The 57671-nt window shown below is 35.5% G+C and carries 55 protein-coding genes and 1 tRNA gene (2 of these 56 running past the window's edge); 26 read left to right on the top strand and 30 right to left on the bottom strand.

Annotated features, from left to right (window positions below):
* From DU508_RS05025 to DU508_RS04995, 6 genes are all read right to left on the bottom strand, one after another.
* Positions 1-172, bottom strand: the 5' portion of a protein-coding gene (locus DU508_RS05025) for a hypothetical protein (RefSeq protein ID WP_233509395.1). 140 nt of this gene lie to the left of the window's left edge; 172 of the gene's 312 nt are visible here — the first part of the coding sequence; its start codon is at positions 170-172; its stop codon lies off the left edge, out of view.
* Positions 173-192: 20 nt separating this feature from the next.
* The gene (locus DU508_RS05020; RefSeq protein WP_115401707.1) at positions 193-3006 is read right to left on the bottom strand and encodes an MSEP-CTERM sorting domain-containing protein; all 2814 of its coding nucleotides are present in this window, start codon (positions 3004-3006) and stop codon (positions 193-195) included.
* Positions 2990-3520, bottom strand: a complete 531-nt coding sequence (gene xrtK, locus DU508_RS05015) for an exosortase K (RefSeq protein ID WP_115401706.1) — start codon at positions 3518-3520, stop codon at positions 2990-2992. Before xrtK ends, DU508_RS05020 begins: the two co-directional genes overlap by 17 nt.
* Before the next feature lie 3 nt (positions 3521-3523).
* Complete coding sequence (locus tag DU508_RS05010) at positions 3524-5098, bottom strand: DUF4153 domain-containing protein (protein WP_115401705.1); 1575 nt, start codon at positions 5096-5098, stop codon at positions 3524-3526.
* Between the two features lie 364 nt (positions 5099-5462).
* Positions 5463-5759, bottom strand: coding sequence for a winged helix-turn-helix domain-containing protein (locus DU508_RS05000; protein ID WP_115401703.1), 297 nt, complete (start codon positions 5757-5759; stop codon positions 5463-5465).
* A 1-nt stretch (position 5760) separates the two neighbouring features.
* Positions 5761-6396, bottom strand: a complete 636-nt coding sequence (locus DU508_RS04995) for a hypothetical protein (RefSeq protein ID WP_115401702.1) — start codon at positions 6394-6396, stop codon at positions 5761-5763.
* Positions 6397-6659: 263 nt separating this feature from the next.
* Here DU508_RS04995 and DU508_RS04990 point away from each other — a divergent pair, with 263 nt between their 5' ends.
* The 7 genes from DU508_RS04990 (at position 6660) to DU508_RS04960 (ending at position 13325) form a co-directional block, all read left to right on the top strand.
* Positions 6660-7310: an ABC transporter ATP-binding protein gene (locus tag DU508_RS04990; protein WP_115401701.1), complete on the top strand. Its 651-nt coding sequence runs from the start codon at positions 6660-6662 to the stop codon at positions 7308-7310.
* A gap of 108 nt (positions 7311-7418) precedes the next feature.
* The gene (locus DU508_RS04985) at positions 7419-7898 is read left to right on the top strand and encodes an ATP-grasp domain-containing protein (protein ID WP_115401700.1); all 480 of its coding nucleotides are present in this window, start codon (positions 7419-7421) and stop codon (positions 7896-7898) included.
* 2 nt (positions 7899-7900) lie between these two features.
* Positions 7901-8509, top strand: coding sequence for an HAD hydrolase-like protein (locus DU508_RS04980; RefSeq protein WP_115401699.1), 609 nt, complete (start codon positions 7901-7903; stop codon positions 8507-8509).
* Between the two features lie 2 nt (positions 8510-8511).
* Positions 8512-10023 (top strand): S41 family peptidase, encoded by a 1512-nt coding sequence (locus tag DU508_RS04975; protein WP_115401698.1) that lies wholly within the window; start codon positions 8512-8514, stop codon positions 10021-10023.
* Between the two features lie 139 nt (positions 10024-10162).
* Entirely contained in the window at positions 10163-10429 is a 267-nt protein-coding gene (locus DU508_RS04970; RefSeq protein WP_115401697.1) for a hypothetical protein, read from the top strand.
* Between the two features lie 57 nt (positions 10430-10486).
* Entirely contained in the window at positions 10487-11581 is a 1095-nt protein-coding gene (dprA, locus tag DU508_RS04965) for a DNA-processing protein DprA (protein WP_115401696.1), read from the top strand.
* A gap of 382 nt (positions 11582-11963) precedes the next feature.
* Entirely contained in the window at positions 11964-13325 is a 1362-nt protein-coding gene (locus DU508_RS04960) for a pyridoxal-phosphate dependent enzyme (RefSeq protein WP_115401695.1), read from the top strand.
* A 182-nt stretch (positions 13326-13507) separates the two neighbouring features.
* Here DU508_RS04960 and murA read toward each other — a convergent pair whose 3' ends face one another.
* From murA to DU508_RS04920, 7 genes are all read right to left on the bottom strand, one after another.
* Positions 13508-14833 carry a UDP-N-acetylglucosamine 1-carboxyvinyltransferase gene (gene murA, locus DU508_RS04955; RefSeq protein WP_115401828.1) on the bottom strand — a complete coding sequence of 442 codons (1326 nt, stop codon included), beginning with the start codon at positions 14831-14833 and terminating at the stop codon, positions 13508-13510.
* 96 nt (positions 14834-14929) lie between these two features.
* Positions 14930-15607 carry a DUF4290 domain-containing protein gene (locus DU508_RS04950; protein WP_115401694.1) on the bottom strand — a complete coding sequence of 226 codons (678 nt, stop codon included), beginning with the start codon at positions 15605-15607 and terminating at the stop codon, positions 14930-14932.
* A gap of 426 nt (positions 15608-16033) precedes the next feature.
* Entirely contained in the window at positions 16034-16264 is a 231-nt protein-coding gene (locus DU508_RS04940) for a hypothetical protein (protein WP_115401692.1), read from the bottom strand.
* An 83-nt stretch (positions 16265-16347) separates the two neighbouring features.
* Positions 16348-16845, bottom strand: coding sequence for a SixA phosphatase family protein (locus tag DU508_RS04935; RefSeq protein ID WP_115401691.1), 498 nt, complete (start codon positions 16843-16845; stop codon positions 16348-16350).
* Positions 16838-17869, bottom strand: coding sequence for a glycosyltransferase family 9 protein (locus DU508_RS04930; protein ID WP_115401690.1), 1032 nt, complete (start codon positions 17867-17869; stop codon positions 16838-16840). The genes DU508_RS04935 and DU508_RS04930 overlap by 8 nt, the downstream gene beginning before the upstream one ends.
* A gap of 35 nt (positions 17870-17904) precedes the next feature.
* Positions 17905-18507 (bottom strand): DUF4254 domain-containing protein, encoded by a 603-nt coding sequence (locus DU508_RS04925; RefSeq protein ID WP_115401689.1) that lies wholly within the window; start codon positions 18505-18507, stop codon positions 17905-17907.
* A gap of 853 nt (positions 18508-19360) precedes the next feature.
* Positions 19361-21037: a helix-hairpin-helix domain-containing protein gene (locus DU508_RS04920; protein ID WP_115401688.1), complete on the bottom strand. Its 1677-nt coding sequence runs from the start codon at positions 21035-21037 to the stop codon at positions 19361-19363.
* A 224-nt stretch (positions 21038-21261) separates the two neighbouring features.
* Here DU508_RS04920 and DU508_RS04915 point away from each other — a divergent pair, with 224 nt between their 5' ends.
* Positions 21262-21888: a hypothetical protein gene (locus DU508_RS04915; RefSeq protein ID WP_115401687.1), complete on the top strand. Its 627-nt coding sequence runs from the start codon at positions 21262-21264 to the stop codon at positions 21886-21888.
* Between the two features lie 97 nt (positions 21889-21985).
* Here DU508_RS04915 and sppA read toward each other — a convergent pair whose 3' ends face one another.
* Positions 21986-23752: a signal peptide peptidase SppA gene (sppA, locus tag DU508_RS04910; protein ID WP_115401686.1), complete on the bottom strand. Its 1767-nt coding sequence runs from the start codon at positions 23750-23752 to the stop codon at positions 21986-21988.
* 52 nt (positions 23753-23804) lie between these two features.
* Between sppA and folK the strand changes: the two genes are divergently transcribed.
* Positions 23805-24299 (top strand): 2-amino-4-hydroxy-6-hydroxymethyldihydropteridine diphosphokinase, encoded by a 495-nt coding sequence (gene folK / locus DU508_RS04905; RefSeq protein ID WP_233509394.1) that lies wholly within the window; start codon positions 23805-23807, stop codon positions 24297-24299.
* Between the two features lie 17 nt (positions 24300-24316).
* Positions 24317-24691 (top strand): Hpt domain-containing protein, encoded by a 375-nt coding sequence (locus DU508_RS04900; RefSeq protein ID WP_115401684.1) that lies wholly within the window; start codon positions 24317-24319, stop codon positions 24689-24691.
* Between the two features lie 145 nt (positions 24692-24836).
* Here the strand turns inward: DU508_RS04900 and pssA are convergent, their stop codons facing one another.
* Both pssA and rho read right to left on the bottom strand, forming a co-directional pair.
* A complete protein-coding gene (pssA, locus tag DU508_RS04895) occupies positions 24837-25538 on the bottom strand; it encodes a CDP-diacylglycerol--serine O-phosphatidyltransferase (protein WP_115401683.1) in 702 nt (233 codons plus the stop codon).
* Positions 25539-25657: 119 nt separating this feature from the next.
* The gene (rho, locus tag DU508_RS04890) at positions 25658-27358 is read right to left on the bottom strand and encodes a transcription termination factor Rho (RefSeq protein ID WP_115401682.1); all 1701 of its coding nucleotides are present in this window, start codon (positions 27356-27358) and stop codon (positions 25658-25660) included.
* A 417-nt stretch (positions 27359-27775) separates the two neighbouring features.
* Between rho and pyrF the strand changes: the two genes are divergently transcribed.
* The 4 genes from pyrF to DU508_RS04870 all read left to right on the top strand — a co-directional run bounded on the left by pyrF (position 27776) and on the right by DU508_RS04870 (position 30791).
* Complete coding sequence (gene pyrF / locus DU508_RS04885) at positions 27776-28606, top strand: orotidine-5'-phosphate decarboxylase (RefSeq protein WP_115401681.1); 831 nt, start codon at positions 27776-27778, stop codon at positions 28604-28606.
* 261 nt (positions 28607-28867) lie between these two features.
* Positions 28868-30151 (top strand): DUF2851 family protein, encoded by a 1284-nt coding sequence (locus DU508_RS04880; RefSeq protein WP_115401680.1) that lies wholly within the window; start codon positions 28868-28870, stop codon positions 30149-30151.
* Positions 30152-30217: 66 nt separating this feature from the next.
* Positions 30218-30433 carry a hypothetical protein gene (locus tag DU508_RS04875; protein ID WP_115401679.1) on the top strand — a complete coding sequence of 72 codons (216 nt, stop codon included), beginning with the start codon at positions 30218-30220 and terminating at the stop codon, positions 30431-30433.
* A gap of 139 nt (positions 30434-30572) precedes the next feature.
* Positions 30573-30791: a PspC domain-containing protein gene (locus tag DU508_RS04870; RefSeq protein WP_029277136.1), complete on the top strand. Its 219-nt coding sequence runs from the start codon at positions 30573-30575 to the stop codon at positions 30789-30791.
* A gap of 67 nt (positions 30792-30858) precedes the next feature.
* On the opposite strand, the gene DU508_RS04865 is transcribed toward DU508_RS04870, so the two are convergent.
* Positions 30859-31515 (bottom strand): ankyrin repeat domain-containing protein, encoded by a 657-nt coding sequence (locus DU508_RS04865; RefSeq protein WP_115401678.1) that lies wholly within the window; start codon positions 31513-31515, stop codon positions 30859-30861.
* A gap of 461 nt (positions 31516-31976) precedes the next feature.
* Between DU508_RS04865 and DU508_RS04860 the strand changes: the two genes are divergently transcribed.
* From DU508_RS04860 to DU508_RS04840, 4 genes are all read left to right on the top strand, one after another.
* Positions 31977-34571: an FtsK/SpoIIIE family DNA translocase gene (locus DU508_RS04860; protein WP_115401677.1), complete on the top strand. Its 2595-nt coding sequence runs from the start codon at positions 31977-31979 to the stop codon at positions 34569-34571.
* 65 nt (positions 34572-34636) lie between these two features.
* Positions 34637-35287, top strand: a complete 651-nt coding sequence (locus tag DU508_RS04855) for a LolA family protein (protein ID WP_115401827.1) — start codon at positions 34637-34639, stop codon at positions 35285-35287.
* 588 nt (positions 35288-35875) lie between these two features.
* Complete coding sequence (locus tag DU508_RS04845) at positions 35876-36772, top strand: oxidoreductase (protein ID WP_115401675.1); 897 nt, start codon at positions 35876-35878, stop codon at positions 36770-36772.
* 152 nt (positions 36773-36924) lie between these two features.
* Entirely contained in the window at positions 36925-37737 is an 813-nt protein-coding gene (locus tag DU508_RS04840) for an AraC family transcriptional regulator (RefSeq protein ID WP_115401674.1), read from the top strand.
* Between the two features lie 37 nt (positions 37738-37774).
* Here DU508_RS04840 and DU508_RS04835 read toward each other — a convergent pair whose 3' ends face one another.
* A complete protein-coding gene (locus DU508_RS04835) occupies positions 37775-38452 on the bottom strand; it encodes a LytR/AlgR family response regulator transcription factor (protein ID WP_199562642.1) in 678 nt (225 codons plus the stop codon).
* On the bottom strand, positions 38449-39504 hold the full coding sequence (locus DU508_RS04830; protein WP_115401673.1) for a sensor histidine kinase: 1056 nt from the start codon (positions 39502-39504) through the stop codon (positions 38449-38451). The genes DU508_RS04835 and DU508_RS04830 overlap by 4 nt, the downstream gene beginning before the upstream one ends.
* 183 nt (positions 39505-39687) lie before the next feature.
* Here DU508_RS04830 and DU508_RS04825 point away from each other — a divergent pair, with 183 nt between their 5' ends.
* From DU508_RS04825 to DU508_RS04810, 4 genes are all read left to right on the top strand, one after another.
* Positions 39688-40869, top strand: coding sequence for a TlpA family protein disulfide reductase (locus DU508_RS04825; protein WP_115401672.1), 1182 nt, complete (start codon positions 39688-39690; stop codon positions 40867-40869).
* 127 nt (positions 40870-40996) lie between these two features.
* Positions 40997-41269: a hypothetical protein gene (locus DU508_RS04820; protein ID WP_115401671.1), complete on the top strand. Its 273-nt coding sequence runs from the start codon at positions 40997-40999 to the stop codon at positions 41267-41269.
* A 49-nt stretch (positions 41270-41318) separates the two neighbouring features.
* Positions 41319-42083, top strand: a complete 765-nt coding sequence (locus DU508_RS04815) for an MBL fold metallo-hydrolase (protein WP_115401670.1) — start codon at positions 41319-41321, stop codon at positions 42081-42083.
* A 45-nt stretch (positions 42084-42128) separates the two neighbouring features.
* Positions 42129-42212, top strand: a tRNA-Leu gene (locus DU508_RS04810).
* Between the two features lie 387 nt (positions 42213-42599).
* Here the strand turns inward: DU508_RS04810 and DU508_RS04805 are convergent.
* The 4 genes from DU508_RS04805 to DU508_RS04790 form a co-directional block, all read right to left on the bottom strand.
* Positions 42600-43757, bottom strand: a complete 1158-nt coding sequence (locus DU508_RS04805) for an FAD-dependent oxidoreductase (protein WP_115401669.1) — start codon at positions 43755-43757, stop codon at positions 42600-42602.
* Between the two features lie 21 nt (positions 43758-43778).
* Positions 43779-44537 (bottom strand): helix-turn-helix domain-containing protein, encoded by a 759-nt coding sequence (locus tag DU508_RS04800; protein ID WP_115401668.1) that lies wholly within the window; start codon positions 44535-44537, stop codon positions 43779-43781.
* A 112-nt stretch (positions 44538-44649) separates the two neighbouring features.
* Positions 44650-45129, bottom strand: a complete 480-nt coding sequence (locus DU508_RS04795) for a VOC family protein (RefSeq protein ID WP_199562641.1) — start codon at positions 45127-45129, stop codon at positions 44650-44652.
* Between the two features lie 323 nt (positions 45130-45452).
* Positions 45453-46424 carry an aldo/keto reductase gene (locus tag DU508_RS04790; protein ID WP_115401667.1) on the bottom strand — a complete coding sequence of 324 codons (972 nt, stop codon included), beginning with the start codon at positions 46422-46424 and terminating at the stop codon, positions 45453-45455.
* A 300-nt stretch (positions 46425-46724) separates the two neighbouring features.
* Between DU508_RS04790 and DU508_RS04785 the strand changes: the two genes are divergently transcribed.
* Positions 46725-47048: a DUF493 family protein gene (locus tag DU508_RS04785; RefSeq protein ID WP_115401666.1), complete on the top strand. Its 324-nt coding sequence runs from the start codon at positions 46725-46727 to the stop codon at positions 47046-47048.
* Between the two features lie 621 nt (positions 47049-47669).
* On the opposite strand, the gene DU508_RS04780 is transcribed toward DU508_RS04785, so the two are convergent.
* From DU508_RS04780 to DU508_RS04770, 3 genes are read right to left on the bottom strand one after another with little or no spacing between them, the layout of a single operon-like run.
* On the bottom strand, positions 47670-49178 hold the full coding sequence (locus DU508_RS04780; RefSeq protein ID WP_115401665.1) for a PH domain-containing protein: 1509 nt from the start codon (positions 49176-49178) through the stop codon (positions 47670-47672).
* Positions 49178-49723 (bottom strand): PH domain-containing protein, encoded by a 546-nt coding sequence (locus DU508_RS04775; RefSeq protein ID WP_115401664.1) that lies wholly within the window; start codon positions 49721-49723, stop codon positions 49178-49180. The genes DU508_RS04780 and DU508_RS04775 overlap by 1 nt, the downstream gene beginning before the upstream one ends.
* 58 nt (positions 49724-49781) lie before the next feature.
* Positions 49782-50756, bottom strand: coding sequence for an SGNH/GDSL hydrolase family protein (locus tag DU508_RS04770; protein WP_115401663.1), 975 nt, complete (start codon positions 50754-50756; stop codon positions 49782-49784).
* 268 nt (positions 50757-51024) lie between these two features.
* Between DU508_RS04770 and DU508_RS04765 the strand changes: the two genes are divergently transcribed.
* Together DU508_RS04765 and DU508_RS04760 are read left to right on the top strand one after the other, a co-directional pair.
* A complete protein-coding gene (locus DU508_RS04765; protein WP_115401662.1) occupies positions 51025-52395 on the top strand; it encodes a dipeptidase in 1371 nt (456 codons plus the stop codon).
* A 232-nt stretch (positions 52396-52627) separates the two neighbouring features.
* Entirely contained in the window at positions 52628-53608 is a 981-nt protein-coding gene (locus tag DU508_RS04760; RefSeq protein WP_115401661.1) for a glycoside hydrolase family 43 protein, read from the top strand.
* A 17-nt stretch (positions 53609-53625) separates the two neighbouring features.
* Here DU508_RS04760 and DU508_RS04755 read toward each other — a convergent pair whose 3' ends face one another.
* The 4 genes from DU508_RS04755 to DU508_RS23775 all read right to left on the bottom strand — a co-directional run bounded on the left by DU508_RS04755 (position 53626) and on the right by DU508_RS23775 (position 57010).
* Complete coding sequence (locus DU508_RS04755; protein WP_115401660.1) at positions 53626-54873, bottom strand: MFS transporter; 1248 nt, start codon at positions 54871-54873, stop codon at positions 53626-53628.
* Between the two features lie 450 nt (positions 54874-55323).
* The gene (locus tag DU508_RS04750; protein WP_115401659.1) at positions 55324-56010 is read right to left on the bottom strand and encodes a hypothetical protein; all 687 of its coding nucleotides are present in this window, start codon (positions 56008-56010) and stop codon (positions 55324-55326) included.
* Between the two features lie 98 nt (positions 56011-56108).
* Positions 56109-56750 carry a YceI family protein gene (locus DU508_RS04745; protein WP_115401658.1) on the bottom strand — a complete coding sequence of 214 codons (642 nt, stop codon included), beginning with the start codon at positions 56748-56750 and terminating at the stop codon, positions 56109-56111.
* Between the two features lie 62 nt (positions 56751-56812).
* Positions 56813-57010 (bottom strand): hypothetical protein, encoded by a 198-nt coding sequence (locus DU508_RS23775; protein WP_158542125.1) that lies wholly within the window; start codon positions 57008-57010, stop codon positions 56813-56815.
* A 198-nt stretch (positions 57011-57208) separates the two neighbouring features.
* Here DU508_RS23775 and DU508_RS04735 point away from each other — a divergent pair, with 198 nt between their 5' ends.
* Positions 57209-57671 carry the 5' portion of a winged helix-turn-helix domain-containing protein gene (locus DU508_RS04735; protein ID WP_115401657.1) on the top strand. The gene runs 428 nt beyond the window's last position, so 463 of the gene's 891 nt are visible here — the first part of the coding sequence; its start codon is at positions 57209-57211; the stop codon falls past the right edge of the window.

Genomic DNA, 57671 nt, shown 5'->3' with positions numbered 1-57671 from the left:
AACCTGTTGTTAACAATAAAATTCCTGCAGCTACAAAATCGATCAGTGTCCATTTTACTTGATTTATAAACTGCATGGCAATTAGTGGAATGCTTAAAATAACAGCGATGGTAACTAAAATTATGCTAATTCTTAATTTAGCATGGTTATTTGTTTCTTTATTTTTCATCATTTATTTTATTTATTGTTGTTTTATTTTGTTGCAAGGGATAGAAATGTTAGGTTCTTTTTAAATTTAAAAACGAGTAATATCAATAAAAGCAGTAGATAAAGATTTGGCTCATCCATTCTTTGCGTTTCTTCATCAGGGTCGAGATTTTTGTTCCCCGATAAAATTTGGGCTTGTTTTTGTTTTAAGGCCATTTTTTGTGCCTCATTTTCAACAACTAAATAAGATGTTGTTGGAGATAGAATGCCACTTATTATACTTTGCTTAATCATATTTAAATGATTTTCATTAGAAAAAGACTTATTTATAAAACCATTAAACCACATGCCTTGTAAATTAAGTCCGGCAGCCCATGTTTTTTGCTTTTCTACTGCAAAATCATTTTCAATTAATTTCGAATTAATTGCAATTGATGCCTGATCATCATTAGAGAGATAGCAATGATAATTTGTTTTATTTTTCCATACCCTGGTACCATGATTGGTAATTTTAGATACTTTTTCAATCCGATTTTTTGGATTGTTTTCTAAAGAATGACTCCACAAATTATTTTCTCTGTCAAGTTCATAAAAGAAGTTCGATTCAGGAAAAGCCAATTTAAAATCAGCAAAGTTTTGTGTTAAAATTCCAATTTTTGAATCATCAGAAACAATGATCATTACCGGAAAAGTATTATTATTAGTATTATAATGCTGCGCTAAAATCTTTTTTATAGCACCTTCTACATAAAAACCTCCATTGAAATCTTGTTCAACCAGTTCATTTTTCCATTTCGAATGGTATGGTATTTCATTTAACAAGGCATTGACAAAATCTATTTTAATTTGATCAGATTTTATTCCCTTTGTTTTAATAAACTGCGTTATCCGATTGTAATAATTTTCTTTATGACGCTCTTGCCCTTGCGATACATCTATTAAAAAATGGTATTGAGGAATTCTTTTAACAAGTTTTAATTTGGCTTTTTCACGAGCAGGAATATAAGTGGTGCCATTTATCGATTCGATTTTACCAGCCGCAATTTGAAGCTTGTTACCAAGATCAATTGATTTATCATCAATTTTGAAGGTAATTGGCTCTTTATGGATCAGCTCTATTCCACTTTTTCTGATTTCTTTTGAGCCAAATGGAAATATTTTAAAAGCGACATCATTTCCACTTAAATAATATAAAATACCCGGATCGCGATTTTCATTTCTAATTTGAGAGAACACCCAAAGTGCCGATTTTTTTTCTGCCAGAATTCCGTATTCTTTTCTATTGCCAATGTTTAAATAATAATTGCTAACCCAACATCCATTGGGCAAATTAAAAACGGTTTCGTAACTATCCAGATCTTCATCACTAGGGTTTGTAAGTTCTAAATCGATTATACTTCTCCACACTTTTTCATGGGAATCAAATTTACTTGTCGCCTTTATTTTTGAAATTTTAGCACGATTTGAAAAAGAGCGGGATTGCGGTTCGAGCTCATTTTTATAGCCTCCAAAAACTTCTTCTAGTTTGGTTATCTTTTGGTCAGATAAAACCATGTTATCTAAAACTAACCAATTATAGTATGGTGTTAAAAAGGGCGTATTTTGATTGTCAGAAATGCGTCTTTTAGTCTTGTTTTGTTTAATGACCTCAAGCGTTTTAAATAACGATTTAACATCAATTCTGTAATCTTTTGAGTAATCCGGACTGTAAATATATTCTAACGCATTGTTAAGAACAAGCTTATCCTTCCAGTAGGAAACGGTTATAAATATTGGTAAAACTAAAAACGCAACGGTTCCGATCGTTTTAAGCTTAAATGCCGAATTGCTTTGCTTTAAATTATGATACTCTTTATGCAAATCATTGGTTTGGAGCGTAAATAATGCCAATGGTGTAAGCATTAAAAAACCAATTCCCATGGCAATTACAGCAACTATGGCCAGTGGTAAAAATGGTGCAAATACAAAGAAAAAGTATAACGTATTAGGATAACAGGCAAGGAGGGCATAAAACCTGAAAAGACGAAAATTTTCATTTTTGATTTTATATAAACAGATCAGAATGCCATTAAAAACAGTAACAATGTAAAACCACGCATTGCTGAAATTCCCAAAAGGTTCGTTTCCAACTCCGTATTTTATTTTAAAAACGCTATTGTTAATTAGTAAACCTAAAATCGGAAACACAATACAGATCACTATTTTGAGGTAAATTTTGAACTTTAAAAGTGTTGAAGAAGTTTTAGTTGTTAAAATATAAAACCCACGGCAAATAAAGAATAGAAAAAGTATTGATGCCGATAGAAATAAAACGATTAAAACATGTGTGCTAAAATTGCTTTCTGTGTTTTGCCAAAGTGGTAAAACGACTTGAATAAATATATATCCTAGTAATGGAATGCAAATGCCATATAAAAAACTAAGTCCTGCCGATGTAGTATTACTTTTTCTGCTAGATAAAACAACTAAAATAAATAGTGAATGGATTAGGGAAGACATTAAAAATGTTCCTGAATAATAAAAAGGATCAATGTTAATCATCCAGCGTGGAACAGAAAATGGAATTAAATATTCACTGTTCTGCCCAAAAAAATAAATTATTACGCTGTAAATAATTAATGTAAATACAGCGTAATAGCCAGAAATATTTAGGTCTTTTATAATACAAAATACGGTATAAATAATTTGTAGAATAGTTGCCACAATTAAACAAATGGAAAAATCCTTCCACATCGTTAAAGCATTTTTGTCCAATAAACTTTCAATGACGTTCAATTGGCCGTAGAGCAATGCAATTAATATGATTGAGGGAATAATATTAATAGCTATAATCCATTTAGGGTTAAGCAAATTTTTCATTTTTTGCGTGTTTTTTTAGTAATTGATCGAGGATTTTGTACATCAGAACCAGAAAAAATAAATAAATAAATGTGCCCTCAACTTGATGAAATACAGAATTGTAAGATTTTGCAGAGAAGAGCGATTTATTAATGATTACAGATGAAACTATTCTGGAGGTATTTACAAATAGAGTTAGTGCCCAACTAAAGATTGTTGAAACGGACAATATAAACCAGATTGACCACCTGTTTTTGAAATATTTAGCGCCTAGGTAATACATCATCGTAAAACTTAAAAGCATGAAATTGTATCCTGAGCAAGCCTTTTCGATCGTGATATTTAAATCATGGTAGAAGTAACCATATCCATGAACATAAGCGCTTTTAGTTCCAAGCATTAAGGAAACCAAGAAATTAGTAGGCGCAAGTACAAACAGAAGTTGTTCTGTGCTTAAAAAAGTATAAGCCATTTTCAGCATCATGAATATTAGAATTCCAATTCCTAAAAGGATAATATTGTTGGTGATTTTCATATTCTATTTTTCTATTCTGAAATATTCGGACGTATTCCAATCCGGCAAATTCCATGAGAGCCAGCTTACTTTTTCATATCGTTCTTTAAAATGGCCAATGCGCTCATCCAGTTGTCTTTTGTAATATTCTGGGTTTTCTGGTTTAGCGATCTCCGAACCATATAAATTTTTATTTGGAGCATAGTTTAGTTTAACTCTGTTTTGATCGAGAATCGGCAATGTTTTATCCGATAATGAAAGAATATAATCAACATCTAAAGCGATGGTATTTGAGTGCGCTAAATTGTGTTTCACGATAACCATATCCCAGTTAATGACGGTAAACACCAATAGCAAGGTATACCAGATATTTCCATTTATCTTGAACAGGTAAAACAAGGTTTTCTGGTGCGCCACCTTTATGTAAACCGTAATCAAGCCAATAATACAAAGTATTGCGAACACTAAAACACCAATTCTTTTATAAGTTAAACCATAAACTTCAATGTAGTGTCCATCACGAATGAAAACAGAAATAATCAAGATGAAATTTTGTATCATCCAGGCAAAAGCCAGGGATTTAAGTGTTTTGCTTTTAGTGTAAAAGTTAAGATTTCCTCTGAAAAAATAAACAATCACAACCATCGCCAGAACAATGCTGAATATGAGAGCATTGGTTCCATCATGTAATTCTGCTGAATAATTGGTTTCAGCCAGATCTTTTCCTTTTCCGAGCCATAACCACCAAATATCAATGCCATTTAAAATTAATAGTAGAAAGTTCAAGGCAGCGAAAGAAATCAAAGCAACGATATATTCTGTTTTTAGGGCAAGTTTCTTTGAAATGATTTGTCCCATGAATATATGAGCGATTTCATTCCAAAGCGTTCTGATTTTGTTATTACTTCTTTTTCGCACAAGCACTTCCTCCAGTTTTGCCTCATTTCTTTCGAAAAAGCGATTGTAAAAAGTAATGATCAAGCCACCGGTTAAAGCGATGCCAAAGCAGAGATGAACAAAACGTTCGAAACTTAAATCCTGAAAGATAAAACTGAAAACCTTAGTCAATGTTGCCTGGATATTATCCAATGCTGAACTCAGGTAGTTTCCAAAAATCTGATTCGCCCCGCTGTAAATTCCAGTGAAAATGAAAACAATAATTAATGGGAAAATGATGTACTTGATTGGTCTGAATATGGGTTTCAAATTAAAATTGCCAATTTGAAGTTCAGACATGCGTTTTATTAAGCTTGCAGGTATGGCCACAATTTGCAATGCCGTAGCAAGGAAAGCAACCCACACTGTTCTGATATGCTGATAGTGCGTAAAACCAACAAACAAAATAAAACTGATATAGTAAGTGGCTAGAGATAAATCGGAGTTATTGATAACCGCAAGAACAGCAGCGAATAGATGCGCAAAGGCATATATGCCGAACTTTTTACTTTTGAGAACCTCACTGTTGAAGAAAGTAACCGCCACAACAAATAAGCTATAAATTAACAGGTTAAGTGCCAGCCTTTCAGACCAAAACAATAGGTTAAAAAGAATACCCCCAATTAAGGTTGAGAGTAGGAGATAATTGGATTTTGTTTTCATTTTTTGATTTTTATAACATAAATGCGAGGAAACTATAGAAAATACTGAGTGGAATATTAGCGAGCATAAAAATCATCGTGGCAACGATTTTTTGCCAATATGCCTTGTTTGTAAAACATGAAACTGCAAGCGCAATAAAAAAAATCCCATTAATCAAGCCGGCAAATAAAATGTACATCAAACCAAAAAACATCATTTCTGGTATCCTTATAATGGCGAAACAAACGAAAATGAGTGTTCCAAGAATAGCGGATCTCGAAGCTAGCCGCTTACAGGTATCGATAATTTGTGGTTCAGTTGAATTGTTCATTTTATGTTTTTAAAAGTGCTTTGAAATTCAAAGTATGTGGTTAAAAAAAATATTTTATAACTTTTTAATCATTTTTTCGAGCGCATCTAAATGGGCTTTGAAAGCCTGTTTGCCCAAATTGGTGATCGAGTAGGTGGTACTGGTTTTGCGGCCAATAAAGCCTTTATGTACCTTAATAAATTCGGCTTGCTCCAGCGTGTTTAAATGTGATGCCAAATTACCATCAGTTAACTCGAGCATCTGTTTTAAATCATTGAAACTGATTTCATCGTTAACCACGAGGATCGACATCACGCCGAGCCGGATACGGCTGTCGAAAATTTTGTTCAGATCTGCTATTGGGTTCTTCATCTTACTGGCCTTTCTCGTATTTAAAATACATTACCAATCCATAAATAATATGAAGTACACCGAAACCAAAAGCCCAAAATATTAATCCGTATCCAACATAAAACATGCAAATTAACCCAAGTACAATCTCACAATAGCCTAAATAGCGAATATCACTATAAGTATATTTACTGGCGTTGATTAGAGATAAGCCGTAAAAAATTAAGCAGGAAGGTGCTATAATAGCATAGGTATGAGGATGGTTGAAAAGTAAAGCAATAATAAATAAACCGCCTGCAGCCAATGGAATTAATAAATTAAGCAACAAAGATTTTGAAGTTTTATCCCAAATCGGGAGGTTGTTCCGCTGACTTTTTCGATAAGTAAATAAAATTCCTCCTGCCAACGCAATGATTAACACAAAAAAACCAAGCTTTAACAAATTAAATTCTAAATCCATTTCGCCCTCAACACCATAACTGTAACCCCTCTTATTAATGAATTTATCTATTTCATCATTTGCTATATAAGCACCCATAAGCGCAATAACACCCGCAAAAACGCCTGATAAACCACTTAATGATATAAATCTGGATGAACGATCCATCATCTGTCTGATATCTTTTAATGCATTTAGTTGTTCTTCTGAATTGCTCATTTTAAAAGTGCTTTGTTTTTCAAAGTTAAATAAGAAAATGAAATATCCAAGATTATTTTTAATTTTTCTCTAGAATATTATACGGGCTTGTTGATTGCTCTGATATTTGGCTTTAGAAACTGTTTAAAAAATGACTTTTGATTTTACAACTCAGTGGCACTTGAGAACGCGTACCAATAATTTCACTTATTAAAATTTAAAACAGTTTCTTAGCCTTTCGGCTTTTACCTTTAGTCTTTAAGCTTTTTTATTAAATTTGAACCATGCTAAAAGCCACTGGAATAAGAAAATCATACGGAAATCTACAAATATTAAAAGGTGTAAATTTTGAAGTGCAAAAAGGAGAAATTGTGAGTATAATTGGTCCTTCAGGAGCAGGGAAAAGTACCTTGTTGCATATTCTTGGTACATTGGATAAACCAGATGATGGCTCCGTTGAATTGAAGGGAACGGTAGTGAGCAAGCTGAGTGGAGAACTGTTAAGCGCATTTCGTAATCAAAACATCGGCTTTGTTTTTCAATTTCATCATTTATTGCCAGAGTTTAGTGCTCAGGAAAATATTTGTATTCCGGCATTCATCGCTAAAACCAATAAAAAACAGGCTGAAACAAGGGCTTTGGAATTATTGGATTTATTTGGGTTAAAAGATCGGGCAAATCATAAGCCAAATCAATTATCAGGAGGTGAACAGCAAAGGGTTGCAATTGCAAGGGCTTTAATTAATAGTCCATCAATTATTCTGGCCGATGAACCATCCGGAAATCTGGATTCAGAAAATGCTGCGGCGCTACATCAACTTTTTGTGACGCTGCGTGATAATTTTCATCAAACATTTATAATTGTAACACATAATGAACATTTAGCAAAAACGAGTGATCGCATAGTGACCATGAAAGATGGATTAATCGTATAAGATCAGGATTTTTAAGATTAATAGATTTTAAGATAGTCGTGTTTGATCAGAGTATTTTTAATTCATTGTTAAACAACATAACAATTTCACCATACAACAATTTAAAGCTTGAAAATATTAATTACAGGTGGGAATAATGCAAAAGCATTAAAATTAATGAAGGCGTTTCCCTCTCATTTTGTTTTGTTGGCAGATTATGGCGAAGTGCCCGGAATCGTTGCCGAAAATTATGCTTTCAGTTCTTTAGGAATTTTAAACGAAGATAGCATTGCACATATTTTGCTGAACTTTTGCATTACCGAAGCAATTGATTGCATTATACCCTTACACTTTTTTGAGGTAGAACCATTGGCGAAATCAGCCGTTTTGTTTGATGAGTATGGTATTCAGGTTTTAACACCACCAGCAGATTCTCTTGCTGAATACATTTTAGAAGAAAAAAATACTTTTCAGAATTTTGCAGTATTTGTTCGCGGAGAATGTGTTTTTTCTAGTGGAGCAGAGATTTTTGTAAAACAAGGAGAGGAGCTGAACGGTGTATTTGGCTATAATTCTCCAAGCGATGATTTAAAATTATTCACAATATAAATATGGATGCCCATCAATTAATCAAAGATAAACAGATCGTGATTTTTGAACTGGATGATGTACTTTATCCGGAAAAAGATTACCTGCTCCAGGTTTACTATCTGTTTGCTCAATTTATAGAATATACGGAGCAAAAAAATGCTCAGGTTATTCTTGAGTTTATGCGCAATGAGTTTAAAAATAATGGAACAGATCATTTATTTGAGAAAACGGCCACAGCATTTGAAATTGATAATAAGTACAAATATAACTTTGAGCTTTTGCATCAAAATGCCCGATTGCCTTTAAAGCTTTTATTGTTCAAAAACATGCTGGAATTTATGCAAACGCTGGTTGTTGACCGGAAAAAGATATTTATTGTTACAGCTGGAAATCCGGAGCAACAGCTGAACAAGATTAAGCAAACAGAATGGAATGGGCTGGAGCAATACTTAACTGTTTACTTTGCAGATGAACTTAATCAGCAAAAGTCAGAAATTTTTCAGAACATATTAAACGACAACAATTTATCTTCAAGTGATGCGTTAGTTGTTGGTGCAAATAATTTTGATGAACAACAATCCAGATTAATTAATTTGCCGTATATTGTGTCACTAGAAATTTACAAATAAATATGTTGAGAAAAGTTAATGTGCCAAAAAGCTTTTTGTGCTTTTTGATTGGAGTAGCCGGGTTTTTAGCTTCTTGTAAAAAAAACAACGTAGAACCTGATGCCGATTCTTCGCCGGTGGTTGAATCAAATACACTGCAAACCCCTACCACAAACCGTGATTATTTAACAAGAGATTCTATCTTTCTGTATGCTAAACAAACTTATTTTTGGAATGTCGGAATGCCATCTTATGATACATTCAATCCAAGAAAGTATGCCAATAATAATCAGGTGTTAGCTGCGTTAAAAGCATTGCCCAGTACAGGAGGAAAAGATAAATATTCATTTATTGATGACGGAACAGTTGCAGAACAGCTGGGTGGCGTGAGCGGAAATTACGGCTTTTCTGCAGATTATGATGCCTCGAATTTACTACGTGTGAAATATGTGTATGCTACCTCTCCGGCTGCAGCGGCAGGTTTGGTAAGAGGCTATCAGATTATACGGGTTAATGGAAGAGGTACTTCAAGAACAAGTCAGGCAGATATTGATAATTTAAATGACGGTATTTTTGGTAACAATCCAACTATATCTTTAACTATTGAAAAACCGGATCATACCACTCAGGATTTGGTTATTGCCAGAGGAAGTTATAACATCAATCCGATATTGTATTCAAATACCTATACAGTTGGAGCTAAAAAAGTGGGCTATATTGTTTTTAACAGCTTTACCACCAATTCTGTTCCACTGCTTGATGCTGCTTTTAAGAAATTCAATACTGATGGAATTACAGAACTTGTAGTTGATTTACGTTATAATGGGGGAGGATCGGTAGCCACATCAGAAGCTTTTACAAATCTGATTGCTCCAGCATCTCAAAATGGTAAAATAATGTATACTACGTACTGGACTAAAACCATGCAAGATAATCAGGCAACAATATTGCAAAACCAGAAGTTCTATGCGAAAGGTACTGATGGTGTAACCAGGTTATATTCGTTTTTTGATTATTCTTACAAGCCAACGGCGGCAGCAGGTAATCAGGAAGTTTTTGCCAAGAGAGGAAGCTTAAATAGTTTGACAAGGGTCTATTTCCTGGTGTCAGGTGGAACTGCATCGGCAAGTGAATTGCTGATCAATAACTTAAAACCCGTAATGGATGTTAAATTAATTGGAAGAAGGACTTACGGTAAACCGGTAGGTTTCTTCTCTATTCGTATTGATAAAAACGATTTATATATCCCTCAATTCCAAACCAAAAACCAGGCAGATTTTGGAGATTACTTTGACGGTATGCCAGTTGATAAAGATGTGGTGGATGATTTGACTAAAGATTTTGGCGATACTTCAGAAAAATTATTGGCTCAGGCCTTAAACTATTCAGCCACTGGTTCCTTTACATCTTACCTGAAAGATAATGCGTTAAGCAGCACATCAGGAGTGTCAAGAGAATTAATTGATTATGCAAATGAAAAGTTAGATCATGAATTTAAAGGAATGATCGAAACCAGAAAAATGAAGTTTAAATAATTATATATTAATTATGATAGCCGCTGATAACCATCAGCGGTTTTTTTTATCTTAATTTTTACGTAAAATGGCGTTTAATGGTTGTTTTTTTTGTAAAAATTTGATAAGCTTGTTTAACATTAATCGTTAAAGAGATATTATGCCAGTAGAAATTGTAGAAAAGGAACATATAGGCTATTTAAACATCATCAATGCAAAGGAAGATCATACAGAAGAATTGAAAACTAAACTTGATGAAGCGCAAAGGCTTGGCAATGAGTTTAAATCTAAGGCCCTGATCACTTTTAATACAACAATCGGCCCAAAACGTGTAGATACTACGGTTTGGTCAGTAACAGAAAAGTACATCCAACTCAAAAACAATATTCATATCCCACTTAAAAGTTTAATTGATATCGATTTTTAGGTTGCCTTCTAGTAAATAAATCATCCCGCGTTTATTTACCTTTTAGCCTGAAAATTAATGAGTAAGCTTCATAAAATCGCTTTAACTTTTATCAAATCAATTGGTCCGATTACAGCCAAAAGCCTGTTAGCTTATTGTGGGAGTGCAGAAAATGTTTTTTCAGCTACCCGAAAACAATTGCTACAAATTCCTGGTATTGGAGAAAAAACGGTTGAAGCTATTTTAAATACCAACGCGTTAAAAAGAGCTGAAGAGGAACTTAAATTTGTAGATAAACATGATATTGAGGTGCTTTTCTTTTCTGACGATGATTATCCCAAGCGCTTAAAAAACTGCTTTGATTCGCCTGTTCTACTATATTTTAAAGGAACGGCAGATTTGAATCATCCCAGAATCATCAGCATTGTTGGAACAAGAAATGCCACCGAATATGGTAAAAACCTTTGCAAGCAGCTTTGTGAGGTTTTGGCCCCCTATGATGTTTTAATTGTAAGTGGCTTAGCTTACGGAATTGATGTTACGGCACATAAAGAATGTATAACAAATCAAATGGGCACAGTTGGTGTTTTAGGGCATGGATTAGATCGGCTCTATCCTCAAATACATAAACCAGTGGCTCAGAAAATGGTGCTCAACGGAGGATTGCTTTCAGAGTTTCCAACTTTAACTAACCCTGATAGGCAAAACTTCCCTCAGCGGAACCGAATCATTGCAGGCATTGCTGATGCGACTATTGTTGTGGAAGCATCCATAAAAGGTGGTGCATTAATTACTGCTGAAATTGCCAATTCATACAATAAAGATGTTTACGCTTTCCCCGGTCGAACAAACGACATATTTTCTGAAGGCTGTAACTTCTTAATCAAAACAAACAGAGCTGGATTAATCAACAATGCCAATGATTTAATTTATTATTTAGGTTGGGATGATGAAGTGAAAGAGAAAAAGAAACAAACACAAACTACTTTACACCTTAGCTTAACCACAAATGAGCAAAAAGTAGTTGATGCACTTCGAAATGGTCAGCTTTCTATAGATGAACTTTGCATTCAATTGAATATTCAGCAAAGTAAACTGGCTATCGTTATTCTTACTTTGGAAATGCAGGGTATTATTGTTTCCTTGCCTGGCAAAGTTTATAAGCTGGCTTAAAGGTAATAAGATAAGGTAACCGTAAACTAAATTTACAAGACCTTAAATGATAAAGTTGTTTGTAACCCAATTCAGGGTAACGACCGCCTCAAGTTAAAACATAATTGTAAATGATTGAAAAGCAACCCAGTTTTGAAAAATGAATTAAATATCTGTTTTAATACAATCCGTTTATCTGTAGCTAAAAGGTAAAGCATATTTTTAAACCATGATCATGACATAACCAAAAATCAATATTGCATTTCGCCCAATAATCAATCTATAATGCCTATCATAATTATAGATTATGCAATAAAATTCTATTATATTTCAATTTTCGAAATTATGTTTCAAATAAAATATAGTTTATAAAATAGTTAATGCCTTTGCTTAATTTTGTTGCATGTGGTACAATAATATTTTAGAAACCATTGGTAATACACCATTGGTTAAATTAAACACGATAACAAAAGGCGTTCCGGGCACAATTCTCGCGAAAATTGAAACTACCAACCCTGGCAATTCAATTAAAGACCGCATGGCGGTAAAAATGATTGAAGATGCAGAAAAAAGTGGTAAGCTGAAACCAGGTGGAACCATTATTGAAGGGACATCAGGAAACACAGGAATGGGTTTGGCCATGGCCGCCATTATTAAAGGTTACAAATGTATTTTTACCACAACTGATAAACAATCAAAAGAAAAGGTTGATGCTTTACGTGCTTTTGGAGCAGAAGTAATTGTTTGCCCTACCAATGTTGAACCTGAAGACCCACGCTCTTATTATTCAGTTTCATCTCGTTTGGAGCGTGAAGTTCCCAACTCATGGAAGCCTAATCAATATGATAATTTGGCCAATTCACAAGCGCATTATGAACAAACCGGTCCTGAAATTTGGGAACAAACCGAGGGCAAAATCACGCACCTGGTTGTAGGTGTTGGTACAGGCGGAACGATTTCCGGAGCAGGTAAATATTTGAAAGAGAAAAATCCAAACATTCAGGTTTGGGGAATTGATACTTATGGTTCTGTTTTCAAAAAATATAAGGAAACAGGAATTTTTGATAAGGATGAGATTTATCCTTATATCACAGAAGGAATCGGAGAAGATTTTTTACCAGCCAACGTGAATTTTGATGTGATTGATTTATTTGAAAAGGTAACCGATAAGGATGCTGCGTTAATGACCCGTGATATTGCCCGTAAGGAAGGCATTTTTGTTGGTAATTCAGCTGGCGCAGCCATTGGCGGCTTAATTCAGCTAAAAGATAAATTAAAGCCTGAGGATGTGGTGGTAGTGATTTTTCACGATCATGGAAGCCGTTACATGGGGAAAATGTACAATGAAGATTGGTTACGTGAACGTGGATTTTTACAAGATGAAAAATTAACTGCAAAATCGATTTTGGCTAAAAAAGAAAGTGCAGAAATTGTAACTCTTGATGAGCAGAAAACTGTTTTGGAAGCCATTAATACCATTAAGTCGATGAATATTTCTCAAATACCTGTAACTCAACATGGAATGATTGTTGGTAAAATTGCAGAAAGCGATATTCTGTCTGCATTATTAGAAAACCCGGGATTGAAATCTGCACCAATCTCAGAAATCATGACTTCCACTTTTCCCTTCGTTGATTTGAATACTTCAATCGATAAAATTTCATCACTGATCAATAAAGAGAATTCTGCTGTATTGGTTGAAGAAGAATCTGGAAAGATTGAGATCATTACACAGTACGATATTATAAATGCGATATCAGGATAGGTAAAAGACTAAAACGATCGTCATTGCGAGGTCCGAAGCAATCTGATTAAATATAGATTTGAAAACCAAAGCATTAAGATTGCTTCGTACCTCGCAATGACGGGGAGCTATAAAAAATGCCCGCGTAAGAATTTACGTGGGCGTTTTTACATTATGCTTTTCGCTTTAAGCTTTCTCAACCTTTAATGGCTTGGTGCATCTGCATTTACCCGCTTAATCTGCGCACCTAAGGCCCGTAAACGTGTATCAATATCCTGGTAGCCACGTTCAATTTGTTCGATGTTGTAAATAGTTGATTTACCCTCTGCAGATAAAGCTGCGATTAACAATGAAACACCTGCTCTGATATCAGGCGAAGTCATACTAATTCCGCGAAGTTTATATTTTTTGTCAATACCATTCACAGTTGCGCGATGTGGATCGCAAAGGATGATTTGAGCACCCATATCAATGAGTTTATCTACGAAGAATAAACGGCTTTCAAACATTTTTTGATGGATTAGAACATTCCCTTTTGCCTGGGTTGCCACAACCAAAACAATACTCAATAAATCTGGAGTAAATCCTGGCCATGGAGAATCGGCAATTGTTAAAATTGAACCATCAATGAAAGTATCTATTTCATAGTGCTTTTGTGATGGCACGTAAATGTCATCGCCTCTTCGTTCTAACTTAATGCCTAATTTTTTGAAAACCTCAGGAATCACACCGAGTTCATCATAACAAACATTTTTAATCGTGATTTCAGATTCAGTCATTGCTGCCATGCCAATGAAAGAGCCAATCTCAATCATATCAGGTAACATTCTATGTTCGGTTCCGCCTAAAACTTTAACACCTTCAATGGTCAACAAATTTGAACCTATACCGGAGATTTTTGCACCCATGCGGTTAAGCATTTTGCAAAGTTGTTGTAAATATGGTTCACAGGCAGCGTTATAAATAGTAGTTGTTCCTTTTGCCAAGACGGCGGCCATCACAATATTTGCCGTTCCGGTAACTGATGCCTCATCCAACAAAATATAAGCACCTTTTAAATTAGTTGCATCAACATTAAAGAAGGCTTTTTTATGATCATAAACGAATTTTGCACCTAATTTTTCGAAGCCAATAAAATGAGTGTCCAATCGCCTGCGGCCAATTTTATCGCCACCTGGTTTTGGAATTGCTGCTTTACCGAAACGGGCCAAAAGTGGACCAACAATCATGATCGAACCGCGTAAGCCACCTCCTTTAGCTTTAAAAGTATCAGATTCGAAGAAGTTTAAATCGATGTTTTTAGCTTCAAAAGAATAAGTGTCTTTATTAATTCGTTCTACAATTACACCTAAATCACCTAATAATTCAATTAGCTTATTCACATCCTTAATATCAGGAATGTTGCTAATGGTAATCTTTTCCTCAGTAAGCAATACAGCCGATAAAATCTGCAGTGCTTCATTTTTAGCGCCTTGAGGAGTAATTTCGCCTTTTAATTTAATTCCGCCTGTTATTTCAAATGCGTTCATGTAATTTTCTTTTGTTAACTCATTCGTCATCCTGAATTTATTTCAGTATCTATTTTAGTGAGATTCTGAATCAAGTTTAGAATGACGTTGTGGTTATTAATATTTAGGTTTGTTATTACGCTGTCGATTGTTATTGTTGTTATTCTGACGGTTTTTACCGTTATTATTATTGTTGCTTCTGCCGCGGTTATTATTATTATTGTTTTGACGTGGATTTTGTGCTCTGAATTCCACTTTTGCTAAATTAACACCTTCATCAAGCGATAGTAATCCACCAGAAAGATATTTCAAATCCTTAATAATTGTATCATCACTCACGTTATCCTTATTCCAGGTAACATAAGCCATCTTCATAAAGTTTGCAATGCCTTGAACCATTGCTTTTTTATTCTCTGGATTTTCCTCACGCATGGCTTTTTCAATCAAATTCTCGACTGTTTTGCCGTAATGCTTATAAGTAATCCTTTGTTGAGGATAAGCCAAAGGCGCTGGCTTGATATAAGCATTTTCAATTAAAGGTTTAGGATATGGACTATCAACATCAATCTGATAGCCGGAAATAATGTGTAAATGATCCCAAAGCTTATGCTTAAAATCAGCAACATCGCGTAAATGTGGCTGCAAAAAACCCATCAGATCGATAACCGCCTGGGCATATTTATTACGTTCTTCTATCGTTGGTAATTCGCAAATATACTTTACCATATTTTGAACGTTTCGGCCATATTCTGATAAAATCAAATGGCTGCGCGTAGTATTATAATCAAAACTCATATACAGATAATTAATGGATAAATCTTCCGGCGATACGAATTATGAAATAACCAGAAGAGTTTAGGTTATGAATTCACCGAAATGTCAATTGCCGGACTTTCGTTTTTATATGCTCAAAGATAATAAAATATTTGATTTGTTATATTTTTTTGAAAATGGGTGTTCATTTGTTTTTTGAATAAAATAAATTCAAGTAAATCAAATACAGCACCTGTAGGCCAGAGATTCTTCGCGATGCTCAGAATGACAAAACCCAGCGCTTTTCTTCTGAACGCAGTGAAGACCTGAGAAGCAAGCATGTGTACAGTTGAAAATAACGTTATTAATGAATAATTTTTAGACGATGAAACGCAAAACTTTAATACTGCAGTTTTACAAAAAACAAAATCGGTAATAAACCAAGTGCAGCACCTGTAGGTTAAGGATTTACTTTGTAGCTGCTTCGCGGTCTTCACGATGCTCAGAATGACAAAATTCAGCTGTCATTCTGAACGCAGTGAAGAATCCGCAGGCGATGAAACACAACGCTTTAATAACAGCACTGTTTTCTCGCAAAAACAAAGTCGGTAATAAACCAAGTGCAATACCTGTGGGCTGAGATTTACTTCGTAGCTGCTTCGCGGTCTTCAATGCGTTCAGAATGACAATTTTATTCAAGGTTTAATCTATGTAAAGATAGCCAAACGCTTAAATTTGATTTTCAAATAATCTTCCGTGTGTTCAGTGCTTCCGTGGCAAAATTACACCTCATCACTATTCTTCGGATAATCAAAGAAAACCAATTCCCCAGTTCCTCTGCTTACCATTTTCCATGAATCAAAAGGGAAAGAAATCAATACCATTCCCGCAGTTGGAATGTTGTATAAATCAGCATCGCTTAATTCATTTGCTAAATCCGTAAAGCCAGGATTATGTCCAAACATCATTACAGTATCTGCTGAATCATCCAAGCCATTTACAACCTTTAAAAGTGCATTTGTATTGGCCTCGTAAATCGACTCTTCATATTGAATTTCATTAACACCATAAGCCTCCGCAAAATACTTAGCTGTAGATTTGGCTCGCATTGCAGGACTACTTACTATTAAATCGAATTTGAAACCTCTGTTTACTAAACGTTCTGCCATTTCAGGTGCATTTTCTTTGCCGCGTTTGTTGAGTGGGCGGTCGAAATCTTTTAAATCTACATTTCCCCAGTCTGATTTTCCGTGACGAACCAATAATAACTGTTTAGCCATTTAATTTTTCTTTAATTTTATTTATAATCGTTTCAGGCTTAATTAAATCCATACAACTTTCAACACCGCACAAGCAAGGTTTGTTTCCATAAATAGAATTTGGCCGTGCTGGATGGTCAATTTGGATGCAATCATTTTCATCTTGTCCATAACCTAAGAAACCAGCATAAGGATGTGTCGGCCCCCAAACAGAAATCACAGGGATGCCCATTAATGAAGCCATGTGCATTCCGGCAGAATCCATGCTTAACATTAAATCCAGATTGGAAATAATAGCGAGTTCTTCCGCCAGGTTAAAGTTTCCGATTAAATGATGTGTATTAACATAATTCTTAGCCCAGTTTTCCGCGATGTTTTGTTCAGTTTTCCCTCCACCAAAAATTAAAAGCTCATATCCAATCTTACTTAATTCAGAAATTACTTTCTCCATTTTTTCTAATGGATAAACTTTATAAATATGTTGCGCAAAAGGAGAGATGCCTATTTTTTTTACGGAACGATCCTGAAATAAAATCCTTGCTTTAGCAGGGATTTCCTGAGGAGATTTTTGCAGCTTATGACTTAGGTTAACATCAACCCCCAACTCTCTAAATACATCTGCATATCGTTCAACAGTCTGGCGCAGTCGCTTTAAAATTTTGTTATTCGATCTTGTTAATGCTTTTTTCTCTGCTCTTCCTTTATCAATGCGTCTTATTTTAATCCCTGTTAAGCGAAAGAAAGTTGATATTGCCCTGCTCCGTAAATTATCATGCAAATCGGCTATAGCATCTGGTTTATATGTTCGAAGCTCCTGATAAAGCCTATACAGGCCATCAATTCCTTTATGAACGGTTTTAGGCTGAATGGCATGAAAAGTCAGGTTTTCAATTCCATCAAAAAATGGTTTAAAAGCCTCACGACTTACCATTATAATATCAATGCTTGGATTTTGCTCCGAAAATTCTTTTAAAACAGACGCCACCATTGCAACATCGCCCATGGCCGAAAAACGTAAAACGATGATTTTTTTTGTTGATGACATAGATCTTTTGCTTTCAGCTTTGGCCTTTCTGCTTTTTAAGCCTTATTATACAACACCGGGTTCAAACTCGGGTCGTTATACATTTTCATTTGCTTGTATACTTTCATGTATTTTTTACCGGCCTCAATATCTGCCAATAATTCATCAATGCTGGTTGATAAATCATCACGTTGCGATAACAACACATTTAGTTTGATTTGGCATTGTTCACGGTGTTCTGCTGATGCCGTTTCGCGTTCAGCTTCTTCACGCATGTGGTAAATTTTTAATGCCAGAATAGATAGTCTGTCAATTGCCCATGCCGGGCTTTCCGTATTAATTTTAGCATCAGGCGAAGCCGAAATTCCCTGATAAAGATTCAAGAAATATCCATCAATAAACTCTACCATATCCGTACGAACCTGGTTTTGTGCATCAATTCGCCTTTTCCAGCTCAATCCGTCAACAGGGTCAATTTGTGGATTACGAACCACGTCTTCCATGTGCCATTGTGCCGTATCAATCCAGTTTTTCAGGTAAAAAAGATGCTCTAAACTTTCAGCATCGTATGGGTTTTCAACCGGATGATCTATCTCATCAAATCGGTGGTAATCGGTAATTGCTTGATTAAATATGCGGTTGGCAATTTCACTTATCATGAGGCAAAGTTATATATAATTTGTTTTGTAGCCGCAGATTCGCAGATTTTCATTATCAGCTTAAAATTATTTCAATTTTAAAATTCTACTAAATTAATCTGCGGTTGCCCTTTTAGCATCTAATTTGTTTTGTAGCCGCAGATTCGCAGATTTTCATTATTAGCTTAAGATCATTTCAATTTTAAAATTCTACTAGAATTAATCTGCGGTTGCCCTTTTAGCATCTAATTTGTTTTGTAGCCGCAGATTTGCAGATTTTCATTGATCAATTTAAGATTATTTCAATTTTAAAATTCTACTAAAATTAATCTGCTTTTGCCCTTTTAGCATATATAATTTGTTTTGTAGCCGTAGATTCGCAGATTTTCATTATCAGCTTAAGATTATTTCAATTTTAAAATTCTACTAAATTAATCTGCTGTTGCCCTTTTAGCATATATAATTTGTTTTGTCGCCGCAGATTCGCAGATTTTCATTGATCAATTTAAGATCATTTCAATTTTAAAATTCTACTAAAATTAATCTGCTGTTGCCCTTTTAGCATATATAATTTGTTTTGTCGCCGCAGATTCGCAGATTTTCATTATCAGCTTAAGATCATTTCAATTTTAAAATTCTACTAAAATTAATCTGCTGTTGCCCTTTAGCATCTAGTTTGTTTTGTCGCCGCAGATTCGCAGATTTTCATTTTCAGCTTAAGATTATTTCAATTTTAAAATTCTACTAAAATTAATCTGCGGTTGCACTTTTAGCATCTAATTTGCTTTGTAGCCGCAGATTTGCAGATTTTCATTATCAGCTTAAAATTATTTCAATTTTAAAATTCTACTAAAATTAATCTGCTAATCTGCGGCTACTCTTTTTTAGTATTAAAATACTCCGTTATCTCCTCAAGCGAAAAAGCATTTAAACATTTATTTGCGCTTAGACCACCTTTGCGGGCAACCAAAATACCATAACGCATATCATGAAAACCCTCTGTTCGGTGTGCATCAGGATTTATAGAAAGTAAAACACCTCTCTCTAAGGCATAACGATGCCACCGCCAATCTAAATCCAGGCGCAGCGGATTTGAATTGATTTCGATAACCACCTGATTCGCTGCGCAGGCATCTATGATTTTTTTGTAATCAATAGGATACCCTGCTCTGCTTAATAATAAACGTCCGGTTGGATGACCTAAGATTGTGGTATAAGGATTTTCAATTGCCTTTAATAATCTGGTGGTTGCTTTAGCCTCATCCATCCTCAAATTACTATGAACAGATGCCACAACAAAATCGAAAGTTTTTAAAATATCATCGGTGTAATCTAAAGAGCCATCGCTTAAAATATCGCTTTCAATGCCTTTGAAAATTTTAAACGGAAACAGTTTTTTGTTCAGTTCATCAATTTCCTGATGCTGACCAAAAACACGTTGCTCATTTAAACCTTTGGCATAAACAGCCGTTTTAGAGTGATCGCAGATGCCCAGATATTGTAGATTTAAAGTTTCTTTACAGTAAACAGCCATTTGTTCAAGCGTGTGTACTCCATCACTCCAGGTAGAGTGATTATGCAATGTGCCTTTTAAATCAGCGTATTTTATTAATGTTGGGAGTTTATCTTCTTTTGCCAGTTCAACTTCATTAAAATCTTCACGTAGTTCAGGCTCAATAAAAGTTAATCCGGCTTTGTTGTAAATTTCATTTTCACTATTAAATGGCCCATCTCCAGCTAGTTCTATTACTTTTTCTACATGCTGCGGATTTCCGGTAAGTTTAAACCATTCCAGGTAGAAATCAGATTTATCGACAACGAAAATTTTAATCCTGAGTCCCGCTTCGGTGGTGGTAATGAAAGCGTCTTCGCCAGCAATTAAAGAAAGTGGTTCGAAAGTGATTAAGTGCTCCTGAACGGCTTGTGGGTTTTCAGCTCCAATTACGAATTCCAGTTCATCAATAATTTCGCAACAACGGCGATATTGCCCTGCAAAACCTAATGAAGAATGATTATCAACTTTAATTAACCATTCTGAAATTTGGGCATATAAAGTATTAGCAAATCCCTCTACTTGTGCATAGAGGAACCTTCCGTTGGCGGCGAGCCTGAACTCTATGGCATTTTTAATTTCTTCCTGGGTTTTTAAACCAAAACCCTTCGCTTCAATTAAGCGGTTTTCATTGCAGGCATAATACAGTTCCCCTATGCTTTCGATACCAAGTGTGTTCCAGATAATAGCAATTTTCTTCGGACCGATTCCCTTTATGCCAAGCATTTCAACAATCCCTTCAGGGGTTTTCTGGATGATATCATTCAATTCTTTAAGTTCTCCGGTTTGGAGTAACTCAATGATTTTAGCTGCCAGACTTTTGCCAATCCCATCAATTTTATCAAGTTCATCAAAAGGTTTGTCTTTTAAAGCAAAAGGTAGTTTATCAACTTTAAAATACGCATTAGCTATCGATTTAATTTTAAAAGGATTTTCTTCATGCAGTTCCATTAACTGCGATAAAAGGCGTAAAGTACGGGCGATGGTTTTATTTTCCATAAGGGGTAAAATTATGAAACCATCATGATTCTGCCAAAGCCCACAGGATAATTATTATAAATCATGGTAGCTTACATCACAATAAAAACAAACCGGTTTACGAGCTCATTAACTAAGCGAAGCGTCCTCTTGAACTCTATTCAAAAAAATAAATACAAGTAAAATAATACAACTCATACTTATCATTTCCAAACACAATTTTGTTAAAATGTTGTTCTACAGATATGAAATCTATAAATATCATCCTTTTAGGATTGAGCTTAAGTTTGTTCGCCTGTAAATCGAACCGAAAATCTGATATTAAAGGTGATTCGGTGGTGGTAAAAGAAGTGGGGCCGGGGAAAATTGTTGATGAACGTTTTTTAATTGTTCCGGGAAGATCTGTTGGAGAAATTTCTTTGGGTGAAGATGTACAAAGCGTGAGTAATAAATTAGGCAGACCAAATGCCGGAGATGCGGCCATGGGCAAGGCCTGGGGAATTTGGTATAGCAATGATTCGGCTAACAGCAGACAAAATGAAATTGCTGTGTATTCATCTTACCGCGATACCAGTATGCGGATAAAAGATGTAAAGCAAATTCGCATTACGGCTATGCAGTTTAAAACACAGGACGGATTTACCTTAGGAAGGTCTTTATCAGACACAAAATTAAAATTTCCGGCGCTGGAAAAACATTCAGCTTATTTAAATGAGCTTAAAGATACTGTGCTTATTTATGATGCTAAGCATGATGGAATTGGTTTTGAATTTTTGAATGGAAAAAGCATTGCGTTAACTGTTCATCCAATTAATCAATCACTTAATGATACTTATTTAACGTTGCATCCGGAATGGAAGCAGGTCGAATAAAAAGAGCTCCGAAAGAAATTTGGATATTGTCAAGGCTGAGCTTATCAAAACCCAATCAATTGTTTTTGATTAAATTTCGACAAGCTCAATATGACAATTACTTTATTACTGCTTCAAATGGCATTCTTGCCTGGATACCAGCGCTGGTAATTACTTTTTTCATCTGTTGATAAATTGCATAATTATCGCCTAGTTCTTGTTTGGTGTAATAGGTTTTAATTTTATCAGTGCTCTCATCCATTAAAGATTTCCAGGGATCGATTACATCTGGATATTCCACAACTTTGTAATCTTTTAATTTTGCTTTTTTGGCTGCTGCTTTAATGGCATCTTTAAAACTTCCCAATCTATCAGCTAGCCCGATTTGAACGGCATCTGTACCTATCCAAACATGTCCACCGCCAATGCTGTCAATATAGGCTTTGCTTTTCTTTCTTCCATCAGCTACACGACTTACAAAACCATTATAAATTCTATTTAATTCGTTTTGAATAATAAATCTTTCACCAGCGGTCATAGGGCGGTTTGTTGCCATAATATCAGCATATTTACCAGTTTTAACGCCATCAAATGTAATTCCTAATTTGTTGGTCATCAGGTTTTGAAAATTTGGAATAATGCCGAAAACACCAATTGACCCTGTAATGGTGTTTGGCTGAACGAAGATACTGTCTGCAGCACAGCCAATGTAATAACCTCCTGATGCGGCAACATCTCCGAAAGATGCGATAACCGGTTTTTCTTTTTTGGTTAAAACAATTTCTCTCCAGATTACATCAGAAGCCAGTGCACTTCCACCTGGAGAATTTACCCTGATTACAACTGCCTTGATGTTGTCATCCAAACGGGCTTTTCTAATTGCTCTTGAAATTCTTTCCGACCCGATTTGATTATCTGAGCCCTCTCCGCCAATAATTTCGCCGTTTGCATAAATCACGGCAACTTTGTCTTTACCAGATCCGGCATCGCTATTATTTTTTGCATAATCGTTAATGGATACAGAACGCACATTTTCGCCTTTGGTTCTGCCCGATAAACCTTTCAATTCTTCTAAAATCTGATCCTTATATTTCAAAGCATCAATCATTTTAAAATTTACAGCGTCCTGAGGTTGTTGTATCCTATAATCATCAGCAATTTTGTATAAACTATCTTTTTCAATATCTCTACTCTGTGCAATATCAGTTAAAAAGGTATTGTATAAGCCACCAACATAAGCGGTAACCTGCTTGCGGTTATAATCGCTCATCTTATCTAAAATAAATGGCTCAACGGCACTTTTATAATTCCCTACACGAATAACCTGCATTTCAACCCCAACTTTTTCCAGGGTTCCTTTAAAAAAAGTTAATTCAGAGCTAAAACCTTTAAATTCTAAAGCGCCTTCAGGGTTCAGGTAAATTTTATCAGCCACAGAGGCTAAATAGTAAGCACCTTGAGTATAAACCTCACTGTAGGCAATAATTTTTTTGTGAGATTTTTTGAAATCTATCAAAGCATTTCTAACCTCACGCATTGTTGCAAAGCCTGCATTAGGGCTGCTTACGTTCAGGTAAATACATTTGATGTTATCATCAGTTTTAGCTTTTTCAAGTGCTTTTAAAAGATCATTTAATCCGATGCCGTCATTTTCATTAGATCCGATGATGGGCAGATTACCAAACCCTCTTTTTGGTGTCCTTTCTTTTATGGCTTGGTCTAAATTTAAGAATAGAACTGAATTTCTATTCACTGCAACTGTTTTATCACTATCTACCGAAGAAATAACACCAACAATAACCACAAAACAGATGATTAATATGATGGCCGTTGATAGGAAAAAACCTAACATGGATGCAAATAAATACTTAAAGAATTCTCTCATTTAAATGTTTTAATTTTGTGCTGTAAAGATATAAAAATACATGATGCTTAATATGGCTTTAGAGTACACAATTGCTTATTTGTTACTGGGTGGGAATTTGGGAGACAGAGAACGGAATTTACAGGAAGCCATTCATTTAATTGAGGACAAAATCGGCGAAATTTGCACCGTTTCGTCTGTTTATGAAACAGCTGCATGGGGTAAAACGGACCAGCCAGCCTTTTTAAACCAGGCTTTGACAGTTAAAACCAGGCTTACAGCTCTTGAAGTTTTAGAAAACGCACTGGAAATTGAAAGGCTGTTGGGAAGAATCAGAAAAGATAAATGGGGGGAGAGGTTAATTGATATTGACATCATATTATTTGGAGATGAGATTATTGATATAGAAAATAAGCTTCAGGTACCACATCCACAAATGCAAAACAGAAGATTTGTAATGATGCCTTTGGCAGAAATTGCGCCAAATGTTATTCATCCGCTTTTGGGGAAAACTATTTCCAGCATTGAAGAAAATATTACGGATAATTTAAACGTTAAGAAATTGTAAATCATTAGCTTTGTTTTATGCAGGATCACTATGATAATCATCCCTTAGATTTATCATATCTCATAAAAATGGTTGGTCATAATCCTGAGTTTATGATCGAAGTTTTTGATACATTTATTGAACAAACTCCTTTCTACCTTGCAGAATTGGAAGATGCTTTATCGGTTCAAAACTGGGATAAGGTTGGCAATTGCGCACACAAAATTAAGCCTACGTTTACTTATGTAGGACGTAATGATGTGAAAGATTTTGTTCAGTCAATTGAGCATAATGCCCGAAATAAAATCGCTGTGGAACAGATTCCTTCAGATATTGAGCATTTGAAAGAGCTGTTGGCGTGTATTTATGTTCAGCTGGATGTAGCAAAAAAAGATATGCAGTCGAAATTGTAGATTGATTTTTTGAAAACAAGGCCCGGCTTTTTTATAAAGTTACTAACTCTATCAGGCATTATACTTATTAGAGTTAGTAACTTTAAAATATAAAAAATATAAAAAGTATATCATTCCAATCAGGTTTAATTACTGATCTCTGCTACTATTTCAAAACCCGACCAGTATTGCCGGCAACTCCTCTAAAATATAGAATAGATAACGCAATATAAAGCACCAATACAAAAGGTATAGCTGCAAATTGTAAAACAGCAATTAAAATTGCTGATAAAATCAGGAATATAAATTTGATTTTATTTTTAGCCCAGCTTAAATCATTAAATTTTAAAGAGAAAATCTTTATCTCGCTTACCAATAAAAAACTGGTTATTGCTGTTATGGCCAGCAGCAGAATACTCGAGCCTATAACTTGTGGATAATCCTTTGCAATGTATGGCAATGAGCAGATAAACAGCGTGTTCATAGGGGTATTTAATCCAATAAAATCTTCAGTTTGCCTTTCATCATTATTAAATTTAGCCAAACGTAGAGCAGAAAAAACGGTAATCAGAAATGCAAAATAAGGAAGATATTCTGAGCTGTAATCGCTTACTTTCAATAACTGGAACATGATAATTCCGGGTAGGAAACCAAAACTTACCATATCAGCCAAAGAATCCAAATCTTTCCCAATGGCCGATTTCACATTTAATAAACGGGCAATCATTCCATCAAAAAAATCAAAAATCCCGGAAAGGATTACAAAATAAGCTGCGGCTTGTAAGTCGCCTTTAAATGCAAAAACGATTCCGATACAACCAGAAAAAAGGTTGGCACAGGTAATCGCGTTGGGGATATGCCTTTTCATGAGGTTTAAGGTATAAGGTGTTAGGTGAAGATTCTGAAATGAGAACCTTTAAAGTGTAAGACTTAAAGCGTCCTGGCAGGAAACCTTAAGCCTTACACCTTTTACCTTTCAGCCTTAAATTAGCTGTTCATCGAAATCAAAAACTCTTCGTTGCTTTTTGTACCCTTGATTTGTGATTGAACAAATTCCATAGCTTCCTGGCTGTTCATATCGGCAAGGTGGTTGCGTAAAATCCAAACACGTTGCAGGGTATCTCTGTCGTGTAATAAATCATCACGACGTGTACTCGATGCAGTGATATCAATGGCAGGGAAAATACGTTTGTTCGATAATTTACGATCTAACTGTAATTCCATGTTACCAGTACCTTTAAATTCTTCGAAGATAACTTCATCCATTTTAGATCCTGTATCAGTTAATGCAGTTGCTAAAATCGTTAATGAACCACCGTTTTCAATGTTACGGGCTGCACCAAAGAAACGTTTTGGTTTGTGTAAAGCATTTGCATCCACACCACCCGATAAAATTTTACCTGATGCCGGAGCAGTGGTATTATAAGCTCTTGCTAAACGTGTAATTGAATCTAAAAGGATAACCACATCATGGCCGCTTTCTACCAAACGTTTAGATTTTTCTAAAACAATATTGGCGATTTTTACATGTCGTTCGGCTGGCTCATCGAAAGTAGAGGCAATAACCTCAGCTCTTACGCTACGTGCCATATCGGTAACCTCTTCCGGGCGCTCATCAATTAAAAGGATAATTAAATAAACCTCAGGATGGTTTTTAGCAATTGCATTGGCAACTTCTTTAAGCAAGTTGGTTTTACCTGTTTTAGGTTGAGCTACAATTAAACCACGTTGTCCTTTCCCAATAGGCGTAAATAAATCCATAATACGGGTAGAATAATTGTTCGTATCCGTAAAAAGATTTAATCTTTCTGTTGGGAAAAGTGGTGTTAAATAATCAAAAGGAACACGATCGCGAACTTCAGCAGGAATTCTGCCGTTAATGGTTTCTACGCGAACCAATGGAAAATATTTTTCGCCCTCTTTTGGCGGACGAATACTGCCTTTTACCGTATCGCCGGTTTTTAAACCAAAAAGTTTGATTTGCGACTGGGATACATAAATATCATCAGGAGAAGTTAAGTAGTTATAATCTGCAGAACGTAAAAAGCCGTAACCATCAGGCATGATTTCTAAAACGCCCTCATTTGTGATCACATTATCAAAATCCAGATTAGAGTAGCTGTTTTCGTTCTTGTGGTGACTGCCACCACCAGGTTGTTTTTGCTGGCGGTCTTCGCGTTGAGGTTTTTCTTGTTTCTCTTTTTGCTCTGGTCTTTGTTTTGCAGCTACAGGAAGAACTTCTGCGCTTTCCTCAATCAATGCTGAGATGGGCTTATTGCCTTCTTCCGCTTCAACAACTCTGTCTGGTTGTATTTCTTGCTGATGTTGAGGCTCATCAAATAAAGTAACCGAATCTCTTCTTCTTTCAATTGGAGGTGTAGGCTCATCCTTATTTAACCTTGCCCTTTTTTTAACAGGCTTATCTGTTGTAGTGGATGCGGCCGCAACCTTTGGTGCTTTCTCTGCCTTAACAGCTTTAGTTTTTGGTGCTGGCGCAACGGCAACAGGTTCACTTTCTGCATACGGATCTGCTCCGGATTTAGCAGCATTTATAATTTCTTGCTGGTGTAAAAGCACTTCAACAAGGTCGATTTTTCTTAGAGAGTCGGCACCCTCGATGCCATAGGTTTTGGCTAACTCACGTAATTCTGGTGTGAGCTTATCATTTAATTCTGTTTTGCTAAACATTCTAAATATATATGTTTCAAGAAATTTTTCATTTGTTTATAACGGATGTTTCCTGTTATAAATCTGCACAGGCCTAAGTTTTGTGTTGGTATAAGCCCAGCGGTTTCATTGTGTATAAATTCTTAAGGCTATAAAACAAAATGAGTTAGTTGTTAATGCTCACCTGTTTCATAATTGTTTACAAGCTGAATAAAAACGATAAATCGTTTTCAAAAAATGGTAACAAAATACAAGTCTTGATAAATTTTTCTGGGATATTCAGATAAACGGTTGAGAAATTATGTTGCAATTGTATGTATTTGAAACGTAAACTGCAAGCAAAAGTTTAAAATGTTTATAAAAAAAAATAATGTGAGTATTATTTAGTCGTTCTAAAAACTTAAAAATCTTCATATTTGCAGCAAATAAGCCCATATTATGACCAAGCAGCAACTTTTCGAGCAGATCCAAAAAAAGCGTTCTTTTTTATGTGTAGGATTGGATTCTTCATTGGATAAGATTCCTGAACACCTTTTGAAGTATGAAAATCCGATTCTCGAATTTAATAAACAGATTATTGATGCCACGAAAGATTTATGTGTTGCCTATAAACCAAACACTGCATTTTATGAGTGTTATGGTAAAAAAGGTTGGGAAACTTTAACCGAAACCTGGAAATATATTCCACAGGATATTTTTTCCATCGCTGATGCCAAACGAGGAGATATTGGCAATACTTCTGCAATGTATGCCGAAACTTTTTTTAATGAGAAATCTTCTGAAATGAGTTTCGATTCAGTTACCGTTGCACCTTATATGGGAAGTGATTCGGTAACACCATTTTTAACTTTTAAAGATAAATGGGTAATTCTTCTGGCACTAACCTCCAACGCCGGCCATGCTGACTTTCAATTACTGGAAACAGGAGCAGATAAACTTTTCGAAAGGGTATTGAAGACTTCACAAGAATGGGCAACAGATGAACAAATGATGTACGTGGTTGGTGCAACCCGTGGTGCTGCTTTTGGCGATGTCCGTAAACTGGCTCCAAATCACTTTCTTCTGGTTCCTGGTGTTGGCGCGCAAGGTGGCGATTTGAAAGAAGTTTGTAAGTACGGCTTGAATTCGCAATGTGGGTTGTTAATCAACTCCTCACGAGGGATCATTTACGCTGGCAAAGGGAAAGATTTTGCTGAAAAGGCAAGAGAAGAGGCTTTGAAGCTGCAACAAGAAATGGAGCAGATTTTGGTTAAGGCTGATTTGGTTTAGCCGCAGATTCGCAGATTTTATCAATTTGTATTTCTGGTAATTATTTGTTGAATAAACCATCTTTACATGCGAATAGGCTGACCATCACGTCATACTGAATTTATTTTACTTCGTATCTTTCCGCTACAGGTCAGCACCGTAATGGCTATTAAGACCCTGAATAAACGACGCAGTCTTCTTGAATGCCAATAAAAAATGAAAAATTCAAGGTAACAAAATAAATATCATAAAACTTATAGGAATATTTCATTATCTTCATCAATGAATTTTCCAGAAGATTTTCTCCATTACATTTGGCAATTCAGGTCGTTTGATTACAATGACCTGAAAACCGCTGATGGAGAAAATTTAAAAATCTTTCATCAGGGTTTCCTGAATAAAAACGCTGGGCCGGATTTTAGTAATGCTAAAATTCTGATTGACCAGACAGTTTGGGCGGGAAACATAGAAATTCATGTTAGATCTTCAGATTGGTTAAAGCATAATCATCAAAGCGATTCGAGTTACGAAAACGTGATTCTTCACGTTGTTTATGAAAATGATGCAGAGATTAGAAGAACTAACGGTTCTTTGTTACCAGTTTTAGAATTAAAGAACCGAATTGCAGATGATTTAATTCGAAAATATGAGCATTTATTTTTGACGTTAACAGATTTCCCTTGTTTTGCACAGATTCAAACCGTTGATCAGTTCATTATTGATTCTTTTCTTTCCCGAACACTAATCGAGCGTTTCGAAGAAAAAACAAAATCGGTAATTGAAACTTTAAATGAATTGAACGGAAACTGGGATGAAACTTTTTACCGTTTTATGGCCAGAAATTTTGGTTTCAAGGTAAATGCTTTGCCTTTCGAGCTTTTCGCTAAAACAATTCCTCAGCAAATTTATGGTAAGCATAAAGACAATGCACAACAAATTGAGGCATTGGTTTTTGGTTCAGCAGGGTTTTTGAACGATAAGTTTGATGAAGATTACCCGGAAAAACTGAAAAAGGAATTTCAGTTTCTGCAGAAAAAATACAATATCCGGCCTATTGATGTTTCTATCTGGAAGTTTATGAGGATGCGTCCGCAGAACTTTCCAACCATTCGCTTAGCACAATTTGCGGCATTGATCGTAAAAGCAAATCATCTGTTTTCGAAAGTAATGGAAATAAGAGAGGTTACCGCATTACGGGGATTATTCGAAAACCTGCCAGTGAACAATTATTGGAAAACACATTATCACTTTAAAAAAGTAACAACAGGTGTAAATATTCAAATCGGGAAAACTTCTGTTGATAATATTTTATTAAATACAGTTGCGCTCTTCTTGTTTGCTTACGGTAAGCATACGGGAACGCAGTTTTATATAAGCAGAGCAATTAAACTACTGGAAAGCTTACCTGCAGAGCAAAATGCAATCACTGATAAATTTACCGAAGCAGGAGTAAGGATGGGTCATGCATTTGCCTCTCAAGGTATTTTACAGTTGAAAAAACAATATTGCGATGAGAAAAAATGCCTATCTTGTGGTATAGGTATTAAAATTTTGAAACAAACATAAGAACATTAGTTTCTCTCATTATTTTATTTTTACTAAACTTTTTATCTTAAAACTGGTTTGAAGATTATGGAATTCCCACACGAACTTAAAGAACTATATCCCGATAAAATTATTGAGGTTAGGGGCAATGCAGATGCACTAACGGTAATTTTAAATGCTGAGGTTGATATTGAAAAGTTTAAAAACGAATTGAAAAAAAAGTATTCGGGTTTAGAAGAACAACAAATTTTGTTTATAAAACATGAGGATAAGCAGGATTTTGAAAAACTGATTCTTGAATAAGAACTTTATAAACCAGTTTCAAATTTCCTTTTAAAGAATTTAACCAAATATTATTGCTAAATTTGTCTTCAAAAACGACTAATTATTTTCGCTTTCTTTTTAATTTTGCCTTGTAATTAAGATTTAAAACAAGCTTAAAATGTTCCAAAGAATCATAACCTATTTTGAGCAACAGAGTTTTGGGGTTTCAACCTATTTAGCTAATAAATTAAATATGAGCACCGCGAAAGTTCGTCTGTTTTTTATTTATTCCTCTTTCCTGGCTGTGGGTTTCCCGATATTATTTTATTTTTTGGCTGCTGTGGTTTTGGATATCAGAACGTATATGAAAAGAATGAGGTTGAGAATTTGGGAATAATTCAGTTTACAGCTAATGGCTTTCAGTTACGAAATCTAAGATCTAAAAACTTAAAATTGCCAAAGGATTAATCATCATCCCTCAAAATTTCTGCAATTTCATGAAAGCCCTTTTCTGCAGCTAAATCTGCTGGTAATTTTCCACCTTCCATGCGCAAACTTACTTCTGCGCCATGTTCTAAAAGCAATATAATCAATTCAATATTTCCTAACTGAGCTGCACTGTGTAATGGCGCTAAACCAGCTTTTTGACAAACGTTTGGATAAGCTCCGTGATCCAAAAGCATTTTTGTAATGTTAAAATTGTTTGCCGCTACTGCAGAATGGATAGGGAAAACATTAAACCCATTTTTAGAGGCCAGGTTTACATCAGCACCTTTCAGTACCAGAAATCTCGCCAACTCCTCATGACCAAAGTAGCAGGCTAAACCGAGCGGTGTAAAACCATCGTCAGAAAATTCGTTTATACTCCCCGGATTTTGAAAAATAAGTAATGTTGCCGTATCAAATTTACCCACTGCACAAGCCTCAAACAAAGTTAGGCTATCGGTAAACTCCGCTATTAAATCGGCTATTTCCTGCTTTTTGTAATAACAAGCCAACAATAACGGAGAGATGTTATGTGAAGTACTGATATTTGCCAATTTCGGATTTTGAAGTAAAATTTCTTTTACTGCCTGAAAATTTCCTGCCTCAATTTGTTCTTCGAGCTGTGCTATACTCATACGATGAATTTTATTTCAAATAATCGATTTAAATTAACAAAAAATTAATAGAGTGAGGAAATTTTTGCCTAAATATATAGAAAGTGTAAGGCAATTTGCGAATTGTGTGGTATCAAGCCTCGCTATGGAGAATAAATGCTCACTCTTTAAATAAAAAAAATCCCGTTTAGCCTCTCCAGGCAAAACGGGATAAACCTAAAACAAAATCCGTTTCATTTGACAAAACGTAACAACTTGTGTGTTGTTAAAATAATAGACAATAATTTCTGTTTAAGGTTTAACCAACGATAAATATTTTTATTTAATTTAAGGCAGATTTAAAAACGAAGAAGATACAACCATATATTTGATTTCCTCTTGGTGATTTAATTTTTTACAGGAAGAGGAGAGAACGATAAAATTGTTTATAATGGTAACAATTTTATCTAAGTTTGTTTCTTTAATAATTATTAGGACAGAAAATGGCGGTAAGGGGAAACCAGTTTAAAACCAACACATTCAGAGATAAAGGTGCTGAAAATGCACCAGGCAAGTCGTCTTCCAGTCGCCAGCCGAAAGAAAAAAAAGAATATTTGCCAAGTTTCGACTTGCAGGATGGGCGTGCCGTGAAAATTGTAGGTCTGTTTTTTGTTATACTTTCGCTCTACTTTTTAATTGCTTTTACCTCATATTTATTTACATGGCAAGATGACCAGAGTTATGTAATTGATGCAAACGGGGGTTGGGGAAATCTCTTTAAAACTGCCGAAGAGCTTAAAGATGCAGGTGTTGACATTCCTGTAGTACAAAACTGGTTAGGGAAATTTGGAGCACTGTTGTCGCACCAATTTATTTATGAATGGTTTGGAATCGCATCATTTTTATTTGTATTGGCTTTTTTTATCATTGGTTACCGTTTATTGTTTAAGGTTAAAATCCTTTCTATTTCCAAAACATTAGGTTACAGCTTTTTCTTTTTATTGTTTATATCATTAACCCTGGGTTTTGCCCATGGTTTTTGGGGAGAATCGCCACATTATTTAGAGGGTGAATTTGGTTATTGGAGCAATAAATTACTAAGTGCCCAAATTGGTGCCGCAGGTGTTGCTGGTTTAATCGCCTTTGCCGGATTAACTATTTTAATCATTGCCTATAATATCGATTTTAAACTTCCTGAACGAAAGGAAAAAGAAGTTTACCTGGATAATGAAACGCCAGATTATGTAAATGAGGTAAGAGAGAAATTTGCACAAAACAGAGCAGCTGAAGAGCCGTCTGAACCAATTGAGTTTCCTGTGCGTGACAAACCACCTGTAAATAACGAGCGCAGGCAACAAAATGTAGTATTGCAGCCGAGCAGATTTGAAGAAAAAGAAGAAGATAAACAAGTAATTGCGCCTGTGGTTTTATCGCCATTGGCAACGAATTTACCTTTGGCAACCTCAGCAGCAGCAATGCCACTTACCGTAGAGCCAACTATTGAGGAGGAAAAAGAACCTGCTTTTACGATTGAAAAAACGGAAGAAGAAAAAAAATCTGACGATTTAGTTGAACAATTTGGAAATTACGACGAAAAACTCGATTTATCGGGCTATAAATATCCAACTGTTGATTTATTAGAGAATTACGGCACCAATAAAATTTCGGTAAATGCAGAAGAATTAGAAGCCAATAAAAATAAAATTGTAGAAACGCTTAATCATTATAACATTGAAATCGATAAGATTAAAGCTACAATTGGTCCAACGGTTACCCTTTACGAGATTATTCCTGCTCCCGGAGTAAGAATTTCTAAAATTAAAAATCTGGAAGATGATATTGCCCTTTCATTAGCAGCGTTAGGTATTCGTATTATAGCGCCAATGCCGGGAAAAGGGACAATTGGTATTGAGGTTCCAAACCAGCACCCGGAAATGGTACCGATGCGAAGTATCTTAAATACCGAAAAGTGGACGCAAAATACCATGGATTTGCCAATTGCACTGGGCAAAACCATCAGCAATGAAGTTTTTATTGCTGATTTAGCTAAAATGCCTCACTTATTGGTTGCAGGTGCCACTGGGCAGGGTAAGTCGGTTGGGATTAACTCCATTTTGGTTTCATTGTTGTTTAAAAAGCATCCGGCGCAATTAAAGTTTGTGTTGGTTGATCCAAAAAAGGTAGAATTAACGTTGTTCAATAGAATTGAGCGTCACTTTTTAGCAAAACTTCCAGGTGAAGCCGATGCCATTATTACCGATACTAAAAAGGTTGTAAATACCTTGAATTCTTTATGTATTGAAATGGATCAGCGTTATGATTTATTGAAAGATGCGCAGGTTAGGAACCTGAAAGAATACAACGACAAATTCATTAAACGTAAGCTCAATCCAAACAATGGGCATCGTTTTTTACCTTTCATTGTGTTGGTAGTGGATGAGTTTGCAGACTTAATGATGACTGCCGGCAAAGAAGTTGAAGCACCGATAGCACGTTTGGCACAATTGGCCCGAGCGATTGGAATCCACCTGGTTTTAGCTACTCAGCGTCCATCTGTTAATATTATCACAGGTACCATTAAAGCCAATTTCCCTGCGAGGTTAGCATTTAGGGTTTTATCAAAAATTGATTCCAGAACAATTCTGGATAGCGGCGGTGCCGATCAGCTGATTGGTCGTGGCGATATGCTTTTATCTACAGGCAGCGACTTAATCAGGCTACAGTGTGCTTTCGTTGATACACCAGAAGTGGATCGGATTTCTGAATATATCGGCAACCAACGCGGTTATGCAGATGCTTATCAGCTTCCTGAATATATAGATGAAGCAGGAGAAGGAAGTAAAGCAGATTTCGATCCTAATGAACGTGATAAATTCTTTGAAGATGCTGCAAGGCTCATCGTGATGCATCAGCAAGGTTCTACATCATTAATTCAGCGTAAACTTAAGCTTGGTTATAATAGAGCCGGTAGAATAATTGATCAATTAGAAGCCGCTGGAATTGTTGGTCCGTTTGAAGGAAGCAAAGCCAGAGAAGTTTTATATCCGGATGAATATTCTTTGGAACAATTCTTGAATAGCATGGATGACAAAGACTAGATTAAACCAATACGAAAAAATTTACTCTAACGTTTCAAAGAAAATTTAATATACACAAGATGAAGATGAAGAAATTAATTTCAGCATTAATGGTTGTAGTTGCATTTACAACATCAACTTATGCTCAAACTGATGCGAAGGCTAAAGCAATTTTAGCAGAAGTAAGTAAAAAATACAAATCGTACAATATTGTGAAAACCGATTTTAGTTTCACTTTGGATAATCCTAAAGCCAAGGTTAAGGAAACACAACAAGGTACTTTATACGTTAAAGCCAACTCAAATAAATATAAAGTGGCTATGACAAATCAGGAATTGTTTAGCGACGGTAAAAGCCAGTGGACTTACCTTAAAAAGGATAAAGAAGTTCAGGTAAGTAATGTAGATAATAGCGGAGATGCGATTAATCCGGCTAAAATTTTCACGGTTTACGAAAAAGGTTTTAAATACATTTATACCGGCGAAGAAAAGGTTGGTGCTAAAACATATCAAATGATTGATTTAACTCCTGTTGATGCTAAAAAATCGATCTTCAAAGTGCGTTTGAGTATTGATAAAGCTGCTAAGCAAATTGCTAACGTTGTTTTGTTCGATAAAAACGGAAACAAATACACTTACAATGTGAAAACTTTTTCGCCTAACGTAAACGTACCTGAAACTACTTTTGCTTTCGATGCCAAGAATTATCCGGGTGTTGAAGTGGTAGATTTAAGATAATTTCTTTTCCGTTTTTTCGGAATGGAACTTCAAAAGGTTCAGTTTGAAACAGCTGAACCTTTTTTATTTTATTATTGTTTCCCTCTTAGCTATCCTGTGAACACAAAATATTTCTCAGCCATGTTTATTGTCGTCATTCCGCGCAGGCGGGAATCCGATGTCATTAAGTTAAGACAACCGTTGTCACAATTCAGCGGTAAACCAGGTAAAATACCTGTAGGTCAGGGGTTCGTAGTTGCTTCGCGGTCTTCACTGCGTTCAGAATGACAATTATTTTTTGTTTTCTCCTTAAATAAGGACATATTGGGTGGTAACCACGATTGCTCATAGAAGATAATCTTAAAGCTTTCGCTATGAAAACGCATTAGAACGCCAATTAATTGGGTATGATGTATAGTTCTAAAGCTATATTCCCCAAAAGACAGGCTTTTAGGGAAAAAATATTCAGAAATGATTTAATCAATCTTAAACAGGAAAAATTGGCCTTTACGCCATTATTGATCTTTTTAGCAAACCAACATTGAGCTTTTTAACAAAGTAATCTCTTTAATTAAACCACAACTTTGTTAAAATAAAAATTCAAAAACAATGGCAAAAGTTTGGTTTATCACAGGCAGTTCAAGAGGACTTGGCAAAAGCCTGACAGAATTGGTTCTGGCCAATGGAGACAACGTGGCTGCCACAGCACGAAATCCAGAACAGTTAAAAGATTTGAAGGAACGTTATCCTGATCAAATCCTCGTTTTACCATTAGATGTAAGCGATCAATCACAAATTCATTCAACAGTTAATCAGGTGGTAAAACACTTTGGGCATATTGATGTATTGGTAAACAATGCAGGTTTTGGCATTACGGGTGCCGCAGAAGCCTTTACAGATGAGCAGGTACGGAGTCAGTTAGACGTGAATTTATATGCGCCTATTGAGGTTACACGAGCCATCCTGCCTTATATGCGGAAACAACGATCTGGCCGGATTTTACAAATCAGTTCTATTGGTGGCAGAGTTGGCAATGCAGGGCTAACCATGTATCAGGCGGCTAAATTCGGATTACAAGGTTTCGCAGAAGCATTAAATAAAGAAGTTGCTCCTTTGGGAATTAAGGTAACATCAATTGAACCGGGTGGTTTTCGTACGGATTGGGCAGGTGCATCCATGACGTTTGCTCAGGATGTTGAAGGGTATGAAAACATCATAGGCGGCATAAAGGAATTCCTGACGTCAGGAAAATTTGTTCCAATAGGCGATCCTGTCAAAGCTGCTAAAGTGATGATAGATTTAGCAGAACATCCTGAACCACCTGTACATTTGATACTGGGAAGTGAGGCTGCAGGCATTTTAAAAAATGCAGACGAAAGTAGAAAAGCAGAATTTGAGAAATGGCTTTCTGTAAGTATTTCTACCGACCATGATGATGCCATAAACCCATTTGAATCAGAAGAAGGCAAAAAATACATGGCTCAAAAAGGAATAAAAATTACCTAAATTAAAGTCAGTGAACATTACAACCGCTTTGGTGGTTGTAAAATTTATGAAACAATGATTTGCGTAATAAGATTCAATCATGAGATAAAAGTCCCACTCATTTGGGTGGGCTTTTCTTATTATCAATTATAAGTTTAATAACTTTGTGATGAATGGAAACAGGAAAAGAAAATAAAAAAGCATCGGGCATAACCTATTCCTGTTACCACAACAGAAGTAGGGAAGGAGAACACTTTGTACCTGAACATACATTGAGTTATCAGATAGCAGGTTCCTTAATTCTGAGCGATGGAAATCGGGAATACCCCTCTAATGACGGTTCGTTCAGGTTGATCAGAAGAAACCAATTATTGAAGTTTATAAAACAGCCTCCAGAAAACGGAGAATTCAAATCACTGTCAATTTACTTTAATCAGCAAATTTTAAAAAACATCAGTCTGGAATATGGCATAACGGCAGAAGAAACTCTTGACATCCAGCCCGTTTTTGAAGTAAAAACGAATGTGCTCATCAATAGCTATATTCATTCTCTACTGGCATATCATCAGGCGAACTACTTTGATAATCAGGAACTTATTGATTTAAAGCTAAAAGAAGGAATTTTAATCATCCTTCAGGCAAATCCGGAGTTAAAAAATATCTTATTTAATTTCAACGAACCTTATAAAATAGATTTAGAGGCATTTATGAATCAAAACTATCATTTTAATGTTCATTTAGAAAGATTTGCTTACTTAACAGGCAGAAGCCTGGCCACATTTAAACGCGATTTTGAAAAGTTATATCATACTACGCCGGGACGTTGGTTACAACAAAAACGTTTACAGGAAGCACACTACCTGATCACCGAAAAAGGGAAGGCGCCATCAGATATTTATCTTGATTTGGGGTTTGAAGACTTATCACATTTTTCTTACGTTTTTAAAAAGCAATTTGGAGAGGCTCCGTCAAGAATTATTGGCTAACCACTACCAGTGTAGATACTTCTGCAATTAAAAAAAGCTATTCGGCTAAGTGGGAAATGTTACCCCTATAAATCTCTCCTACAGGAATTTCTATTTCATTTAACAGAACCTGACTTTTGCTTATCGCTGTTATATGAATTTTATTTACCAAATAAGAACGATGTATCCGCTTAAATTGGCTTTCTGGTAATAATCCGCATAAATATTTCATGGTCATGTGCACCATCAAATTACCAATTTTGGTATAGAGCATGATGTAATCCCTTATGGATTGTGCATAAAGAATTTCTGTATGCGAAACCTTTACCAGGTTTCCTGATACCTTGAAATAAGTATATTCTTTTTCTGTATCAATAAGCATTGATTGTGACCTGAAAAGTTTATCCAAGCTTTTTTGGAAACGCTCAGTTGTAATGGGTTTTAACAAATAATCTACTGCTTCAAGTTCATAGCTGGTTACGGCATATTCAGAGAATGCAGTTGTAAAAATAACAGCTGGTGGGTTTTTGAGCGATTTTAAAAAATCGATTCCACTTAAAGCGGGCATTTTTATATCTAAAAATATTAAATCAATTTTTTGCTGGTGCAAAACTTCAAATGCCTCTATCGCTGTGCTGCATTTTTTGATCAAACATAAATTGTTATTCCCCTTTATATAGGTTTCTAAAATATCCTGAGCCAAAGGCTCATCATCTACAATTAAGCAATTGATCATTTCATTTTTAACATTAAACTTACTTGATAGATTTTACCATCGTTCTGTATTTCTAATTTGTATCTTTCTGGGTATAGAATATCCAATCTTTTCTTCACGTTTATTAAACCAATACCACCCAAATTTTCACTTGCCCTTGCAATGCTATTATCAACTTCGAGTATTAATTCATCTTCCGTATTGCAGATCACAATATTTACAAACCCCTGTTTTTCTTCATTTTCAATGCCATGCTTAAAAGCATTTTCTATAAAAGGCAGCAATAACAGCGGACTTATTTTACTTTCCTGATCAATGCCCTGAACATCAAAACTAATCACAATTGCAGAGCGATAGCGAATGTTTTCTATCTCGACATAGTTTTGAATAAATAAGATTTCATCCTTTAAAGGCACTAATTCCTCATCTGCTTTATACAACATATAACGCATCATTTCTGCCAGTCTGGCTACTAAAGGAGCAGTTTCTCTGGCTTGCTGTAATGCAAGCGCGTAAATATTATTAAGGGTGTTGAAAAAGAAATGAGGCTGTAGCTGTGCTTTTAAATAGGTAAGTTCAGAAATTAATTGTTGCTCTTTTAAAGCTTTCATCTGTTCATCTTGTTTGGCAGAATGGATAAAATAAGCTAGACAGCCGATGGATAAAAACTCTCTGAACATATAGGCTAAACTGTAACCAATAGACTTAAATTTATAGGCTCGCAAGGCGGATTTCCTTATTTCATCTGATAAAAAATCAAGATGTGAAAATAAAAAATGAATTCCTTTTTGGTATATGGAATAACCAATTAAAAACAGGATGATAAATGAAACGAATTTTAAAAGCTGCTTATTAATTAAATAAGATTTAACGATTTGATAGAAAACCAAAAATGCAATGACGCTTGAAGTTCCATACAAGATGGAGTATTCAGCTTCATAGAAAGAAATTCCCGTTAAGTGTTTTTCCCAAAAGTTATATTCCAGGTTTGTTAGAAAACCAAAGATGTAAAAGTAAGTGATGAAAAAAGCGATTTCTATTTTTAAATATTTCGAGATCCTGGGAATTTGCATACTTCAAGGTAAAAATTATTTTATTACTGGAATTTTAACAGAATTTTTTTTCGACTAAATGCAGGTTTTTTTCGACTAAAACCAATTTTATTCAACCTGTCGAATTTATTGAGTGACCAGTCTAATTAGGCCAAATATTTTAAAGGCTATCTATAGATTTGGAGAAAATAAAAACCCGGAATTATGAAAATTAATCTGTCATTTTTAATCCTCTGTTTATTGTTTACGGATACAGTGTTTGCGAAAGAAAAAATTGATGCTGAACACGTACTTAGAAAAACAAGCAAGACTTTAAACGAACTGAAGTCGATCTCTTACAATAGTTACCGGGAAATAAATAATTTTAAAGACAATTACTTTGCTCAGAATAGTGGGGCATCTTATTTTGAATATGGCTTTACGGCAGAGAACAAAGTTATCAGGTTTCAACTTCATTCGGATAATACTTTACAGGTTTATAATGGAACTGAATATTTCATTCTGGATCAGAAAGAGAAAACGATAGAATTGGAAAGGAAAAGCATAAAACAACTTAGTGGACTTTCTCTTCTTTATAATTCCATTACAACTATTCGCCTTGCTTTACCAATGCTTTTAAAGGATCCGGGTATTCCAAAATCTTTAAAGGATACTTTAATCGAAAATAAAATTTACTATTTAGTAAAATTTGAACTGAATAGGAAATCGATTGATTTTCCGAATGGATTTTCAAGTTTTGATAGCGAGGTTATTAAATATTATAAATTAATTATAGATAAGGAAACTTCATTACCTTATATGATCTTTGATGGAAACAGTATCTCTAAGGATGAGTATTATACCAAAACCATTTTCTCAAATATTGATGTAAATCCTAAATTACCAACAAAAAATTCATGGTTTTATTCTAGTTACACGGATTACGAAACCAAAAAGAAGATAATCCAAAAGCCCATGGTTACCATTGGCGACATTCTCCCAGATTGGTCATTACCCAGATATGGCTCCTCAAATTTAGAAAAAGTAAGATCTGATGATTTGAAAGGGAAAATTATTTTGATGGAGTTTTGGATTAAGAACTGTGGGTATTGTATGTTGGCATTTCCTGAAATTAAGGAACTGGAGGAAAAATATGGTAACCAAATAGAAATTTTAAGTGTGAATGCCTATGATAAAAAAGAAGAAGTAGACTTTTTTTATAAAAGAGAGAAACCTGGATACAAAATGCTTTATGATGGCGAAAAATTTGCTAATGACTTAGGGATCTACGCATATCCTGCTACGATTATGCTGGATAAGAAAGGAGAAGTTATTTATTCTTCTAAAGGCTTTAATAAAGAAGAAACTGAGCAAGCAATAAAAAAAGCATTACAATCTAATCTTTAGTAACGTTAGGTGTAACCTCAATGTTTTAAAAAAATGTTTAGGTTTGATTTGAGTAGAGTAGCAGATTTAATCAGGCAAATTTTAAAAAATTACCTGATTAAATCTGTTATTGTTTACATTTGTTTCAATGTCATTGCCACTAACAAACCATACTTTAGAGAAATTGGAAGCCTTGCTTTTAGCGATGGGTTACAAGGTTCGTTATGAAAAGGGGAACTTTAAAACAGGTTCATGCCTGCTTGAGCATAATAAAATCATTGTAGTTAATAAATTTTCCAACCTGGAGGGTAAAATTGCAGCTTTAGTTGCTTTGGTTAAGCAAACCAATGCTGATGAAAATCTGTTAGATGAAAAGCAACGTCAATTTTTTCACTCTTTACAGCAAACCGAATTATTTTAATGGATAAACAGTACTCGAATTATGCATTTGGAAAGGAAAGTTTAAGCCGATGAAAGTAACTTTTTTGGGCACTGGTACATCTCAAGGCGTTCCTGTAATAGCATGTAATTGCAAAGTTTGCCAATCAACAGATCAAAGAGATAAACGTTTACGCACCTCAATTTTAATTCAAACCGATGATAAAACCATTGTTGTAGATAGCGGTCCTGATTTTCGTTACCAGCTTTTGCGTGAAAATGTAAAAGATCTGGATGCCGTTCTTTTTACTCATGAACATAAAGATCATATTGCCGGTTTGGATGATATACGTCCATTTAACTATTTATTGCATAAGGTTATTGATGTTTATGCTACCGAGCGGGTTCAAACAGCTTTAAAACGAGAGTTTTACTATATTTTTGCTGAACATAAATATCATGGTGTACCACAAATCAATCTTCATACAGTAACCAATGGAGAAGATTTTTTAATTGGCAGAAATAAAATTATTCCTTTTGAAGTGATGCACCATTTATTATCCATTACAGGTTATAGAATAGGAGATTTTACTTACATAACAGATGCAAAAACCATTTCTGAAGCAAGTTTTGAGCAAATTAAAGGAACAAAAATATTAGTCATCAATGCTTTACAGAGAGAATCGCATATTTCTCATTTTACCTTAACCGAGGCAATCGAATTTGCGCAAAAAGTAGGCGCTGAAATAACTTATTTAACACATATCAGCCATAATTTGGGTTTACATGAGGAAGTGGAAAAAGAATTGCCTTTAAACATCAGGCTGGCTTATGATGGATTGAAAATTGAATTGTAAATCTCTATTTCAAAAATCCAAAATTAAATTATATTTGCAGCATAAACCCAGGTGGCGAAATTGGTAGACGCACCATCTTGAGGGGGTGGCGCTGGCAACGGCGTGGCAGTTCGAATCTGCTTCTGGGTACTGTTTAGGCATATATGCTTTAAAATAAAAAAACCAGACTTTGAAAAGTTCAAAGTCTGGTTTTTTTATTTTAATCTACTTCTGTTTTAATTGTAAGAATTACCGATGTTGATCCTTCTATTGCAGCGGAGGTTTAATAATTCTAATCCCGTCATGGTAAATGATTCGGGTAGTAACATCACCACCATAGATTAAAGCCTCGTCTGGCCGGTAAAGGTCCATTGCTATATCCGTGTTGTCTGGTAAATTAGGTGTGAAAATTATTTGCCTGTCAAATCAAAGTATGGTTTACTTCTCCAGATAATCTCATGTAAGCTTTGTAAAGTGGTGGAATGATTATAGAAAAGTCAAAAAAACCGAAGAGTAGTGTTATATTGATTTTTAAACTTATGATTCACTTCCCGTACTAAACATTTGCAACAAACTTTCAAGTGCAATTTTTGAGTGCAGTTTTTCCATATTTTCCAGGGTTTCTTTTGTGGCTTCTGCGGCTCTTTGCTGCATCTGTTTTTCAAAATGAGAAAGCACAGTTTTTATATCAGAATTTCTTTCATTCGTTAAGCATTCTGCCAGTTCAAATGCATCCTGCATAGCCAGATTTGCACCCTTGCCTGCAAATGGTGGCATACGATGAGCAGCATCGCCAAGCATCGTCAGGTTTTCCTGTGTTTCCCAGGTTTGGCTGAACGGAAAATAGTATTGCGGACGAGGGATAAAATATGCCTCATCACTTGTAAAAAGCTCATCCCATTGATCATTCCAACCTGCATATATTTTTTTGAACCACTCAAAAACCTGATCCTTGTTTTTGAAATCAATGCTGCTTTCTGTAATCCAATTTTCGGGCATTCTGCTGCTTGCAATAAACATCAGTGTGCCATCGCCTTTTGTGCCGTAAGTGAGCATTTGTTCATCACTAAAAGCCATCACTTTACCACCTTTTGCAAATTCAAAAAGTTTTGGTGCATTTTTCTCTGCGTTGTAAATAGTTCCCTCAATTAGCGTAACACCAGCATAAACAGGCTTTTCAGCAGTTAGATACGAACGTACCCTGGAGTTTGCACCATCAGCAGCCACCACTAAATCAGCATAAGCGTTTGTTCCGTTTTTGAAATGCAAGAGCCAGCCGTTTTTTTCTTTTTCCATTGAAATAAAATGACTGTTCCATACAATAGTATCAGGCTTCAATGAATCAAGCAAAATATCCCTCAAGGGTGCCCGATCAATTTCGGGGCAGATTTCTGAAAGAGATTTTTCTTTATCATGATCGCTGAATTTGACACTGAATGTTTTATCCAAAACCATCATTCTGCTTGCAATCGGACGATAGTGTTTATGGAATTCTTCAAGTAAACCAGCTCGTTTTATTGCTTCTAAACCAGAGTCTTCATGCAAATCAAGTGGAGTGCCCTGCACACGCACCTCACGATTAACATCTCTTTCGTAAACTTTTACCTCAACGTTTTGCATTTGCAAAAGTTTTGCTAAGGTCAATCCGCCCATTCCTCCGCCCACAATGGCGATTTTTTTATTTTGTACCAACATAACTTAATTTATGCAACAAAGTTATGTTGAGGTCAGTGCTGATAATAGTATAAATCGGTCGTTTTTGTTTTTAAATAATTCTTTTGGTACTACGCCAGAAAATTTTTTTATTTCTTTGATGAAGTGGGTTTGGTCAAAAAAATTTTCTTCGGGGAAAAGTTTCCCCTGTGCAATGTGTGCTAATGATGCGCGAAAACGAATTATATTGCAATACACTTTTAGTGAAATGCCGAATTGCTGATTGAAGTACCGGTTAATCTGGCGACTGCTCCAGCCAACGTTATCAGATAGTTGTTTTATAGTAATAGCGCCATTTGTAGCATAGATCAATTCAAATAATTTTTGCTTGCGTTGATCAATTTCTTTCGGTAAAAGCGATTGAATTTTTTGTGAAGCCTTATCGCAAAATGCATCAAAATCTTCTAAATCATCAGCACTGAAATCCCAAAAATCAGTTGGCAGTAATTTTCCATTGTTTACGATATCGGAAATGGTTTCATGAAAAATGTATTCTACGGCAAGTAATTTAAAACTAACGGAAAAAATCAAACTATTGGCTGGTATAGTGCCCTGCTCGTATTGTTGTGTGCCCACACCTAAAAGTCTGATCCGAAAAGGCACCGTGGATGATTTAAAAAGAGATAAATCAATACGCCCGTCAGGTAATCCTATTGTTTCTTTATTGCGATCAGATTGATTGTGCAAAAACCAAAAACTTTCTACAAAGTCTGAAAGCGATTTATCAGGCTTGATGTTTTGATATATTAAGTCACTGTCCATTACTATCTGTCCGTTTAGGATACCGCATTAAAACGACCGTAACCCCCTGGTTAATGGCAGGTGTTTTTGCTTATTTCATTTTTGTCCGTTTGCCAAAGGTTTGATCAATGTTTTAATCATGAGGTTCCCATAATTGAATTTTGTTTCCTTCAATATCTAAAATATGAACAAATTTACCATAATCGTATGTTTCAATTTTATCAACGATGGTTACGTTTTCCTTTCTTAATTCTTCAACCAATGCTTCTAAATTCTCTACCCTGTAGTTTATCATGAAGTCTTTTGCTGAAGGCTCAAAATATTTTGTGTTTTCTGCAAAAGGGTTCCATTGGGTAAGTCCCTTTTTTGTGCTGTCATCACTTTGGCGCCATTCAAAGCTTGTTCCGTAGGGAGTTGTATCAAACCCAAGGTGTGTTTTATACCATTCGTTAATTGCTTTTGGATCTTTGCATTTGAAAAAAATGCCGCCTATACCTGTTACTTTTTTCATTTTTATTGCGTTTTTATTTTGTGGTGTTATTATTGTCTTAAATGCGAAACCAAAGCAAAATGATATCACAGTTATGAGAATGATTAAAGTTGTTTTTTTCATTGCTGATATAAAGATATATTTTTGTTCGTGATCTGAATACTGATTAGACTATTATTGTTGAGAAATGTTAGACCTACCGCTTAGCCATCCAAAAGTTCTGAACGGAAATGGATTGAAAGGAGGCTATTTTCAGATTTCTACTAAACAATATTTTGAGGAGGCCCGAATGTTTACCAATCGGGCATTAAGCTTCAATTTCATTCAGTGAGAAACACTTGGCAGCCTTTACATTAAACCCATATTGGTTGCACGGGCTTTTAGCCATGTTCTAAATTCCAAAGACAAAAATTGATTTTTTTCAAATGTTGATGTGTTTTGCTCATTTACTTGCCAATTTTCGTCTGTAATTGTGCAGGATAACGGTCACCTATAATCTTAATTGTCGCCAATACCGAATTGATTTTGTTTAATTCATCGTCAGACAACGAAATATTAATTCCACCAATATTTTCTTGCAAACGGTGTAATTTTGATGTTCCCGGAATTGGAACAATGAAAGGTTTTTGAGCTAACAACCATCCTAACGCAATTTGTGCAGGTGTAGCATTTTTGTCTTTCGCAATAGAAACGACTAAATCAACTAATGCCTGATTGGCTTCCCTGTTTTCTTGATTAAAACGTGGCGACATACTTCTTCCGTCTGTTTTGTCAAATTCGGTGTTGGCATTTATAGTTCCTGTCAAAAAGCCTTTTCCTAACGGACTGAATGGAACAAAACCGATACCCAACGCCTCTAATGTTGAAATGATTTCATTTTCAGGTTCACGATAAAACATGGAATACTCGCTTTGCAAAGCTGCTACAGGTAAAACAGCGTGAGCCTTGCGAATGGTTTCTGCATTTGCTTCACACAGACCGAAGTGTTTTACCTTACCTTCTTTCATCAGATCTTTTACTGTGCCTGCAACATCTTCAATGGGAACATTGGGGTCAAACCTGTGTTGGTAGAACAAATCAATGTAATCGGTTTTTAGCCGTTTTAAAGATTCCTCTGCAGCGGATCTTATATTTTCAGGACGGCTATCCATTCCCAACATAGTCTTGCCTTCCTTAAAACCAAATTTAGTAGCAATAACTACTTCCCTGCGAAACGGAGCAAGGGCTTCTCCTACTAATTCTTCATTATCGCCATAGGCTTGTGCGGTATCAAAAAAAGTAATTCCGTTCTCGTATGCCGAACGCAATAATTTTATGTTTTCATTTTTTGCAGGTGCATTTGGAAAACTTAATCCCATACAACCAAAGCCTAATGCAGACACTTCTAATCTGCTGTTTCCTAATTTTCTTGTTTTCATTTTTTTAAATTTATACCGCAAATGACAGCATTAGAAAATGAACTAGACTTGCCATATGGCAAAAAGTGATTCTCCAGGAGTAATTGTTCTTTGCAGTTGAAACCTTTCCTTGAAGAGCGGGATTTGTAGGCAGTGGACAAAACCCAAAGGTTTGGGAAAGGAATTTATGCAAAATTTCAAGGTGCAAAGATTTTTCGGCCGTGCTCGAAATGATGGGGTTTTTAAGTCTTGAATAGACTTCTTATTTCTGCCAAGATTACACCCCAACTATTTGGGAATAGAATTTGATATGTTCGAATTATGGAAGAGAAAAAAATAAATAAAGATATTGAGTTTACTGATATCCCAGAAGGCACGAGTACAGATATTTATGCCAACTTAAAAGAAAAATTAGAAACTGTTGAAAAGTTTCCGGGTGTGTATAATTTTAAGTTTATTATCACCGGCGGGTTAGATAAAATAGAAGAATTGCGTAAGATTTTGCCTAATGATGAATTTATTGAGCAACCTTCTAAAACTGGTAAATACGTATCCATTACAGTAAAAAAAGAAATGCAAAATGCTGATGAAGTAATTGCTGTTTACAAACAAGCTGGAAACATCAAAGGGATTATGATACTATAGGTTTTCCCGCTGATGCCGCAGATCACGCAGATTTTTTCTCTGCGAAAATCTTCTGCAGGAAATAATTTGCTAAAGAAGAAGCATAATTGGGGATGGTGGGTTAGCAATTAAAGGGGTTATAATACTGTAGGTTTTCCCGCTGATGCCGCAGATCACGCAGGTTTTTTCTCTGCGAAAATCATTTTCAATCTGCGGGAGATAATTTGCTAAAGAAGAAGAAGCATAATTGGGGATGGTGGGTTAGCAATTAACGGGGTTATGATACTATAGGTGTCCCGCTGATGCGGCGGATCACGCAGATTTTCTCTGCGAAAATCATTTCAATCAGCGGGAAATAATTTGTTAAAGAAGAAGAAACATAATTAGGGATGGTGGGTTAGCAATTAAAGAGATTATGATACTATAGGTTTTCCCGCTGATGCCGCAGATCATGCAGATTTTTTCTCTGCGAAAATCATTTTCAATTTGTGGGAGATAATTTGCTAAAGAAGAAGAAGCATAATTGGGGATGGTGGGTTGGCAATCAAAGGGGTTATGATACTATAGGTTTCCCGCTGATGCGGCGGATTACGCAGATTCTTACCGAAGGTCAGTATAACAAATCCTTTTGTTGAACCAGATCTACATCCAATTCTCGTTTCCGCTTTCCACCTGATATAACCAATAATTTACCAGCTGTTTAATTTCAGTATAATTACCATATTTGAAATGAATTTCTCCGGCAGCAGTGTGTAAGCATAAATGACCAACATCTACACTCTTATGCCAGGGATACTGTGAGGTAGTTATGGCCTGAATTTTATTGGGCATGATGATTTCGTTGGAGATATCCCAGATGCCACTCGTTTTGATAATAAAATCCTGATTTACCGATATCCGGTGTTTGCGGTAGCTGATATAAATCATCAAAACACCAGTAATCAGGTAAGCAATTGCAAATCCAATATAAGGTTTTAATTCAGGCACATTAAATATGATGATTAAGAAAATGGCCACAGGTAAAACCAGCTTAAAGAAAATCGGCAGGTTTAAAAACCGCCAGTCGGGTATAAAGGTTTTGCCTTTAAGCGGAACTCGTGTTAATATCATTTTTAATAACTCATCACGTTCATGAGTATTACAACCCACAATTTCCAAAGTGTTACCCTGCATTTCATGCCCTTTTTTACTTTCTCCAAAATGAGCTTGCTTTAAACTTATGTTCAACATATTAAGTTTCTTCTGAAAGTAGTTTTGGCTATATTTGGTAATCTGAACCTTGTTCGGACTAATTAATGTGCTTTTTTTAGCAATTAAACCTGATGATAGGAGCAATGAATGCCTGTGCTGGCTAATCTCTAATTCAAAATACTTATAAAAGGTTCTTAGCAGGTTAATAATCAGCAAAACCACTAAGAGGATAAAAACAATTACTGCAACAGAAAATAAAGTAGCAAGCCCTAACACAGTACTTTTAACATAGCCTTTATCGAGTTCGAACACATCCATAATGTGCCGTGCCTCTTGAATGGTGTATAAGAAAAAGGCCACCATCAGCGCTAAGCTTTGTCCGTAGTTGGATGTTAAGCCAACTTTAAACAATGTCCATGAGCTTATTCTTAAAATTGGTGTGTTTTCTGCATCGGTTGCTTTTTTGTCAGATACCAATGCCGTAGGAACTGTTTCTGTTTTTCTGCTCAACAAATGTTCTTTTAAGTTATAAGCAGAAACTTCATCAATGGCTTTAATGCTCACTTCCTCTCCGCTTGATCCGGCAGTATCGATTTTCAACCCGTAAACACCAATTAATTTCTGCAGGATATTCTGGTTAATGTTAACCTGTTGAATTTTATCCAGTTGAATGATTACCTGATCACGGTTTAAAATTCCTTTATTAACCACAAATTCCTGTTTTTCTTTATCTAAAAAGAAAGTGAAGTTTAAATACCATAAATAAGAAAAGATCAAGCAAAGTAAAATAATTAACCCAATGCCGAGTAAGGTGTAAGTGGTGTAGGCTGCACCCATTTTAACAAACGCATAGATCAGGAAAAAAATCGTGGCTTTGCCGATTTTGTATGCGGTATGGGCAGCAATGATAATGATGCCAAAGGCCGATTGCCGTTGTGGTTTGCTGAAATCGTTGTTCATTATATTTCGTTTTCAGTTTCAGGATTTTCGATCAGATCAAGCTTGTTCAAAAGCAAATCTCTGATGCTTTTTGCCTCAGCTATCGGGATTCCGGCTATCCGAAGATGCCCTGTTTGCCCACCGGCAGTAAAAATTTGTAGTGAACCAAGTTTGTAGATTCTGGAGAGCATGCCTTCATTCAGTTCGATATGCTGGATTCTGTTTAAAGGAACAATTGTAGTCGATTCTGCAATGATGCCACTTTTATAAATCACATCTTTGGTTCTTATTGCATATCCGCGTTTTTTAAAACTCGCCCAAAAGAGGAGAAAGAAAATTACCATCAATGCCACATAAACAGTTGCAATTAAGATAACATGCGGCCTGACTTTTTGATTGAAAACAATTAGCAAACCTCCTCCGATTCCAATTAATAAAAATAAGATGAAAAGATTGATGCAAATGATTTTCCAGTAATCTGAATGGGGTTTGTTCAAATGGATCTCTTCATATTTAGGAAGTGATTCCAGATCAATGGCTTCGTTTGTAAAAATTTCTGCAGACATGGTTTAAAGATATAAAACTAAATTAATCTCTCCTTGAGACAATCTGTTAAATCTTTTGTTACCTCGCTACAATAAACTTTTTTACCGCATTGTACTGACCGGAATCGGAAGTGATTTTGAAAAAATAAATACCAGGTACAAATGTCGTTGTATTTATTTCTAAGGTATGTTTACCTGTATTCAGATATTCATTTAAAACTGTTTTCACAATACGGCCCAACATGTCATACACCTGAATATTGATTTTATCAGTTTCTGGTAAAACCACATCAATAAAGGTTTGGGTTCCTGCAGGATTGGGATAATTTTGAGATACAACAAACAGGAGGAATTTATCGAAAATAGCTTTGTTTATAGCATCAAATATAACGTAACTGATTAATCTATATCCCCGTGCATTAGGGTGAAAAGTATCCTGATACAGGCTGAAGTCTCTTCTTACGGCAGCATTAATGTCGGCCAGGTAAATTTTATATTCTGTAACTAATCTTCTGTAAATCGTATTTATGGCCCTGATATTAGCATTTACCTGAACAAGTGATTGATTGTTCCGGTCATCCACATTTTGTAAAGTACAAAGAATGGGCACTAAATTTTGCTTTAAACTCGTTGTGATCAATGATCGCATATTGGCCTCGGTTTCAGCAATGCTGCCTCTGCCATTGGCAATTGCCGCTGCATCATTAATTCCCATGGAAATCACAATAAAGCCCGTTCGATCCCTTATGGCATTGTCGATTCTTAATAAACCCTGATAGGTAGTTTGCCCACCTATCCCATGATTGGTGATATCAACAATTTTGTTTGTATAGCAGTTTAAGAAATTATTTTTAAGTGCATCCTGAAAACCAACACCACCAACACCTTCCACTGTACTCGCACCAAAAGTTACAATATTGATACTATCTTTTGCATAAAACTGAGCAGCCTCCGGACAACTTACTCTTGGCGGATTGGTAGTTTGAGCAAAACCAGAAATAGATAAAGAAAAAAGCAACACCAAAAATGTAAAAAGCTGCGTGCTAAATTTCATTATAAATGATCATTCAGATTAGTATTTAGGATATCTTTAAATGGTGCAATTTACAAAAAAATGGTTTAAAAAATATTTCATAAGGTTGAATTTTATTTAAAGAAATAATTTTTCAATAAAAGATGGTTTAAAATCGTTTTTTAAGGTTAAGGGATCAGGTTCAATACTATACCATTAATCCTGCATTCATTGCAGCTTTAATCTCAATTCACTTATTATCTTATGCCTTTTGTGCTAAAACCCTATATTTGCCCAAATTCATTTTGTTATGCAAGAGATTAAAAATTATGTAGAAACCCACAAACAACGCTTTTTAGATGAGCTGTTTGAACTGTTGCGTTTCCCATCGGTTAGTGCCGACCCGAAATACAAGGAAGATGTTTTAAAAACTGCAGATTATGTTGCACAAAAGTTGAAAGATGCTGGTGCAGATCGTGTGGAGATATGTCCTACGGCAGGTTATCCTATTGTTTACGGTGAAAAAATCATAGATTCTTCGTTACCTACGGTTTTAATTTATGGTCACTATGATGTGCAACCTGCAGATCCATTGGAACTCTGGCATACGCCACCTTTTGAACCTACTGTGCGTGACGGTAGAATTTATGCCCGTGGTGCCTGTGATGACAAAGGACAATTCTACATGCATGTAAAAGCATTTGAATTAATGATGCAAACCAATACTTTAGCCTGCAATGTGAAATTTATGATTGAAGGTGAAGAGGAGGTTGGTTCTGCTAATCTTGGAATTTTCGTAAAAGAAAATGCAGAACGTTTAAAAGCTGATGTGGTTTTAATTTCCGATACCTCAATGATCAGTATGGAGCACCCTTCCATTGAAACCGGTTTGCGCGGTTTGGCTTATATGGAAGTGGAGGTTGTTGGCCCGAATCGTGATTTACACTCTGGGGTTTATGGTGGCGCAGTGGCTAACCCGGCTACAATTCTATGTAAAATGATCGCATCATTGCACGATGAAAACAATCATATTACCATTCCAGCTTTTTACGATAAAGTTGTTGAGCTCACAGATGAAGAGAAGAAAGCGTTGAATTCAGCCCCTTATGATGAAAATGAATACAAACAAGATCTTGATATTGAAGAAGTTTGGGGTGAGAAAGGATATTCTACTTTAGAGCGTACAGGTACCCGACCAACATTAGAGGTTAACGGGATTTGGAGTGGCTATATTGGAGAAGGTGCTAAAACAGTACTGCCAAGTAAAGCAAATGCAAAAATTTCAATGCGTTTGGTTCCAAATCAAAGTTCTGAAGAAATCGCAGAAATTTTTACCAAACATTTTGAAAGTATTGCACCTAAAAATGTTAAGGTTAAGGTAACGCCACATCATGGCGGGGAGCCTGTGGTTACGCCAACGGATAGTATTGCTTACCAGGCTGCTGAGAAAGCCATTGAAGATAGTTTTGGTAAAAAAGCAATTCCAACGCGTGGCGGAGGAAGTATTCCGATTGTGGCCTTATTTGAAGATGCTTTAGGCATTAAATCGGTTCTTTTCGGTTTTGGTTTGGATAGTGATGCCCTGCATTCGCCTAATGAAAAATACGATATTTACAATTATTATAAAGGAATTGAAACTTTGCCTTTATTTCACAAATATTTTGCTGAGTTAAGTAAATAGCCTTCATCTTATTTGCCAAACTGAATGCAGTTGAAGACCAATCAATCCCTGCCAAATGATGGGCAGGGATTTTTTTTGAATAAATACACCACTTTCGTTTCATGAGGGACACGAACCAGGATCCCTCGATGTAATGACTTTTGTAGCCGGTAAGCCACCGACCATGAGAGCAGGAATTGATGGTACACTTGATCAGTTTTTTAAAGCTCATAATTTTTCATAAATTGTGGGCATGAAATACATATTCTCATCACTTTTGTTTTTTGCAGGGTTGACTTCCTTTGCTCAAAATGGTAAAACGATTAACCAGTCCGGAAATCCTATATTTCAAGGTTGGTATGCAGATCCTGAAGCTGCAATTTTCAATAACAAATACTGGGTTTATCCAACTTATTCTGCAAAATATAAGGAACAGGTTTTCCTGGATGCTTTTTCATCTGACGATTTGATAAAATGGAAAAAACACAGTCGCATTTTAGACACTGCTGCAGTAAAATGGGCTAACAAAGCGATGTGGGCACCTGCTATTGTTCAAAAAGATAAAAAATATTATTTGTTTTTTGGAGCGAATGATATTCAAAGTGACAATGAAATTGGTGGAATTGGTGTGGCTGTTGCCGATAAGCCTGAAGGCCCATATAAAGATCATTTAGGTAAACCTTTGGTTGATCAATTTCATAACGGTGCACAACCCATTGATCAATTTGTTTTTAAAGATAAAGATGGCCAGTATTATCTCATTTACGGCGGATGGAAACATTGCAATATTGCCAGGCTTAATCAGGATTTTACTGGTTTTTTGCCTTTTGATGATGGAACTATTTTTAAGGAAATCACTCCAGACAACTACGTGGAGGGTCCATACATGTTCATCAGAAATGGCAAATATTATTTTATGTGGAGTGAAGGCGGCTGGACTGGGCCTGATTATTCAGTGGCTTATGCTGTTGGCGATTCGCCATTTGGCCCTTTTAAGAGGATTGGTAAAATATTAAAGCAAGATCCTGAAATTGCAACAGGAGCAGGGCATCATTCGGTAATTATCAATGAAAAAAAAGGTGCTTACTATATTGTTTATCACCGTCGCCCGTTAACAGAAACAGATGGCAACCATAGGGTTACCTGCATTGATGAAATGAAATTTGATGCTGAAGGAAATATCCTGCCTGTAAAAATCACTCATGAAGGCGTTAAGCCCCAAAAGGTAAAATGATGTTTTTCAGCTGGAACTTATTCAATTTCCAGCTGATTTTTGATTGGTTCCGGTGCAGACTTCGGTTGCTTCTTATTCAGTATGCTAAATCCCCAGGCGCACAATAAAAGCATGCAGGCAAGTCCTAGCCAAAGCCAGTTGTAGCTTAGGTTTTTAGCAATATAAAAGCCTAATAAAGGTCCAATTACCTGAGCGCACGACCAGCTCAGCGTGTATCCCGCTGCATATAGACCTCTGTTATGTTCATTGCTTCTGCTGATCACGATTGTGTTGATAAACGGCAATGAAAACATTTCGCCACCCGTAAAAATAATGATCACTGCTATTGCGGTAACCAGATGAAAATTAACCGGTGCACTCAGCATGATATATGAAACGGCAAAGAAAACCGCCCCAACAATGATGAAAAACATGGGTGGTCTTTTGGCTTCGATCTTATTGATCATAATCATCTCAAATAATGCAATTACTGCTCCATTAATTCCGATTATTATACCAATGGCAAATTCATCAATGTGCCATTGCTCTTTAAAAAATACCGGAACAACCCTAAACATTAAAAAAGCACAGGTGATAAAAACGGTAGTGAGCAGAATGAATTTCACATAAAAAACATCTCTCCAGGGTTTCATAATAACCATATTGGTGGCATTTTCCCTGGCTTTTTTAATGAAGCCCTTAACCTGGGGAAGAAACGATAGGATTAGTAAACCAACAATAATACTTACGCCTCCCTCTACTATAAATAAAAGCTTGTAATTGATCGATGCGATTATGCCCGCCAAACTAATTCCAACCGACCAGCCAATATTTACGGCTAATCTGTTTAAGGAGTACGATCTTGTTATGGTACCCTCAGTGGCATAATGCGCAACTGCAGTGAAATTCGCCGGCCGGAATGCTTCAGAAAAAAAGCTGATTACAACAGCCAATACACATAAGGTGGAAAAATGAGTAATTGTAGAAAATAAAATAAAGAGTATGCCACCAATAATTGATGATAGGATTTGTACAGGACGAAAACCAATCATGTCTGTCAATTTTCCACCTATTGCTGATCCAAGAATTGAGCCCACGCCAAATAATGTGATGATTAAACCAGCATCAATTTCTGAACGATGTAAACTTTGCGTAACATACAAGCCCATAAATGGAACCGCCATGCTTCCACATCTGTTAAACATCATTACAATGCTTAAAAGCCATGTTTCTCTGCTTAGGCCGCTAAATGAGATTTTGTAGGTGTTGAGTATGAGTTTGAACATTGGGGTATTTGGAGCTGCAAAACTAGTAATAATGTTGCTTATACCAATTGTTTTTCAGCAACAGCTATAGTGCTTGACAAAGCAAAACGACAATGGAAGAAATAGATTGAACAAAAACATTGGATAGGCGAAGCAAACGAGCAATACATAATATAGATGAGACCTTTAGAATACGACTTCTATTAGTGCAGTGCTACAAATACTGTTTTTTACAGAACGAAACCAGTGAAATGGCCTGTGAGCCACAGACCATGGAGTAGAACGTTGAACTTAGAAGTGAAGGATATTGACTATGACGTTCTTGTCAATTCCTCAGATGCACAAAAAATATCATATAAAATATTACGTGCGTCAAACTTTTTCGAAAAGAATGTAACTCTTATGGTTTTTTACCCACTTTTTAGATGTCCATACTCATTGATGATCGATCGATTGTGCGCTGGCATTATGTTATTTCAGTAACATCAAATTTTTTAAATTAATACTTCCACAATGAATTTCTTTATCACTTGATTTAGTATTACTTTTTGATCCATCAATTTTTATTCTATAAAAAAGATTTTGCCCTTTTAGGCTAAGTCCTGTCCGCATAGTACCATGCGCTCCTTCAACCAAGCAGAGCATTACGACATAAAAGCCACTAGATTCTTTTGAATTAATAGTTCTTTTCAATGAAGATGATTTATGAATACCCTTATTTAAAAAAGATTCTAAATGAGTCAGGCCATAATTGAACAAGGGTTCTTTATCAAGTGTCATGGTGTCGGGAGGAATCAATATTTTAAAGTATTTATCAGGTAAAGACGGAACCTCATATGAATTTACAGGAAAATTAATCTTCAATTCCAAGGGATTATCTGTTTCATTGATTAGTCGAGTGAAAAATATAACATAATTATATACCCTACCATTAAGGTCAGTGTATTTTGTTCCACCTCTTGGAAAACTGTTTTGTATTATTAGGCTCGCACAGTTAGAATCAATATACTCATATTTGTTGTCTAACCATCTGGAAGTGGATACATCTTTAGTTACAGACTTGATATTTTCTTTTTTGGGGGGCGTTTTGTTTTGTCCTCCACAGGAACTACAAAAAATAATCATCAGGAACAAAGCGTATGTGTGTATGTATTTCATTATTTCTTTTAATTACTTAAGAATTTCAAAAACCTAAAAGCTATTGTACCCGAATAACATGATCTGATCTGGTTGAAGTCTTCAATGGATTCAGCTATTTATTTTTTTGCTACGATCATTATGTGGAATTCAATGGAATCCGAAATAGCCTGATCCTTTAAATTATCAAAGAACTTTCCTGATTTATAATGGATACCCCAATCTGTTCGATCAATCACCAGTTTGCCATTTGCCTTCACAATTCCGTCTTTCACTTCCATTTTGGCCGGAAACGTAACCGGATGTGTGATACCTTTAATGGTCAGGTTCCCTGTAATTTCCTTATCCTCAACATTTATTGATGCAACCCTGGTAATGGAAATTGTAGAAAGGGGGAATCTCTTAACATCAAAAAAATCAGAATCCTTTAAGTGCTTAATAAGGTTATTATCACTCCTATGGTCATCACCTTCAATTGTACTCATGTCAACTTCAACAGTACCGCCCATAAGTTGACTGTTTTCAATCATTAATTCTCCTTTTGATATATAGATGTACCCTATATGCGGCCCATGAACACTTGAACCTGTCCATACTACAACACTCTCCTTTGTATCTATTATAAAATATTTTCCATTCCCAATATGTAAGGATACGGGGCTTGCCGATGCATTATTTTTATTTTTTACAGGCCCACGGCAACCGAAAAACAAAGGAGCAATAATTAAAATTAAGTAAGTGATTGATAGCTTGTTGTTCATACTACAGAAATTATATGATTAGTAATAATTGACAAATGGTATTAGATAAGCGGTATACATTATTAACGACCCTCTTTACTTTTAAAGTCCGTTATGGTCTTTCCAAATATTACCGGTTTTATCTTCATAAATATGAATAGCTGAATTACTGGCAAGCCCATCCTTTGCTGTAAAATGCTGAAAGGATTTCCCATTGTAATAATAAACACCTGAATTCCTTGGTACATTAAGAACAAAGTATATACGTGTATGTATTTCATAATTTATTATTTAATTTTGATAATAGCTGCACGATTCCAACAGCGGTTAATGTAGCTCCCCGTTTCACTTTTTTGCAAACATTAAGCATTTTTTATATCCTGGCAATCTGATTCAGCGAAATTACTTTGATATCTTCCGCCCGAAAGAACCAGGATTGTAAATAATAATGTAAACTTTGTAAATAATATATTGACATTATGTTTATTAGAAGAAACCTCCTGTTTGGGAAACATAAATATTTATACGGATTGCTGCTACTGATGTTTATCTCTTTAATCTGCGTAGCTTTCAGTATGGCGGGCAGCGACAACTATGATATCGCCAGGAGGGAAGTTTTACTTCGCCAAATCGGACATGAAATACTACTACAGTCTGGCGACAGTGTATCACGGGTACTTCCGGTAAAAAAAATTGCCGAAAATGAATACCAGATCAGTTTTGATAATGCTTTTACTTTTCAACCAGACTTCCTGGTAAATACTACTCAACGGTTGTTAGCCAAAGATCCACTTGCAAGTGATTATGTTGTTAACGTAGTGAACTGTGCCAATGCCAGTGTAGCTTATGGATATGCCATATCAAAAAATAAGAAAGATGATATTGTTGCCTGCATAGGAAGAAGGCAGCCCATAGCATGTTACATGGTTAATATTAAATTTA

The sequence above is a fragment of the Pedobacter chinensis genome (assembly GCF_003339865.1).
Lineage (GTDB): Bacteria > Bacteroidota > Bacteroidia > Sphingobacteriales > Sphingobacteriaceae > Pedobacter > Pedobacter chinensis.
The sequence above is the reverse complement of the archived record's forward strand: the minus strand, read 5'-3'. Positions and strand labels throughout refer to the sequence as shown.

Excerpts from the sequence above, each read along its gene's own strand:
- DU508_RS05020 (WP_115401707.1), bottom strand. The coding sequence starts at position 3,006 with ATGAAAAATTTGCTTAACCCTAAATGGATTATAGCTATTAATATTATT.
- xrtK (WP_115401706.1), bottom strand. The coding sequence starts at position 3,520 with ATGAAAATCACCAACAATATTATCCTTTTAGGAATTGGAATTCTAATA.
- DU508_RS05010 (WP_115401705.1), bottom strand. The coding sequence starts at position 5,098 with ATGAAAACAAAATCCAATTATCTCCTACTCTCAACCTTAATTGGGGGT.
- DU508_RS05000 (WP_115401703.1), bottom strand. The coding sequence starts at position 5,759 with ATGAAGAACCCAATAGCAGATCTGAACAAAATTTTCGACAGCCGTATC.
- DU508_RS04995 (WP_115401702.1), bottom strand. The coding sequence starts at position 6,396 with ATGAGCAATTCAGAAGAACAACTAAATGCATTAAAAGATATCAGACAG.
- DU508_RS04990 (WP_115401701.1), top strand. The coding sequence starts at position 6,660 with ATGCTAAAAGCCACTGGAATAAGAAAATCATACGGAAATCTACAAATA.
- DU508_RS04980 (WP_115401699.1), top strand. The coding sequence starts at position 7,901 with ATGGATGCCCATCAATTAATCAAAGATAAACAGATCGTGATTTTTGAA.
- DU508_RS04975 (WP_115401698.1), top strand. The coding sequence starts at position 8,512 with ATGTTGAGAAAAGTTAATGTGCCAAAAAGCTTTTTGTGCTTTTTGATT.
- DU508_RS04970 (WP_115401697.1), top strand. The coding sequence starts at position 10,163 with ATGCCAGTAGAAATTGTAGAAAAGGAACATATAGGCTATTTAAACATC.
- dprA (WP_115401696.1), top strand. The coding sequence starts at position 10,487 with ATGAGTAAGCTTCATAAAATCGCTTTAACTTTTATCAAATCAATTGGT.
- DU508_RS04960 (WP_115401695.1), top strand. The coding sequence starts at position 11,964 with ATGTGGTACAATAATATTTTAGAAACCATTGGTAATACACCATTGGTT.
- murA (WP_115401828.1), bottom strand. The coding sequence starts at position 14,833 with ATGAACGCATTTGAAATAACAGGCGGAATTAAATTAAAAGGCGAAATT.
- DU508_RS04950 (WP_115401694.1), bottom strand. The coding sequence starts at position 15,607 with ATGAGTTTTGATTATAATACTACGCGCAGCCATTTGATTTTATCAGAA.
- DU508_RS04935 (WP_115401691.1), bottom strand. The coding sequence starts at position 16,845 with ATGGCTAAACAGTTATTATTGGTTCGTCACGGAAAATCAGACTGGGGA.
- DU508_RS04930 (WP_115401690.1), bottom strand. The coding sequence starts at position 17,869 with ATGTCATCAACAAAAAAAATCATCGTTTTACGTTTTTCGGCCATGGGC.
- DU508_RS04925 (WP_115401689.1), bottom strand. The coding sequence starts at position 18,507 with ATGATAAGTGAAATTGCCAACCGCATATTTAATCAAGCAATTACCGAT.
- DU508_RS04920 (WP_115401688.1), bottom strand. The coding sequence starts at position 21,037 with ATGGAAAATAAAACCATCGCCCGTACTTTACGCCTTTTATCGCAGTTA.
- DU508_RS04915 (WP_115401687.1), top strand. The coding sequence starts at position 21,262 with ATGAAATCTATAAATATCATCCTTTTAGGATTGAGCTTAAGTTTGTTC.
- sppA (WP_115401686.1), bottom strand. The coding sequence starts at position 23,752 with ATGAGAGAATTCTTTAAGTATTTATTTGCATCCATGTTAGGTTTTTTC.
- folK (WP_233509394.1), top strand. The coding sequence starts at position 23,805 with ATGGCTTTAGAGTACACAATTGCTTATTTGTTACTGGGTGGGAATTTG.
- DU508_RS04900 (WP_115401684.1), top strand. The coding sequence starts at position 24,317 with ATGCAGGATCACTATGATAATCATCCCTTAGATTTATCATATCTCATA.
- pssA (WP_115401683.1), bottom strand. The coding sequence starts at position 25,538 with ATGAAAAGGCATATCCCCAACGCGATTACCTGTGCCAACCTTTTTTCT.
- rho (WP_115401682.1), bottom strand. The coding sequence starts at position 27,358 with ATGTTTAGCAAAACAGAATTAAATGATAAGCTCACACCAGAATTACGT.
- pyrF (WP_115401681.1), top strand. The coding sequence starts at position 27,776 with ATGACCAAGCAGCAACTTTTCGAGCAGATCCAAAAAAAGCGTTCTTTT.
- DU508_RS04880 (WP_115401680.1), top strand. The coding sequence starts at position 28,868 with ATGAATTTTCCAGAAGATTTTCTCCATTACATTTGGCAATTCAGGTCG.
- DU508_RS04875 (WP_115401679.1), top strand. The coding sequence starts at position 30,218 with ATGGAATTCCCACACGAACTTAAAGAACTATATCCCGATAAAATTATT.
- DU508_RS04870 (WP_029277136.1), top strand. The coding sequence starts at position 30,573 with ATGTTCCAAAGAATCATAACCTATTTTGAGCAACAGAGTTTTGGGGTT.
- DU508_RS04865 (WP_115401678.1), bottom strand. The coding sequence starts at position 31,515 with ATGAGTATAGCACAGCTCGAAGAACAAATTGAGGCAGGAAATTTTCAG.
- DU508_RS04860 (WP_115401677.1), top strand. The coding sequence starts at position 31,977 with ATGGCGGTAAGGGGAAACCAGTTTAAAACCAACACATTCAGAGATAAA.
- DU508_RS04855 (WP_115401827.1), top strand. The coding sequence starts at position 34,637 with ATGAAGAAATTAATTTCAGCATTAATGGTTGTAGTTGCATTTACAACA.
- DU508_RS04845 (WP_115401675.1), top strand. The coding sequence starts at position 35,876 with ATGGCAAAAGTTTGGTTTATCACAGGCAGTTCAAGAGGACTTGGCAAA.
- DU508_RS04840 (WP_115401674.1), top strand. The coding sequence starts at position 36,925 with ATGGAAACAGGAAAAGAAAATAAAAAAGCATCGGGCATAACCTATTCC.
- DU508_RS04835 (WP_199562642.1), bottom strand. The coding sequence starts at position 38,452 with ATGATCAATTGCTTAATTGTAGATGATGAGCCTTTGGCTCAGGATATT.
- DU508_RS04830 (WP_115401673.1), bottom strand. The coding sequence starts at position 39,504 with ATGCAAATTCCCAGGATCTCGAAATATTTAAAAATAGAAATCGCTTTT.
- DU508_RS04825 (WP_115401672.1), top strand. The coding sequence starts at position 39,688 with ATGAAAATTAATCTGTCATTTTTAATCCTCTGTTTATTGTTTACGGAT.
- DU508_RS04820 (WP_115401671.1), top strand. The coding sequence starts at position 40,997 with ATGTCATTGCCACTAACAAACCATACTTTAGAGAAATTGGAAGCCTTG.
- DU508_RS04815 (WP_115401670.1), top strand. The coding sequence starts at position 41,319 with ATGAAAGTAACTTTTTTGGGCACTGGTACATCTCAAGGCGTTCCTGTA.
- DU508_RS04805 (WP_115401669.1), bottom strand. The coding sequence starts at position 43,757 with ATGTTGGTACAAAATAAAAAAATCGCCATTGTGGGCGGAGGAATGGGC.
- DU508_RS04800 (WP_115401668.1), bottom strand. The coding sequence starts at position 44,537 with ATGGACAGTGACTTAATATATCAAAACATCAAGCCTGATAAATCGCTT.
- DU508_RS04795 (WP_199562641.1), bottom strand. The coding sequence starts at position 45,129 with ATGAAAAAAACAACTTTAATCATTCTCATAACTGTGATATCATTTTGC.
- DU508_RS04790 (WP_115401667.1), bottom strand. The coding sequence starts at position 46,424 with ATGAAAACAAGAAAATTAGGAAACAGCAGATTAGAAGTGTCTGCATTA.
- DU508_RS04785 (WP_115401666.1), top strand. The coding sequence starts at position 46,725 with ATGGAAGAGAAAAAAATAAATAAAGATATTGAGTTTACTGATATCCCA.
- DU508_RS04780 (WP_115401665.1), bottom strand. The coding sequence starts at position 49,178 with ATGAACAACGATTTCAGCAAACCACAACGGCAATCGGCCTTTGGCATC.
- DU508_RS04775 (WP_115401664.1), bottom strand. The coding sequence starts at position 49,723 with ATGTCTGCAGAAATTTTTACAAACGAAGCCATTGATCTGGAATCACTT.
- DU508_RS04770 (WP_115401663.1), bottom strand. The coding sequence starts at position 50,756 with ATGAAATTTAGCACGCAGCTTTTTACATTTTTGGTGTTGCTTTTTTCT.
- DU508_RS04765 (WP_115401662.1), top strand. The coding sequence starts at position 51,025 with ATGCAAGAGATTAAAAATTATGTAGAAACCCACAAACAACGCTTTTTA.
- DU508_RS04760 (WP_115401661.1), top strand. The coding sequence starts at position 52,628 with ATGAAATACATATTCTCATCACTTTTGTTTTTTGCAGGGTTGACTTCC.
- DU508_RS04755 (WP_115401660.1), bottom strand. The coding sequence starts at position 54,873 with ATGTTCAAACTCATACTCAACACCTACAAAATCTCATTTAGCGGCCTA.
- DU508_RS04750 (WP_115401659.1), bottom strand. The coding sequence starts at position 56,010 with ATGAAATACATACACACATACGCTTTGTTCCTGATGATTATTTTTTGT.
- DU508_RS04745 (WP_115401658.1), bottom strand. The coding sequence starts at position 56,750 with ATGAACAACAAGCTATCAATCACTTACTTAATTTTAATTATTGCTCCT.
- DU508_RS23775 (WP_158542125.1), bottom strand. The coding sequence starts at position 57,010 with ATGAAATACATACACGTATATACTTTGTTCTTAATGTACCAAGGAATT.